Raw genomic sequence first — 55353 nt, 5'->3', positions numbered from 1 at the left:
GTGCGACGTCTGGGCAGCGTGCGCGCGCGGACGGTGGATGTGCGGGTGCTGGTGGCGACCAACCGCTCACTGGAGACCATGGTGAAAGAGGGCCGGTTTCGCGACGACCTGTATTTCCGGCTCGGGACTTTGAAAGTCAACCTGCCGCCCCTGCGCCAGCGCCAAGGCGACGTGACCCAGCTGGCGCTGCTGTTCCTGGCCCGTTCGGCGCGCCGCTATGGCAAGGGCCCGCTGGTGTTTTCCGCAGAGGCCCTGCAGCGCATGGAGGCGCACAACTGGCCGGGCAATGTGCGCGAACTGGCCAACACGGTGGAGCAGTGCGCGATGCTGGCGGGCGACCCGGTGATCGAGGCCGACGATCTGCCCCTGCCGGTGGCGCTGGAGGCGGGGTTCGCCGGCGTGGCGCCGCTGAACACCGACCCGCTGCCGACCAGCCTGCCCGACGCCGAGCGCCGGCTGCTGCTCAGCGCGCTGGAGCGCAACCGCTGGAACGTCACCCAGGCGGCGCGCGCGCTGGGCATCTCGCGCGACACCATGCGCTACCGGATCGACAAGTTCGATCTCCGCGAAGGCGGTCCGGCGGTCTGAGCGCGCCCGCCCGTTTCAGGTTTTCTTCAGGCTCCGGACGGCCGCACTGAGCACCGGGCCGCAGCGCTTGATGTCGGACAGCGGCGCATAGCCGTAGCCGATCACCAGGCCCCTGAGGTCTTTGCGGGCGAGGCAGTAGGCCGAGAGCGGGCGCACCGTGAGACCCTGTTGCGCGATGCGCTGGGCCAGCGCGGCGTCGTCCACCGCAGCGGGCAGGCGCAGGCACAGGTGCAGGCCCTGTTCGGCGCCGCTGATGGCGGGGCCTTCGGTGCCGGGCGCGAGCACCGGCTTGAGCGCTTCCAGCAAGGCCTGCCGGCGCTCGCCGTAGCTCTGGCGGGCGCGGCGCAGCGCGCTGCTGAAGTGGCCCATCTCGATGAACTCGGCGAGCGCAGCCTGCATGGGCATCTGGCCGGGGCGGTTGAGGTCGTAATGCGCCTGCTTGAAAGCCGCGACGAGCGGCTTGGGCACGACCAGGTAGCCCAGCTTGATGCCGGGGTAGAGCACCTTGGAGAAGGTGCCCATGTACAGCACGCGGCCATCGGTGTCCAGGCCTTCGAGGCTGGAAATGGGTGGGCCGCTGAAGCGGTACTCGCTGTCGTAGTCGTCTTCGAGCACCCAGGCGCCGTGTGCGCGCGCGGTGGAGAGCAGCTGGTGGCGCCGCGGCAGGCTCATCACCGCGCCGGTGGGGTACTGGTGCGAGGGTGTGACGTAGATCAGGCGTGGCGGCTGGGCGTTGTCGGCGGCGCTGGGGCAGATGCCTTCGTCGTCCACCGGCACCGGGTGGATCGCAAGCCCGGTGGCCATGAAGGCCTTGACCGCGCCCCAGTAGGCCGGGTCTTCGACCCACACGGTGTCGCCGTGGTCGGCCAGCAGCCGGGCGCAGAGTTCGAGCGACTGCTGGGTGCCGGTGGTGACGATGACCTGGTCCGCATCGAGCTGCACGCTGCGGAACACGCGCAGGTAGTCGGCGATGGCGCGGCGCAGCGGGGCGTAGCCGCCGGAGTCGTTGTAGTCCAGCATGTCCGGGTAGGTCATGCGCCAGTGTTTGTTTTGCAGCCGCTGCCAGAGCGTGAGCGGGAAGGCGCTGAAGTCGGCGATGCCGGGCGTGAAGGGCTGGACTTCGAGCTGCGTGGCGCAGAACGTGGTGGACAAAGCCAGACCGCGGGCCGACAGGCGCGAGGGCGCTACCGTCGGGGCGCCGCGCAGGTGGGGCCGGGCGGCAGAGGCCGGGTTGACCCGCGGCACGTTGTCGTTGACAAAGGTCCCGCTGCCCACCCGGCTGACCAGATAGCCTTCAACGCTGAGCTGGTTGATCGCCGCGACCACGGTGTTGCGCGAGAGGCCCAGGTCCTGCGCCAGGTCGCGGCTGGAGGACAGGCGCTCACCCGCACCGAGCTTGCCGTCGAGCATGGCGCGGCGCAGGGCCTCGTACAGTTGGCGGTGCAGGGGCAGGGCGTCCTGGCTGCCCAGTCGGTTCATTTCGCTCAGCAAAAACTCGGACAGCATGGGTGTTGGAAAAAATGTTCAATGGACTGTTCGGAGCGGAGTGCCTCACCCTGAAGCAGCGTGGAACCGGCTTTGCCAGGCCACCCGTGCGGACCCCCTCAAGGGGAAGCCGCGTCAGCGGCACAGGAGGGTATTCGCGAAATGGCACCATAAGGTGGCATCAACTGGCTCTGATTGTGATCCAATTTGAGCATCAGAATCAAGTGACGTATTTGGAGATTCCATGAACAAGCTGCCGCCCTGCATGGTTTGGCTGCCAGCCGACCACCGCCTCATGGGCGATCACGGGCATCTGATGCCGTTTTTGCTGCTGGGTGACAAATACGCGCGCGCCGTCAAGGTGGGAGCCCAGGCCCAGCCGGTGATGTTCCCGCTGGCCGAGACAGGCGACATCAGCGATCTGCTGGCGATGGTGGATGGCGTGATGCTGACCGGATCGCCCTCCAATGTGCACCCCTCGCATTTTGATGAAGACGTGGCCGACCCCAGCCTGCCGCTGGACCCCGCGCGCGACTTGCTGACGCTGGCGCTGGTGAAGGCCTGCGTGCACGAAGGCGTGCCGCTGCTGGGCGTGTGCCGGGGTTTCCAGGAGATCAACGTGGCGCTTGGTGGCCGGCTGCACCAGCGGGTGCACGAGGTACCCGGCCTGGCGGACCACCGCGAGCCCAAGACGGCCCCGTTTGAAGAACAGTACGCGCCCAGCCACCCGATCCGGCTGGCGCCGGGCAGTGTGTTCGAGACCTGGGCCGGTGGCGCCGAGGCGATGGTGAATTCGCTGCACGGCCAGGGCATCAGCCAGCTCGCGCCCGGGCTGGAGGCGCTGGGCCATGCACCCGATGGTCTGGTGGAGGCGTTCGGCGTCAAGGGCGCCCACACCTTCGCCTACGCCGTGCAGTTCCACCCCGAATGGCGATGCTGGGAAACGCCGTTCTACGCCGCGATCTTCGAGGCCTTCGGCAAGGCCTGCCGCCAGCGCATGAGCTTGCGCATGCAGGCCGCGGACCTGAACCGCAGCCGCGTCACCCTCGGCGCCTGAGCGTTTTTCCCGACCCGGCAGCACCGCACACAACGACAGACAAGGAATCGGCACATGACAGCCCCCAAAACCGTGATCACTTTCAACGACCTGGAGAACTGGCTCAACGAGCGCCGCGTCACCGAGGTGGAATGCCTGGTGCCCGACCTGACCGGCGTGGCGCGCGGCAAGATCCTGCCGCGTGGCAAGTTCACCGAAGACCGCGGCATGCGCCTGCCCCAGGCCATCGTGGGCATGGGGGTGACGGGCGAGTTCCCCGAGAGTGGCCCGTACTACGACGTGGTGGACCCGACCGACAAGGACATGCAGCTGCGTCCGGATCCGAGCACCGTGCGCATCGTGCCCTGGGCCACCGACCCGACCGCGCAGGTGATCCACGACTGTTTTGACCACGAAGGCAAGCTGGTGCCGTTTGCGCCGCGCAGCGTGCTGCGCCGCATCTGCGACCTCTACGCCGCCGAGGGCTGGGAGCCGGTGGTGGCGCCCGAGCTGGAGTTCTACCTGACCGCGCGCAACACCGACCCGAACACCCTGCTCAAGCCTCCGATCGGCCGCAGTGGCCGCGCCGAGACCTCGCGCCAGGCCTACAGCATCGACGCGGTGAACGAGTTCGACCCGCTGTTCGAGGAGATCTACGACTACTGCGACAAGATGGAGCTCAACGTGGACACGCTGATCCACGAGGTGGGCGCGGGGCAGATGGAGATCAACTTCTTCCACGCCCACCCGCTGGGCCTGGCCGACGAGGTGTTCTTCTTCAAGCGCACGGTGCGCGAGGCCGCGCTGCGCCACGACATGTACGCCACCTTCATGGCCAAGCCGATCGCGGGCGAGCCCGGCAGCGCCATGCACGTGCACCAGAGCATCCTGGACAAGGCCACCGGCCAGAACATCTTCAGCAACGAAGACGGCACGGCGTCCGATGCGTTCCACCACTACATCGGCGGCCTGCAGCGCTACATCCCGGCCGCCATGGTGCTGGTGGCGCCCTACGTGAACAGCTACCGCCGCCTCTCGCGCCACACGGCCGCGCCGATCAACATCGAGTGGGGCCACGACAACCGCACCGTGGGCATCCGCTCGCCGATCTCCAGCCCGGCCGCGCGACGGGTGGAAAACCGCGTCATCGGCGCCGACGCCAACCCGTACGTGGCCATGGCGATGACGCTGGCCTGCGGCTACCTGGGCATGAAGAACAAGATCAAGCCCAAGCCCGAGATGAAGGGCGACGCCTACCTGGCGCCGTACTCGCTGCCGCGCTCGCTGGGCGAAGCGCTGGACTGGCTGCGCCGCGAACCCGACCTGCACGAGGTGCTGGGCAAGGAGTTCATCACCATCTACACCGAGATCAAGGAACTGGAGTTCGACGAGTTCATGAAAGTCATATCTCCGTGGGAACGTGAGCACCTCTTGCTTCACGTCTGATCAAGCATCCAAGGACCGACCATGAACCCCTCAACCCTCATCGCCCCGCCCGCCCTGGTTCGCCGCGCCGAGCAGCAGGACACCCAGGCCATCCAGGCGCTGGACAGCGCGCACTTCATCCACCCCTTCACCGACCACGCGGGGCTGGCCTCGCGCGGCGCGCGGGTGATCACGCGGGCCGACAACATCTATGTGTGGGACTCCGAAGGCGCCAAGATCCTGGACGCGATGAGCGGCCTGTGGTGCGTGAACGCGGGTTACGGCCGCAAGGAGCTGGCCGACGCGGCCTACCAGCAGATGATGACGCTGCCGTTCTACAACAGCTTCTTCAACACCACCAACGTGCCGGCGGTGCAGCTGGCGACCAAGCTCGCCTCGCTGGCGCCCAAGGTCGGTGGGCGCAGCTTTGAACATGTCTTTTTCAGCAGCAGCGGCAGCGAAAGCAACGACACCAACGTGCGCATGGTGCGCCGTTACTGGGACCTGCTCGGTCAGCCGCAGCGCAAGGTGATCATCAGCCGCAACAACGCGTACCACGGCAGCACCATGGCGGGCGCCTCGCTGGGTGGCATGAGCGGCATGCACGCGCAGGGCGACCTGCCGATCCCGAACATCACCCACATCGAGCAGCCGCACCACTGGGAAAACGCATTGCCCGGCGAGAGCAAGGCCGACTTCGGCCTGCGCGCGGCGCGCTGGCTGGAAGCGAAGATTCTGGAAGTGGGCGCCGACAAGGTGGCCGCCTTCATCGCCGAGCCGGTGCAGGGCGCGGGCGGCGTGATCATCCCGCCTGAGACCTACTGGCCCGAGATCCAGCGCATCGTCGACCAGTACGGCATCCTGCTGATTTCCGACGAGGTGATCTGCGCCTTCGGCCGTCTGGGCCACTGGTTCGCTTATGAAAAGTTCGGCTACCGGCCCGACCTCGTGACCTTCGCCAAAGGCGTGACGAGTGGCTACATCCCGCTGGGCGGCGTGATGGTGGGCGACCGCGTGGCCAAGGTGCTGATCGAGCAGGGCGGTGAGTTCAACCACGGCTACACCTACAGCGGCCACCCGGTGGCCTGCGCGGTGGCGCTGGCCAACCTGGAGCTGATGGAGCGCGAGAACCTGGTGGGCCGGGTGAAGGACGACGTCGGTCCCTACCTGGCCGAGCGCTTTGCCGAACTCAACGCGCATCCGCTGGTGGGCGACGCCGAGACCTGCGGCTTCGTGGCCGGTCTGGTGCTGGTGAAAAACAAGACGACCCGGCAGATGTTCGACGCGGACCTCGGCGTGGGCATGATCTGCCGCGGCCACTGTTTCAAAAACGGGTTGATCATGCGCGCCGTGGGCGATCGCATGATCATCGCGCCGCCGCTGGTGATGACACGCGCCCAGATCGACGAGATGATGGCCCTGATCCGCCGCTGCCTGGACGCCACGCTGGACGACCTGCGCGCCGCCGGGCAGCTGGCCTGAACCGCCCGTGGATGGGGCCCGAAGGGCACCCGGTGTTGCCCCGCTTCGGTGACCGCTGAATCTTTGTTACAGTGTTTCCATGCCCCAAAGCGGGGATAAAGTTGGTCTGTAACTTGCATGCTCCCGGGTGTGCAAGCCAGCCGGTTCCGTTGTGTCAACCGTCGGATTTCATCCCACCTATTTGGAGTGTCCCTCACCATGAAGAAGCAAGTTCTGGCTCTGGCCATATCGGCCATTCTGCTCGCGGCCTGTGGCAAAAAAGAAGAACCGGTGGCCGCGCCCGCTGCGCCCGCTCCGGTGGCTGCTGCCCCGGCCGCGCCGGCCGCACCCGCCGGCCCGGTGTACGACGATGAAAAAGTTCTGAACATCTACAACTGGCCCGACTACGTGCCCGAGGGCATGATCGCCGCGTTCGAAAAAGAGTCCGGCATCAAGGTCAACTACGACACGTTTGAGACCAACGAAGCGCTGCACGCCAAGCTGGTGGCGGGCAACACCGGTTACGACATCGTCGTGCCCGGCACCGTGTTCGCCAAGGGCCAGATCGAAGGCGGTCTGCTGCAGCCGCTGAAGAAAGACCAGATCCCGAACCTGGCCAACATGGACCCGGCCATCATGGCCACGCTGACCAAGGCCGACCCCGAGAACAAGCACCTGGTGCCGTGGGCCTGGGGCTTCACCACCGTGGGCATCAACAAGACCAAGGTCGAGAAGGCGCTGGGTGGCATGGCCATGCCGGAAAACGCCTGGGACCTGGTGTTCAAGCCCGAGTACACGAGCAAGCTCAAGAGCTGTGGCATCGCCTACCTCGACTCGCCGACCGAGATCATCCCGGTGGCGCTGCACTACATCGGCAAGGACGCCTACTCCAACGATCCGGCCGACTACAAGGCCGCGGGCGAGATGCTGGCCAAGGTGCGCAAGGACGTGCGCCTGTTCAGTTCGACCATGATCGACGACATCGCTGGCGGCAAGGCCTGCGTGGCCATCGGCTGGTCGGGTGACGTGAACATCGCCGCCGCCCGCGCCACCGAAAACGGTTCCAAGGACGTGATCGAAGCCATGCTGCCCAGCACCGGCGCGCTGATCTTCTTTGACACCATGGCCGTGACCAAGGACGCCAAGCACCCGAACAACGCGGCGGCCTTCATCGACTTCTACCTGCGCCCCGAAAACGCGGCCCTAATGTCGAACGAGATGGGCTACCCCACCGGCAACAAGGCCGGCGTGGCCCAGGTCAAGCCCGAAATCGCCAGCAACAAGACCATCTTTGTCGAAGCCGATTACTTCGCCAAGATGATCCCGCCGAGCAGCTTCACCAACGAAGCGCGCGAAGCCATGGGCAACACCTACAACGCCTTCAAGAAAGGCAAATAAGCCGTCCGGCTTTTTCCTGAGCACCAAGGCTCCAGGGCTGTTCAACCACCAGGGATGAACAGCCCTTTTTGTTGGGCCATCCGATTTTCATCACGTTCAACACAGCGAGGTTCACCCATGGCAGAGGCTGGCACACAGGCGGGTTATCTGGTCACAGAAAAACTGGTCAAGCGCTTCGACGAGGCGGTGGCCGTGGACGAGGTGTCGCTCTCCATCGGCAAGGGTGAGATCTTTGCCCTGCTCGGCAGTTCGGGCTGCGGCAAGTCCACGCTGTTGCGCATGCTGGCCGGCTTCGAGAAACCGACCTCGGGCCGCATCATGCTGGGCGGTCAGGACGTGGCCAACATGCCGCCCTACGACCGGCCGGTGAACATGATGTTCCAGAGCTACGCGCTGTTCCCGCACCTGAACATCTGGGAAAACGTGGCCTTCGGTCTCAAGCGAGAAGGCCTGCCCAAAGCCGAGGTGCAGCAGCGTACCGACGAGATGCTGGGCCTCGTGCAGCTCACGCCCTACGCCCAGCGCAAGCCGCACCAGCTCTCGGGCGGGCAGCAGCAGCGCGTGGCGCTGGCGCGCAGTCTGGCCAAGAAACCCAAGCTGCTGTTGCTGGACGAACCGCTGGGCGCGCTGGACAAGAAGCTGCGCGAACAGACGCAGTTCGAGCTGGTCAACATCATTGAAAAAGTGGGCGTGACCGTGGTGATGGTGACGCACGACCAGGAAGAGGCCATGACCATGGCCAGCCGCATCGCCATCATGAGCAAGGGCCGCGTGCTGCAGGTGGGCACGCCCGAAGAGATCTACGAACACCCGCGCAACAAGTTCGTGGCCGACTTCATCGGCAACGTGAACCTGTTCGCCGGCAAGCTCACGGTGGACGAACCCGACCGCTGCGCCGCCACCACCGCCATCGGCGAAGTCCACGTGGGGCACGGCGTGAGCGGCACGCTGAACATGCCGGTGTCCATCGCCGTGCGGCCCGAGAAGATCGAGATCAGCAAGACCCGGCCCGAGGGCGTGGGCTTCAACCTGTTCCAGGGCAAGGTCAAGGAAATCGGATACCTGGGCTCGTACACCACCTACATCCTGCAGGCCAGTGATGGCTCCAAGGTGCGGGTCACCGAGGCCAACACCACGCGCCAGGACCTGACGGACATCACCTGGGAAGATGAGGTCTACTTTTGGTGGGACGACAACGCCGCAGTGGTGCTTCGCGACTGACCCCTTCAGGAGATCACACCATGGCCTCCAACATCCCCATGCCCGGCAAGCGCTTCGTCATCGGCGTGCCCTATGTCTGGCTGTTTGTCTTTTTCCTGCTGCCCTTCCTGATCCTGCTGTACATCAGCTTCGTGGACCAGGGCGAGAGCATCAACCCGTTCAAGCCGATCTGGGACCCGGTGACGGGCATCCTGAGCCTGAAGTACGAGAACTACTGGACCATCTTCCGCGACGCGGAAGGCGGCGAGCTGTTCAAGACGATCTACATCGAGGCCTACCTGCGCTCCATCTGGTACGCGCTGTGCACCGCGGTCCTGTGCCTGCTGATCGGTTACCCGTTCGCCTACTTCATCGCGCGCTCGGCGCCCAGCGTGCGGCCCGCGCTGCTGATGATGGTGATGCTGCCGTTCTGGACCTCGTTCCTGCTGCGCGTCTACGCCTGGAAGGGCATCCTGGCCGACCAGGGCGTCATCAACCAGCTGCTGATGGGTGTGGGCGTCATCGACGAGCCGATCCAGATGCTCTACACCAACGTGTCCATGCTGGTGGGCATGACCTATGTGTACCTGCCCTTCATGATCCTGCCGCTCTACGCCAACCTGGTGAAGATGGATTTCCGCCTGCTGGAAGCCGCCTACGACCTGGGCGCCTCGCCCTTCAAGGCGTTCTGGCTGGTGACGGTGCCGCTGTCCAAGGCCGGCATCGTGGCAGGCTTCATGCTGGTGTTCATCCCCGCCGTGGGCGAGTTCGTGATCCCATCCCTGCTGGGCGGGCCGGAGAACATCATGATCGGCCGCGTGGTCTGGGACGAGATGTTCACCAGCAACAACTGGCCACGCGCCTCGGCATTGGCGGTGGTGATGATCCTGCTGATCATCGTGCCCCTGGCCATCTACTACCACTTCACCGCCGAAGAAAAGTAACCCCCCGCGCCGCTTCGCGTCACCCCCCCAGGGGGCGATGCGAGTGGCCCGGCCAAGCCGGTTCCACCGCATCCCCGCAAAGCACCCGTCGGACCTCCCAGGCATTTGGCAAAGGATTGGCAATGAAACAGCTCCTCGAAAAACACTTCGGCAAGGCCTGGCTGGCCTTGGTCTACCTGTTCCTCTACGTGCCGCTGTTCTTCATGATCGTGTTCAGCTTCAACAGCACACGGCAGGACGCGAACTTCACCGGCTTCTCGCTGCGCTGGTACGAAGCGCTCACGCGCGACACCAAGATCGTCGAAGGCTTCTGGCTCTCGGTGAAGGTGGCCGCGGTCACGGGTGTGCTCTCGGCCATCCTCGGCACCTTCGCCGCTTTCGTGCTGGTGCGCTACCGCCGCTTCCTGGGCCGCACGGTGTTCTCCGGCATGGTGAACGCGCCGCTGGTGATGCCCGAGGTGGTGATCGGCCTGTCGCTGCTGCTGCTGATGGTGGGCGCGCAGAACGCCTTTGGCTGGCCCGAACGCGGCATGCTGACCATCATCTTCGGCCACACCCTGCTGGGCATGGCCTACGGCATGGTGGTGATCCAGAGCCGGCTGATGGAAATGAACCGCAGCATCGAAGAAGCCGCCATGGACCTCGGTGCGCGGCCGTTCCAGGTGTTCTTCCTGATCACGCTGCCCAACATCTTCCAGGGCATCCTGGCCGCCTTCCTGCTGTCGTTCACGCTCTCGTTCGACGACGTGGTGATCTCCGAATTCCTCTCCGGCCCGGGCGTGAGCACGCTGCCGCAGGTGATCTTCGGTTACGCGCGCCGCGGCATCAACCCGACCATCTACGCCGCGGCCACGCTGCTGATCGCCACGGTGACGATCGTGATCATCAGCTACTCGGTCTGGGTCGCGCGGCAGACGCGCAAGCGCGAGCGCGAGATCGCGGCGGCGACGCGGGCAGAACTGACGGCGTTGGCGACGACGAACTGATCCCGTCCCGGTCTCCGTGGCGGCCCCGGTGTCCTTGGATGCCGGGGCCGCAGGCTTTTGGGGGGCACTGGATGCTTGCGCCGTCGGGAAAGTGGATGGGACAACAAGGTCTTTTCCGGCGTAGCATGGTGCCAATGCCCACTTTCCGTTCCGCTGGATATTGCCCATGACCGACACCTCCACCCCCTTGAAGTTCGACGGCCGCGCCGTCATCAACGGCGAACGCGTGGCCGCGCGCGACGGCCAGACCTTTGACTGCATCTCCCCGGTGGACGGCCGTGTGCTCACCCAGGTGGCGCGCGGTGGCCAGGCCGACATCGACGCCGCCGTGGCCGCCGGCCGCGCCGCGTTCGAGGACCGGCGCTGGAGCGGCATGGCGCCCGCGCAGCGCAAGCGCGTGATGATCAAGTTCGCCGACCAACTGCTGGCGCACGCCGACGAGCTGGCGCTGACCGAGACGCTGGACATGGGCAAGCCGGTGAAATACGCACGCAGCGTGGACGTGAACAGCGCGGCCAACTGCATCCGCTGGTACGGCGAGGCGGTGGACAAGGTGTACGACGAGATCGCGCCCACGCCGAGCAATTCGCTGGCGCTGATCACGCGCGAGCCGGTGGGCGTGGTGGGCATCATCGTGCCCTGGAACTACCCCATGATCATGGCGGCCTGGAAGATCGCACCGGCCCTGGCCGCCGGCAACTCGGTGGTGTTGAAGCCGAGCGAGAAGAGCCCGCTGACCGCCCTGCGACTGGCCGAGCTGGCGCTGGCCGCGGGCATTCCGCCCGGCGTGTTCAACGTGGTGCCGGGTTTCGGCACCGAAGCCGGCTCGCCGCTGGCGCTGCACATGGACGTGGACTGCATCGCCTTCACCGGCAGCACGCGCGTGGGCAAGCAGATCCACGTGATGGCCGGGCAGAGCAACCTGAAGCGCGCCTGGACCGAGCTCGGTGGCAAGTCGCCCAACATCGTGTTCGCCGACTGCCCCGATCTGGACCGCGCGGTCGAGGCCGCCGTGGGCAGCATCTTCTTCAACCAGGGCGAGAGCTGCAACGCGCCTTCGCGCCTGTTCGTGGAAGCGTCCATCAAGGACGCCTTCCTGGAAAAGGCTTTGAAGCTGGTGCCGCAGTACCAGCCGGGCAACCCGCTGGACAAGGGCACGGTGATGGGCGCCATCGTTGACCAGGTGCAGCTCGACAACGTGATGCGCTACATCGGCCTCGGGCAGAGCGAGGGCGCTAATTTGATCGCGGGTGGCTCGCTGGCGTCGCCGGTGGCGGGCGGTTGTTATGTGCAGCCGACCATCTTCGACGGCGTGACGCCGCAGATGACGATCGCGCGTGAAGAGATCTTCGGACCGGTGCTCGCGGTGCAGAGCTTCACCGACGCGGCCGATGTGGTGAAGCAGGCCAACAACAGCGTGTACGGCCTGCAGGCCGGCGTGTGGACGCGCGACATCAACAAGGCGCACGGCGTGGCCCGTGCGCTGCGCGCCGGCACGGTGCACGTGAACCAGTACGACGAAGACGACATCACCGTGCCGTTCGGCGGCTTCAAGCAGAGCGGCGTCGGGCGCGACAAGTCGCTGCACGCGTTCGACAAGTACACGGAAACCAAGACGACCTGGATTCGGATTGACAGTCCTGTGTAACCCCCCTGCGCCGCTGAAGCGGCTTCCCCCCAGAGGGGGGACGGCACTGGCGGCCCGGCAAAGCCGGTTCCGCGGTGCCCTTGGATCAGACACCTCGCACCGCTGTGTGCGCTTTTGAAGGAGACCCCCATGAACGCACCGCAGAAACCTGAAAACCTGAACGCGCCCCACACCAACGCCGCCTGGCACCAGCGCCGGCTGGACGCCACGCCACGCGGTGTGGGTGTGATGGGCGACTTCTTCATCGACCGCGCGAAGAACGCCGAGTTCTGGGACATCGAAGGTCGTCGCTTCATCGACTTCGCGGGCGGCATCGCGGTGCTGAACACCGGCCACGTGCACCCCAAGGTGCAGGCGGCGATCGCGGCGCAGCTGCAGCGGTTCACGCACAGCTGTTACCAGGTCGTGCCCTACGCCGAATACGTGGCGCTGGCCGAGCGCATCAACGCCATCGTGCCGATCGAAGGCAAGGTCAAGACCGCGTTCTTTTCCACCGGCGCGGAGGCGATCGAGAACGCGGTGAAGATCGCGCGCTCGTCCACCGGGCGCAGTGGCGTGATCGCGTTTGGCGGTGCGTTCCACGGCCGCAGCATGTTCTCGGTCGCGCTCACCGGCAAGGTCCAGCCCTACAAGGCCGGCTTCGGCCCGTTCCCGCCCGAGATCTACCACGTGCCTTTCCCTTGTCACTGCAGCTCGCTGGCCGACACGCAGAAAGCGATGGAGCAGGTGTTCAAGTGCGACATCGAACCCAGCCGCGTGGCGGCCATCGTGTTCGAGCCGGTGCAGGGCGAGGGCGGCTTCAACCCCATCCAGCCCGCGGCCGTGAAGTGGCTGCGCGCGCTGTGTGACCAGCACGGCATCCTGCTGATCGCCGACGAGGTGCAAACCGGTTTTGCGCGCACCGGCAAGATGTTCGCGATGGAGCACTACGGCGTGTCGCCCGACCTGATGACCATGGCGAAAAGCATGGCCGGCGGCACCACACTGTCGGCCGTGAGCGGCAAGGCCGCGATCATGGACGGCCCGGCACCGGGCGGACTGGGCGGCACCTACGCCGGCAACCCGCTGGCGATCGCGGCCTCGCACGCGGTGCTGGACGTGATGGCCGAAGAGAAGCTGCCCGAGCGGGCGCAGCTGCTGGGTGAGCGGCTGGTGGCGCACCTGAACGGCGCGAAGGCAAGGTACCCGCGCATCGGCGACGTGCGCGGGCTGGGTGCCATGGTGGCCTGCGAGTTCATCGATCCCGCCACCGGCGCGCCCGATGCGGACACCACGAAGAAGGTGCAGACCGCCGCCTTGAAGCGCGGCCTGCTGCTGCTGACCTGCGGCGTGTACGGCAACGTGATCCGCTACCTGTTCCCGCTGACCATAGAAGACAGCGTGTTCGCCGAAGCGCTGGGCGTGCTCGACGCGGCGATGGCCGAGGTGCTGGCTTGAGCGGGGGTGACGACCACTCGCTGACCGAGCGCATGGGCGCCTTGCGCGCGCAGGGCATCCACTCCATCCTCACCACCTTCACCGACCTGCACGGCGTGCCGAAAGGCAAGCTGGTGCCGCTCGAAGCGCTGCCCGACGCGGTGGCCACCGGCGCGGGCTTCGCCGGCCCCAGCATCTGGGGCACGGGCCTGCCGCGCATGGGTGCGCGGGGCGAATATTTCGGGCGCGTGGTGCCCGAGTCGCTGCGGCCGTTGCCGTTCATGCCCGGCGTCGCGCACGCGGTGTGCGATGGCTTCGCCGGTGGTGAGCCGCTGGACACCTGCTCGCGGCAATTGCTGAAGCACCAGTTGAATCGATTGCGCGAACGCGGCTGGACGTTTCATGTGGGTATCGAGCCCGAGTTCTTCCTGATGAAGCAGGACCCGCAGGGCCGCTGGGGTGTGGCCGATGCGCAAGACCAGCTGGACAAACCGTCCTACGACCTGAAGGCGATCCACCGCAACTTCGGCTTCCTCGACGACATGCGCCGCCACCTCTCGGCGCTGGGTTTCGAGCTGCAGCAGATGGACCACGAAGACGCCATCGGCCAGTACGAGATCAACTACCGGCACGACGAGGCCCTGGCCGCGGCCGACCGCTACCAGCTGTTCAAGCTCACCGCGCATGCGGTGGCTCAGCAGCACGGCGCCACCTTCAGCTGCATGCCCAAGCCGCTGGCGGGCGCGCCGGGCAGCGGCCTGCATTTCCACGTCAGCCTCACGGACGCGCAGGGCAGGCCCGTGATGGCCGACCCGGCCGGCGCGCTCGGCCTGAGCACGGCGGGCCACCAGTTCGCCGCCGGCCTGATCCACCACGCCGACGCGCTGGCCGCGCTCTGCGCGCCCACGGTCAACAGCTACAAGCGCCTGGCCAGCAGCGCCAGCGCCTCGGGCACGACCTGGTCGCCGGTGTGGAAGACTGTGGGCGACAACAACCGCACCTGCCTCGTGCGCACCGTGGCCGGGCGCATCGAGTGGCGCCTGCCCGACCCGTCGTGCAACGTGTACGCAGCCCTCGCGGCCACGTTGGCCGCCGGGCTGGACGGCATCGACCGCGAACTGCCCGCGCCCGACGCCTGCGACGAAGACCTCTACCAGCGACAGGCCAGCGGCCAGCCCATGCCGCCGCACCTGCCACGCGACCTGCACGATGCCCTGGCGGCGCTGCGCAGCGACGCGATCCTGTGCGACGACATTGGCACGGCCTTCTGCGAGCAGTTCCTGAAGCTCAAGCAGGCCGAGTGGGATGCCTACGCGCAGCAGGTGAGCGATTGGGAGCTGAAGAGCTACGCCGACGGATTCTGATCAGGTCCGGTAGCCCGGGTCCAGCCGCTCGACCTTGCGCAGCAGCGCCGGCCAGGCGAGCTGTGCGCCCTGGCCGGCGGTCGCGATCTTCATCACCTCCGCCATACCCGCGAGGATGCGCGGGTCCACCTGCGTGAGCTCACCGCCACCGGCCAGCGCATCGATCTGGATGCGGCAGGTGTTCTCGAAGGTGTACATCGACAGGAAGGCGTCGGCGATGCTGCTGCCCACGGTGAGCAGGCCGTGGTTGCGCAGCATGAGGAAGTTCGCCCGACCCAGGTCGGCCTGCAGCCGCGGCTTCTCGTCCGGCCGGAAGGCCACGCCTTCGTACTCGTGGTACGCCAGCGAGGCCAGCACGAAGGTGCTTTGCTGGCTGATGGGCAGGATGCCGGCCTTCTGCGCGCTCACGCCCACGCCGGCGCGCGTGTGGGTGTGCAGCACGCACTGCACGTCGGGCCGCGCCTCGTGCACCGCGCTGTGGATCACGAAGCCCGCGGGGTTGACCGGGAAGGGCGAGTCGATCAGCTTGTTGCAGGCCATGTCGACCTTGACCAGGCTGCTCGCGGTGATCTCGTCGAACATCAGGCCGTAGGGGTTGATGAGGAACTGGTGTTCACCGCCGGTGACGCTGTCGGGCAGCTTGGCGCTGATGTGGGTGAAGACCAGATCGCTCCAGCCGTAAGCGGCTACCAGCCGGTAGCAGGCCGCGAGGTCGCAGCGCAGCGCCCACTCTTCGGCGCTGACGGAGTCTTTGAGCGAGGGGATATTCAGCATGCCGTGTCTCCTGCGCCGCGTCAGGATGCGCGGCTGTGGGCGACATGGTCGCGCGGAGATGGCAGGCGGGCTGTCGCAGGTCGGACAAGCCGGAGAGGCAGAAGGGGACAAGCGACCTCTCCGGAGCGCGTGCCTCAACACAGATCACGGCGGAACCGGCTTTGCCGGGCCGCTCGTGATGCCCCCTCGGGGGGGTGACGCCGCAGGCGGCGCGGGGGGGTTACCTTTTACAAGTGTTGAAGCCCAGCAGCGCGTAGGGCGGGCACCAGCCCATCAGGCCGGTCAGCAGCGGCACCACGCCGATGTAGCCCCAGACGCCGATGCTGCCCATGGCGGCGGCGGCGATGAGGGCGACGCCCACGAGGATGCGAAGGATGCGGTCGATGCCGCCGACGTTCTTGGTCATGTGAATACTCCTGTTAACGGTGGTTGAGCCGCTGCCATGAACCCTGCGGGGTTCGCCCGGTGGCGGAACGTGGAGCGTATTGAATCGAAACGTCGGGGCGGGGTATGTGACCTGTGTCACAAAGCGCAAGCGGCGCCGCGGCGGCTCACTTCGTCGACATGGCCGCGATGGCGCGCAGGGCGGCGCTGTCGCGGATGGTGATGCACTCGCGCGAGAGTTCGACCAGTCCGTCGCGCTCGAAGCGGTGCAGCAGGCGCGTGATGATTTCACGCACTGTGCCCAGTTCGTCGGCGAGCGCCTGGTGGGTGGCGCGCACCTGCTGACCGTGGCCGAGCAGGGTGCTGGCGAGCCGGCTGTCGAGGCGCTGGAACGCGATGGCCTCGATCAGGGCGGTGAGGTCGGCCATGCGCGAGGCGAACAGGCCGAGCACAAAAGAGCGGAAGTCGTTGTCGGTCAGGGCGAGCTGGAAGTCGGGCGGCGAAAGCAGGGTGAGCGTGGTTTCGCAGGTGGTCACGCCATGCGCCGTGAGCGGCTGACCGGCAAACAGGCCGGCGGACGAGACCAGGCACATTTCGCCCGGCAGCACGCGGTAGAGTTCCAGCTCCCGGCCGTTGGCGGCGCTGCGTGAGACACGCACCTCGCCACTGAGCACCATGGGGAAGCCCTGGCAGGTTTCGAGTTCCCGGAACAGGGCTGTGCCCGCCGGCACCTGCATCGTCTTCAGACGCGGCAACAGCGCCTTGAGCGAGCCCATGGCGGGGTAGAGCGTCAGCAGGGTCTGGGCATCGGTGTCGGGCATGGGCGCATTGTAGGAGCGGCACTGCCGCCGGTGCGGGATTCGAATTGGCCGGCAGAGTTCATTCAAATATTTTGAAGTCAAGCTTCAAGCCGTTTGACACTGGGCACTGCGCCGGCTGCCTAAACTCCCGGCATGTCCGAACCGACCGTCACCCGTTACCACCCCGTGGCCGTGGCCCTGCACTGGCTGCTGGGCCTGGCCCTGATCGGCAACTTTGCCCTGGGTCTGTACATGGCCGACCTGCCGTTTTCGCCCGCCCGCCTGCAGTACTACAGCTGGCACAAGTGGGCGGGTGTGCTGGTGCTCACATTCTCCCTGTTCCGCCTGCTGACCCGTTGGCTGGCCCGTCCGCCGGCCTTGCCGGTGGCCGTCGAGGCGGCGATGCCAGCCTGGCAGCGACTGGCCCACCACGCCACGCACGCCGGTCTGTATGCGCTGTTTTTCGCGGTGCCCTTGCTGGGTTGGACCTACAGCTCGGCCGCCGGCTTTCCGCTCGTGCTGTTTGGCGTGCTGCCACTGCCGGACTTTGTGCCGGTGAGCGAAGGCCTGGCCGAGGTGCTCAAGCCGCTGCACAAGTTCTCGGCCCTGGCCATGGCCGCGCTGGTGTTGCTGCACGTGGCTGGCGCACTGAAACACCATTTTGTGGACCGCGACGGCCTGCTGCGCCGCATGGCCCTGGCCGGCCGCTGAGCGCGCTGGTCTCCCCACCCTTGTTCCCGTTCCGAAAGCCGCCGACATGACTTCCCGCCTGAAACCCGTTGTTCTCGCCCTGGCCCTGACCAGCCTGTTGCCCCTAGCCGCCCAGGCCCAGCAGGCACTGGTGCCTGCTCAAAGCGAGATCCAGTTTGTGAGCCGCCAGATGGGCGTGCCGGTGCAGGGCAAGTTCAAGAGCTTCAGTGCCCAGGTGGCGTTCGACCCGGCCAAGCTGGCCGCCAGCAAGATCGCCTTCACGGTCGACACCGGCAGCGCCGACATCAGCCGCGAAGCCAATGCCGAACTGCCCAAGTCCGAGTGGTTCAACGTGGCGCAGTTTCCCAAGGCCACGTTCCAGTCCAGCAGCGTCAGGCGCCTGGACGGCAACAGGTTCGAGGTGGCGGGCAAGCTCAGCATCAAGGGCCTGAGCAGCGACGTGGTCGTGCCCGTGACGCTGGCCCAGAGTGGCGCCACCACCACCGCCACCGGCAGCTTTCCGATCAAGCGCCTGGCCTTCCGCATTGGCGAGAAGGAGTGGGCCGACACCTCGATGGTGGCCGACGAGGTGCAGGTCAAGTTCAAGCTGGCGCTCACGGGCGTGGGCAAGCTCTGACCGTCGGTTTTGATTTTCCCCTGTTCGCTGTTCTTCGATATCTTTGTTTTTTAACTGGAGTTCCACACACCATGCGCAAATCCCTGACCTTGCTGGCCGCCGCGGCCGTTCTGTCCACCGCCGGCATCGCCCAGGCCGCCACTTACGCGATCGACCCGACGCACACCTTCGCGACCTTCGAGATCGGCCACTTCGGCGCCAGCGTGAACCGCGCCCGCTTCGACAAGAAGGAAGGCACGGTGTCCTTTGACCGCGCGGCCAAGACCGGCAAGGTGGACATCAGCATCGACATGACATCGGTGAACTCCGGCACGGCCATGTTCGACAAGCACCTGCAGAGCGCCGACATTTTTGATGCCGCCAAACACCCCAAGGCCCGCTTCGTGGCCGACAAGTTTGTGTTCACCGGCGACAAGGTCAGTGCGGTGGAAGGCCAGCTGACGCTGCTGGGCAAGACCCAGCCGGTGACGATGAAGGCCAACCAGTTCGCCTGCTACGACAGCCCGATGCTCAAGCGCGAAGTGTGCGGCGGCGACTTCGAAGCCGCCATCGACCGCACCGCTTTCGGTGTGAACTACGGCGTGGACTGGGGCTTCCCGAAGAACGTGCGCCTGGTTATCCAGGTCGAAGCGGTGAAGCAGTAACCCCCCCTGCGCCGCTTTGCGGCTTCCCCCCGGAGGGGGGACCACGCCCTTGGACCGGCAAAGCCGGATCTTCGGCGTGTGCTGGGTCCGGGCACGTGCTCCGGAACGTACTCAACAAAGGCCCGCTTCTGCGGGCCTTTGTCATGGGCTTGTGGCCTGCTCCAGGCGCTCCAGGAAATGGATTGCGTGTTCGCGGGTGTCGCCGCACATCTCCCGGCTCGGCGGCAGTGATCCGCACACCTTCGGCCGCTCGGGCCGGCCGAACAGGCGGCAGCGCAGGGCTTCGTCCAGGTGCGGGCAGGGCAAGCCCGCCGGTTTGCCGTTGGGCAGGCCCGGCATCGGGCTGCTGATCGAAGGCGCGATGCAGCAGGCGGCGCAGCCGGGTCGGCAGGCGAGGATGGGTGCGGAAGTTGCTGGCATGGCCCCCGATTGTCATCGGTTCACCGCAAGCCAGCGCTACACTCGGCCGCCGGCTTGAGATTCGGGTGGGCCTGTCGATGACCCTCTGTACCCGCTCGATGCCCTGGCCCACCCTGTGAAGATCCCCACCCCCGAACTGCTGATTGCCCAACTGGCCCGTTGGCGCATCTGGATGTACGCCGCGCTCGCCCTGCTGCTGGGCGCCTTGCTGGTGCAGGCGGCGCACAAGGTGATGGCCGAGCTCAGCTACGGCGCCATCGTCGAGGCGGTGCGCGGCACGCCGCCGGCCACCTTGTTGCTGTCGGTGCTGGCCACGGCGCTGAGCTTTCTGGCGCTGACTTTTTACGACCGCTCCGCCCTGCAGTACGCGGGCGCCCGGCTGCCCTACCGCGTGGTGGCCGAGACCTCTTTCATCGCTTTTGCGCTGTCCAACACCATGGGCCTGGGTGTGCTCACGGGCGGTGCGGTGCGCATGCGCCTGTACGGCGCGGCGGGGCTGGAGGCGGGGATGATTTCCCGCGCCATCGCGTTCAACGCCATCGGTTTTGGCGTCGGCATCGTGGTGGTGGGCGCGGCCGCGGTGGTGTGGGGCGCCGGTGCGGTGGCTTCGATGGTGGGGCTGTCGGCCGGGCTGCTGAAGGCCCTGGGCGTGGCGGTGCTGCTGGCGGCGGCGGGTTTTGTCGGGGTGTGTCGTGGCGGAGGCGACGACCTGCGTCTGGCCGGATGGTCGCTGCGCCTGCCGAGCGCGTCAATCGCGGCCCAGCAGCTGCTGATCTCGGCCCTGGACGTGGTGGCTGCTGCGGCCGCACTCTGGGTCTTGTTGCCCGAGGGGGCGATCGGTTTCCCGGCCTTCGTGGGCTTCTATTCGCTGGCCATCGCCTTGGGCGTGATCAGCCATGTGCCCGGTGGCCTGGGGGTGTTCGAGGCGGTGATGCTGCTGGCCCTGGGCCATCAGGTGCCGGCCCACCAGCTGGTGAGCGCGCTGGTGTTGTACCGCGCGGTCTACCACCTGCTGCCGCTGGTGCTGGCGCTGGCGCTGCTGGTGCTGTCCGAGTTGCAGCGCGGTGCCGCCACGCCGGTGGTGCGGGCGGCGGCGAGTTTGTCGCCGCTGCTGCTGTCGGCCTTCACCTTCGTGATCGGCGCGATGCTGCTGGTGTCGGGCGTGACGCCGGCGACCGGGGACGCGACCGTCTTGCTCGCGCAGCTGATGCCGCTGCCCATCGTCGAAGCGGCCCACTTTCTGGGCAGCATCATCGGGCTGGCGCTGCTGTTCGTGGCGCGGGGCATGTTCCTGCGGCTCGACGCCTCGTGGTGGGCCGGCCTGATCCTGGCGCTGGTGAGCCTGGTGCTCTGCCTGCCCAAGGGCATCGCGGTGTCCGAGGCGGTGCTGCTCAGCGTGCTGACGGCGAGCCTGGCGCTGTCGCGCCGGCAGTTCAACCGCAAGGCGGCGCTGTTTTCGCAGGCCTTCACGGGCGGCTGGCTGGCCGCGGTGGCGGTGGTGGTGGCGGCCACCGGGGCCTTGCTGTTCTTCGTCTACCGCGACGTCGCCTACGTGAACCAAGTCTGGTGGCAGTTCGCGTTCGATGGCCACGCGCCGCGCTCGCTGCGGGCCATGGTGGCGGTGGCGCTGGTGGCGTTCATCGTGGCCCTGGTCCAGCTGCTGCGCCGGCCCCACCCGGCGCTGATCAAGCCCAGCGCCGGCGCGCTCGACCAGGCGGCGCGCATCGTGCGCGCGCAGGGGGTGGCGGGCGCGGGGCTGGTGATGATGGGCGACAAGAGCCTGATGGTCTCCGAGTCGCAGCGCGCGTTTGTCATGTTCGGGCGGCGCGGCCGCTCCTGGGTGGCGCTGTACGACCCGGTGGGCCCCGCGAGCGAGTGGCCCGAACTGGTGTGGCGCTTCGTCGAGCAGGCGCGCGAGTCTGGTGGGCGGGCGGCGTTCTACCAGGTGCGTCCCGAGGCGCTGCCGGTCTACCTGGACGCCGGTTTGCGGGTCTACAAGCTGGGCGAGTGCGCACTGGTGGACCTGCCCGGCTTCAGCCTGCAGGGCAAGGCCCGCGCCAACCTGCGCCACGGCGTGGCGCGTGCGCGGCGCGAAGGCCTGAGTTTCGAGGTGCTGGCGCCCGGTGCGGCGGCGCCGGTGTTCGACGAGCTGCAGGCGATTTCAGACGCCTGGCTGAACGACCACAACACGGCCGAGAAGGCTTTTTCGCTCGGCGCGTTCCAGCGCGACTACGTGCTGGGTCAGCCGGTGGCGCTGGTGCGGCAGGCCGGGCGGGCGGTGGCGTTTGCCACCCTGATGTGCACCGACCAGAAGATCGAGGCCAGCGTGGACCTGATGCGCCAGCTGCCCGACGCGCCGCGCAGTTCGATGGATTTCCTGTTCGCCCAGGTGATCCTGCACTTCCAGGCCCAGGGCTTCCAGCGCTTCAACCTGGGCATGGTGCCGCTGGCGGGCATGGCCCAGCACCCGCTGGCGCCTAACTGGCAGCGCCTGGCGCGCCTGCTGTTCAACCACGGCGAAAACTTCTACAACTTCCAGGGTCTGCGCGCCTTCAAGGCGAAGTTCGACCCGGTCTGGGAGCCGCGTTACCTCACCGCGCCGGGCGGGCTGGCGCCTTTCATCATCCTCACCGACATCGCCGCCCTGATCGCGGGCGGCTTCCGACGGGTCATGTCCAAATGAACACCTTTGCCACCGCCTTGCTGGCGTTTTGTTGTGCGCTGACCGCGCCGGTTCTGGCGCAAGCGCAGGAAAAAATCTCGCACGGCCGCTTCAAGGACGTGTCGCTCTACCGGCCCAAGGGCGAGGTGAAGTCGTTCGCGATCCTGCTCTCGGGTGAAGCGGGCTGGACGCCCGCCATGGCCGCGCTGGCCAGGCCGCTGGTGGAGCAGGGCGCGGTGGTGGCGGGCGTGAACACGCCGCAGCTGCTGGCGCTGCTGGAGAAAGACGGCGGCGACTGCGCGCTGCCCGACGGCGATTTCGAGAACCTGTCGCACTTCCTGCAAGGCTATGCGCGTCTGAAGGCTTATTACCCGCCGCTGCTGGTGGGGCAGGGATCAGGCGCCAGCCTGGCCTACGCCTTGATCGCCCAGGCGCCCGAAGGCACGTTTGGCGGCGCCTTGTCGGCGGGTTTCTGCCCCGAGCTGGTGTTTGCCAAGCCCTTGTGCAAGGGGGATGGGGTTCATTTTCGTCAGAGTACCGACAAGCGTGCGCTCACTTTGTTGCCCGCCGGCAAACTGCGGGCGCCGTGGACCGCCCTGCACGGCAGTGACGACAAGGTGTGCGCCACCGGGGCCGCCCAGGCCTTCGTGGCCCAGGTGCCCGGGGCCGAGCTGGTGCCGCTGGCGGGGGCCACCGAACACGGCGTGCTGTCTGGCAAGGGCGCGTTGTCGGCCTACCAGGCCGCGTATCGCAAGCTCGCGGCGGGGGTGGTGGTCAAGCCGCAGGGCGCTGGCAGTGACATCGCCGATCTGCCGCTGGTGGAGGTGCCGTCCAGCGTGCCGTCCGACGTGTTTGCTGTGCTGGTGTCGGGGGACGGCGGCTGGGCTGGCCTGGACAAGAAGGTGGCGGCCGTCATGGCCGCGCGCGGCGTGCCCGTGGTCGGGCTGGATTCGCTGCGCTATTTCTGGAAGCAACGCACGCCGCAGGGATTGGCCAGCGACCTCGACCGGTTGTTGCGGCACTACGCCGTGCAATGGAAGAAGAGCCGGGTGGTGCTGATCGGCTATTCCCAGGGGGCCGACGTGTTGCCGTTCGCGCTGAACCGGCTGTCCAGCGCGTCCAGAAGCCTGGTGGCGCACACGGTGCTGATCGGGCCGGGCGAGAAGGCTTCGTTCGAGTTCAAGCTGTCCAACTGGGTGGTGCGCAACCACCTGGGTCTGCGGCTCAAGCCCGAGCTGGCCAGCCTGTCGGCCGCGACCACCACCTGCCTCTACGGCAGCGACGACCGCGACACCATCTGCCCCACGACCTCGACCGAGCTGGTGACCCCGGTGCAGCTCAAGGGCGACCACCACTTCGGCGGCAACTACGAGCTGCTGGGCGAGCAGATCCTGTTGCACGCAAAAGTGCCTTAGATAGACCCCCCGCCGCGCTTCGCGCGACCCCCCGAGGGGGCGGCACTGGCCGTCCGGCGAAGCCGGCCCGGCGGTGCCCTGGGGAGGGTCGCTTCATGCGTTGTGGGTCGCGCTCCGATGCCTCAGTCTGCAAAGCGGCGGGCGGCGTTGAGTACTTGGTCCACCACGCCTTGCACGCTGCTGCGGGCGGTCTCTGCGATCAGGTGCCCGTCTGCATCAAACGCTTCGCCGGCCTTGGACAGCGCGAACTGTTTGGGCGAGACCCAGCACTGCAGGTTCATCAGCAGCGGCGCCAGGTGGCTCAGGCTGCGCAGGCCGCCGAGCGCACCGGGCGAGGCCGAGAGCATGCCCACCACCTTGCCGGCAAAGGGCTTGCCGCCGTTCGCCCACAGTGGATCGTCTTTGACGGGGCGCGAGACCCAGTCGATGGTGTTCTTCAGCAGGCCGGTGTAGCTGCCGTTGTACTCGGGCGAAACCACCAGCCAGGCCGGGTGGGCGTGAAAGATTTCCTTCAGGCGGATCGCGTCGCGCGGGAAGCCGCGCGCTTCCAGGTCGCCGTTGTAGAGCGGCAGGTCGAAGTCGGCCAGTTCGAGGTGGGTGACCTGGGCACCGGCGGCGCGGGCGGTGTCGGCCGCGACCTTGGCCAGCTTGCGGTTCCAGGACTGGGCGCGGCTGCTGCCGGCGAAAACGAGGAGGGGGATGGGTGTGGTCATGCGGGCCTTGGTGTGGTGGCCTTTGATTGTCAGGCTGGCGCTGCCAATCTCATTGACGTGGGGACTTCGGATCGTTGAGCGCGTCCAGCGCCAGCAACAGGCTGGTGCGGTGCTCGCGTGCCACGGTCTGCCAGGGCAGGCCGGTGAGCGCCGCTTCGAGCCCCCAGAGCAGGTTGAGGCTGGCGCGCGGGTCGCTGCGCCTCACCCGGGCGTAGGCGGCCACCGATCCCAGCCGCCGCAGCGTGGCCAGATCGGGAATGCCGGCCGCTGCCAGCATGGCCTGCGACTTCGGGCCGAGGCCGGGCAGGGCGGCCAGCGCCGGTTCGCCGGTTGCGCGTGGGGTGGTGCTGGGCACGGGTGGGCGGCTAAGGGGCATTGATGGGACAATTGCGGGTTGCCCGAGCCAGACGCCGGCCGGGCGGCGGGTGTTTCACGTGAAACACACCGCATCCGCATTGTCGGGCAGCGCGCCAGCCGCCGTGCCCTGGAGCTTTCACCATGTTGTACCCACAAGAATTTGATGTCATCGTCGTCGGCGGTGGCCACGCCGGCACCGAGGCCGCGCTCGCCGCCGCGCGCATGGGCTGCGCCACGCTGCTGCTCACGCACAACATCGAAACGCTGGGGCAGATGAGCTGCAACCCCAGCATCGGTGGCATCGGCAAGGGCCACCTGGTGAAAGAGGTGGACGCGCTGGGCGGGGCGATGGCGCTGGCCACGGACGAGGGCGGCATCCAGTTCCGCATTTTGAACAGCTCCAAAGGCCCGGCCGTGCGCGCCACCCGCGCCCAGGCCGACCGCATCCTCTACAAGGCCGCGATCCGTCGCATGCTGGAGAACCAGCCGAACCTGTGGCTGTTCCAGCAGGCGGTGGACGATCTGATGGTGGAGGGCGACCGGGTGGTCGGCGCCGTCACGCAGGTGGGCATCAAATTCCGCAGCCGCACCGTGGTGCTGACGGCGGGCACGTTTCTCGATGGCAAGATCCACGTTGGCCTGAACAACTACGCCGCCGGCCGCGCGGGCGACCCGCCGGCGATCAGCCTGTCGGCCCGCCTGAAGGAACTGAAACTGCCGCAGGCGCGCCTGAAAACCGGCACGCCGCCGCGCCTGGATGGCCGCAGCATCGACTATTCCAAGTGCCAGGAGCAACCCGGCGACGGCGTGCCCGGTGGCATGAACCCCGACCAGCCGGTGCCGGTGTTCAGCTTCATGGGGCAATCGGTGCCGCACCCGCAGCAGGTACCGTGCTGGATCACCCACACCAACCTGCGCACGCACGAGATCATCCGCAGCGGTTTCGACCGCAGCCCCATGTTCACCGGCAAGATCGAGGGCGTGGGCCCGCGTTACTGCCCGAGCGTGGAAGACAAGATCAACCGCTTCGCCGACAAGGACAGCCACCAGATCTTCCTGGAGCCCGAGGGTCTGACCACGCACGAGGTCTATCCCAACGGCATCAGCACCAGCCTACCGTTCGACATCCAGTACGCACTGGTGCGCAGCATGCCGGGGCTGGAAAACGCCCACATCCTGCGCCCGGGCTACGCCATCGAATACGACTACTTCGATCCGCGCTCGCTCAAGAACAGTTTTGAGACCAAACAGATCCAGGGCCTGTTCTTCGCCGGCCAGATCAACGGCACCACGGGCTACGAAGAGGCGGCGGCCCAGGGCCTGTTCGCCGGGCTCAACGCCGCGCTGCAGTGCCAGGGCAAAGACACCTGGCTGCCGCGCCGCGACGAGGCCTACCTCGGCGTGCTGGTGGACGACCTCGTGACCCAGGGCGTGACCGAGCCCTACCGCATGTTCACCAGCCGCGCCGAGTTCCGCCTGCAGCTGCGCGAAGACAACGCCGACATGCGCCTGACCGAAGCCGGGCGCCAGCTGGGCCTGGTGGATGACGCGCGTTGGGATGCCTTCAGCCGCAAACGCGACGCGGTGGCGCGGGAAACCGAGCGCCTGAAATCGACCTGGGTGAACCCGCGCAACCTGCCGGCGGCCGAGAGCGAGCGCGTGCTGGGCAAGGCGATTGAGCACGAACACAACCTGTTCGACCTGCTGCGCCGCCCGGCCGTGGGGTACGCCGAACTGGTCGGCATGGAGGCTGGCAAGTACGTGAGCCCCGATGTTTCACGTGAAACGCTGGGAGACTTGCTGGAGCCGGTGGTGGAGCAGGTGGAGATCGCTGCCAAGTATTCGGGCTACATCGACCGCCAGAAGAACGAGGTGGAGCGGGCGTCGCACTACGAGGGGCTGAAGCTGCCCATCGATCTGGACTACCTGCAGGTGACGGCGCTTTCATTCGAGGCGCGGCAGAAGCTGGCCAAGCACCGGCCCGAAACCCTGGGACAGGCTTCGCGCATCTCGGGCATCACGCCGGCCAGCATCTCGCTGCTGCTGATCCACCTGAAGAAGGGTGGCTTCAAGGGTTTTGCCACCGTGGCGGTGGAAGGCGCCGAGGCATGAGCCGGGATGTGCTGATTTCAGGTCTTCGAGCTCTGGGCTTGCAACTGAGCGACGTGCAGGTGAGCCTGCTGCTGGATTACCTGGCGTTGCTGCAGAAGTGGAACAAGGTCTACAACCTGACCGCCGTGCGCGATCCGGCCGAAATGATGACGCACCACTTGCTGGACAGTCTGGCCGCCATCGGCCCGTTGCTGCGCCAGACCGGTGGCCAGCCGATCAAGCTGCTGGACGTGGGATCGGGTGGCGGGTTGCCGGGTGTGGTGATCGCCATCACCTGTCCGCAGATTCAGGTGAGCTGTGTGGACACGGTGGGCAAAAAGGCGGCCTTCATCCAGCAGGCCTCGGCCGCGCTGAAGTTGCCGAACCTGCGCGGCGTGCATGCGCGGGTGGAATCGCTCAAGGCGGAAGAGGGCGGGGGCTTTGACGTGGTCTGCTCGCGGGCCTTTGCCTCATTGGTGGATTTCACGACCTGGTCTTCATCGGCCTTGAAGCCCGGAGCGGTGTGGATGGCAATGAAGGGCAAACACCCGGCGGACGAGATCGCTGCGCTGCCTGCTTTGGTGTCGGTGTTTCACGTGGAACAGTTGGTGGTGCCGGGGCTGGATGCGGAGCGGTGCATCGTCTGGCTTCGTCCGTCTCCTTCGGTCTGAGCCCTTCTCTTCCCCGCGTTTCGCTCGTTGCACCTCGCACCAGGCCGGTGGCGTCATGCGCGTTCTCCGGCCCACGCTCGCGGGCTGACTCATCTGTTCGCAAGCCTCACTTCGTCAACACCGGGCTTGCGCACCTCTTTTTGTGGCAACCGCGAATGGGCGCCTGCGCCCGTGCACGCCACCACCGTCCTGTGAGTGGCGGATGTGGACTCCTTTGGATTCCTCTGGACGCCTCTTGGACGACCCTTTTGCTGCTGGAGGTGGTTGGTTTGGGTGGGAGGGCGCAGGCCCGATTCGCGGTCGCGACAAGATCAGATGACCACGCCCCGTCTTGACGCCAGCCCGGCAGCGCGCCAGAAGCCTTCACCCGCGAGCGTGGGCCGGAGAAATCCCACCCGGACCAACCGCCTCTGCCCACACGTTCCGTGCGAACAATGCAACCAGAGCCAAAAGAACAAAAAGAAGAAGAGGGCGCTCACGTAAACTCAGTCCCTCAACTCCCGGGGTTTTCACATGTTCGGCATCGCTGATTACGGCGCGTTCGTCGCCGCCATCGTCCTGTTTCTGGCCATTCCAGGCCCGGGCAATCTCGCGCTGATCACCTCGACCAGCAAGGGGGGCCTGCGCGGCGGACTGGCCGCCACCTTCGGCGTGATCGCGGGTGACCAGGTGCTCATGTGGATGGCAGTGGCCGGGGTGGCGGCGCTGCTCGCGGCCTACCCGGCGGCCTTCGCCGCGGTGCAGTGGCTGGGCGCTGCCTACCTCGCCTGGCTGGGCTGGAAGATGCTCACCGCCAAGCCTGGCGGCAAACCCGTGCTCAACATCCGACCGCGCCAGTACTTCCAGCAGGCGCTCACCATCACCCTGCTCAACCCCAAGGCCATCGTCTTCTACATGGCCTTCTTTCCGCTGTTCGTGGACCCCGCGAAGCACCAGGGCCTGATCACCTTCGGTGCCATGGCCGCCACCGTCGCGGTGCTGACCTTTTTCTATGGCCTGACCGCCGTGTTGCTCACGCACTTCTTGGCCGAGCGCATGCGCGCCAACCCGGTCATCGCCCGCACGCTGGAGAAGCTCGCTGGCGTTTTCCTCATCGGCTTCGGCATCAAGCTGGCCATCTCCAAATAAGCACCGGGACACCAGATGGCGAAGATCTTTTGTGTGGCCAACCAGAAGGGCGGTGTCGGCAAGACCACCACCACCGTCAACCTCGCCGCCGGCCTGGCCAAGGTGGGGCAGCGGGTGCTCATGGTCGACCTCGACCCGCAGGGCAACGCGACCATGGGTTCTGGCGTTGACAAGCGCAGCATGGCGCTCTCGGTCTACGACGTGCTGCTGGAGTCGGCCACCGTCCAGGAGGCCGCCCTTTTTTCGGAAAAGTGCGGTTACCACGTGCTCGGCGCCAACCGGGAACTGGCCGGGGCCGAGGTCGAGCTGGTGGATGTGGAGCGGCGGGAAAAACGCCTCAAGACCGCGCTGGCTGCGGTCGATGCCGACTACGATTTCGTGCTCATCGACTGCCCGCCCAGCCTGTCCATGCTAACGCTCAACGGCCTGTGTTCCGCCCACGGTGTGATCGTGCCCATGCAGTGCGAATACTTCGCGCTCGAGGGCCTGACCGATCTGGTCAACACCATCAAGCAGGTGCACGCCAACCTCAACAAGGACTTGCAGATCATCGGCCTGCTGCGCGTCATGTTCGACCCGCGCATCACCCTGCAGATGCAGGTGAGCGACCAGCTCAAGGCCCACTTTGGCGACAAGGTGTTCGACACCGTGATCCCGCGCAACGTGCGTCTGGCCGAAGCACCCAGCTACGGCCTGCCGGGCGTGGTGTTCGATCCGGGGGCCAAGGGCAGCCAGGCCTTTGTGACCTTCGCCACCGAAATGGTGGCGCGCATCGACAAGATGTGAGCGGCGGGCTGTTTCACGTGAAACCCCACAACGTGCTCATCCTGCCCGGCTGGCAGAACAGCGGGCCGGACCACTGGCAAAGCCGCTGGGAAGCCCTTTACGGCTATCGCCGCGTGGACCAGCACGACTGGATGACCCCGCGCCGCGGCGACTGGATCGCGCGGCTGGAAGACGTCATCCTCGGCTGCGACGGGCCGGTGGTGCTGGTGGCCCACAGCCTCGGCTGCATCCTCACCGCCGCCTGGGCCCAGGTGTCGCGCAGCACGCACCGTGTGCAGGGCGCGCTGCTGGTGGCGCCCGGCGATCCGGAGCGCGAGGAACTGCGCGGCGTCTTGCCCAGCTGGTCACCCATCGTGCGCCAGCGACTGCCGTTCCCCAGCATGCTGGTGGGCAGCCGAGACGATCCGTATTGCAGCTTCGAGCGCGCGCAGGGCCTGGCCGAAAGCTGGGGCTCGCGCTTCATCGACCTCGGCGAACGCGGGCACATCAACGCCGAATCGGGACTGGGCGACTGGCCCGAAGGGCATCGGCTGCTGCTAGACTGCACAAGTAGTCAGACTTGACTACTTGTTGGAGATTCGCCATGCCCCCCACCATCGCCACCAGTTTGAAATTGCCCGCTGAACTCAAGGCGGCCATCGACGAAGACGCGCGCAAGCAGGGCCTCTCCAGCCACGCCTACATGGTGCGGACCCTGGCCGATGCGTCCGAGCGGGCTCGGCTGCGCGAGCAGTTCACGCAGGATGCGCTGGCGGCCGAGCAGGACATGCTGGCCACCGGCATGGGCCATACGCTGGAAGACGTGCGGGCCTACTTTGCCCAGATGGCCGAATACCGCGCGGGCCGGGCCGAGCGCCCGGCGCCGCTGGTACCCCGCAAGCTGCTCTGACGCCCGATGGTCGATGTCGTCCTCACACCGCAAGCCCATGCCGATCTGGTCCGCCTCGAAGAATTCCTCTGGCAGAGCCAGGAACCGCTGGCTTCAGAGCTGCTGGCCTTTTTGCTCGACGGCCTGTTTGTGCTGACCCACCAACCCGGCGTGGGCCGACCTTTGTTACATGGGCATCGCGAACTCATCATCAGTCGCGGCCGTGGCGGCTACCTGGCCCGTTACGTGTTTGACACCCACCGCCAGCGCGTGATCGTGCTGGGCATTCGACACCAGCGTGAAGCTGGCTACAACGACAACGAGATCTGATCCATGGTCACCAAAAAACCCAAAGGCCTAGGCCGCGGACTCGAAGCCCTGCTGGGCCCCAAAGTGGCGGAAGCCGCTTCGCCCGACGCGCAGGACAACGCGCGCAACCAGACGCCGAGCAGCCTGCCGCTGACCGAGCTGGTGCCGGGTGTCTACCAGCCGCGCACGCGCATGGACGAGGGCGCGCTCTACGAGCTGGCCGAATCGATCAAGGCGCAGGGCATCATGCAGCCGATCCTGGTGCGCAAGCTCGCCGATGGGCCGAACGCCGGCAAGTACGAAATCATCGCCGGTGAGCGGCGCTTCCGTGCTTCCCGGCTGGCGGGTCTGGACAGCGTGCCGGTGCTGGTGCGCGATGTGCCCAACGAATCGGCCGCCGCCATGGCGCTGATCGAAAACATCCAGCGCGAAGACCTGAACCCGCTGGAAGAAGCCCAGGGCTTGCAACGTCTGGTGAAGGAGTTTGGGCTCACTCACGAACAGGCGGCACAGGCGGTGGGCCGCTCGCGCAGCGCGGCCAGCAACCTGTTGCGCCTGCTGCAGCTGGCCGAGCCGGTGCAGACCATGCTGATGGCGGGCGACCTGGACATGGGCCACGCGCGCGCGCTGCTGACGCTGGACAAGGCGACCCAGATCACGGCCGGCAACCAGATCGCGGCCAAAAAAATGTCGGTGCGCGAGGCCGAGAGCCTGGTGAAAAAACTGACCGCGGAGTTTGCGCTGGCACCGCAGAAGCTGAAAAAAGAAAAGTCGCGCGACATCAAGCGCGTCGAAGAAGAGCTGTCGGACCTGCTGACCGCCGAGGTCGAGGTCCGGGTGAAAAAGCGCGTGAAGCGCCATGGCCGCCTGGAAGAGCTGGGCGAGCTGGCGATCCAGTTCGGCTCGCTGGACGAGCTCAATGGGCTGATCGAAAAGTTGAGGAAGTAACCCCCCCTGCGCCGCTGCGCGGCTTCCCCCCAGGGGGACGGCGCCCTTTGACCGGCGAAGCCGGATCGTCGGCGCCTCTGGGCAAGACATCGCGCGCCGAATTGCGCTTCCAGTCCCCGGGCCAAGAGACACATCAGATTCAGGTCAATTCCAGGCGCACTCCAAAAACAAAAGCCTCCCGAAGGAGGCCTTGTTCAAAAGAGCGGAAGCCCCTCCAGGAGGTGCCAAAGGTCCGGCTCCACCGGCCCAAAGGCACCGTCCCCCTAGGGGACGCCGTGCAGCGGCGCGGGGGTGGACTTCAGTCCGCCACCTTGAGCTGGCCACCGCGACCCAGGCCGCCCTTGACCTCTTGTGCCTTGTAGTTGCGCAACGAAATCACCATGTTGTTGTAGGCGTCGGTGAACGCGGCCACGGTGGCCTTGCCGGCCGGGGTGCGCGAGAAGCCGCCAAGAGCACCACCGGCGCTGGGGCCGAAGGCGCCGAGCGCGGCACCGTAGTTGGTGGCGGTGGCGTTGCCTTCGGAGATGGCGATCTGCACACCCGAGCGGATGTCCAGCAGCGTCATGGTCACCACGGAGGCCTTGCTTTCCAGCGAACCGGCCAGCACACCCAGGTTGCGGTTGCGACCACCGAGCAGACCGCCGAGCGCGCCGGCGATCTGGCCGGTGGACTCGTTGTCGATGATCACGGCCGGCTCCAGGTAGTAGTCGGCGGCGACGCGCTGGCCCTTTTGCTGCTTGGAGCCGGCGCGGAACTCACCCGAGTTGCGCTGCTTGTCGGTGATCGCGGAGATCTTGCTTTCGGTGCGGTTGTTGCCGATCGAGGTGATGACGAAGCAGTTCGACTGCTGCACGGCCAGGCGGATCAGCGGCTCGATGGTCGTGACCTGGGTTTCGCGTCCAAAGCTGGCGTACCACTCCTTGCCACGGCCGTCGTCCACGGCCAGCGTGCCCAGCGGTGAATCGCAGCGCTGCAGGCCGCTGTTGGCGTTGACGCTGGTGCTGCCGCCGGCCGAACCCGTGGTGGCGGTGGGGCTGCCGCCGGTGGACACGATGCCGCCGCCGGGTGTGACACAACCGGCCAGTGCGAGGGAGGCGGCCAGGGCGGCCCAGCGGAGGGAAGAGGTGGTTTTGCTCATGGATGGACTCTCTGTTGACGTATAAAAAGCAATCAAAAAAGCACTCTTGGGTGCACTCAGCGGTATTTCCAGCCGTTGGGACCCCAGTACCAATAATAGGAATACGTACCGTACCACCCGCCGTACCAGTTTTTGCGGTTGGCCTCGCGCCATTCGTAGGCGCTCTTTTCGTCCTTCTTCGCGGCCTGGGCCTGGGGCAGCAGCCTCCGTGCTTCCTTGTTGCCCTTGGCGGCCGCCATGGACAGCCAGGTCTCGGCTTCGGCGGGATCGGGGCCCATTTCTTCCAGGCCCATGAGGTAGAAGCGGCCCAGCGCCAGCTGCGCCGAGACCACGCCGCGTTCGCCGGCGTCGCGCATCCATTTCAGCGCCTGGTAGCTGTCCTGGCGCACACCGTCACCGCGGAAATAGCGCAGGCCCAGATCGTAGGCGGCGCGTGGGTCGTCGCGCGCCACTTCGGTCAGCTGCAGCAGGCGCTGCTCGGCCACCGGATCGGTCGCCTCGGGCTGGAAGCTGGCGCTGTCACGTGGGCGGTCGGAACAACCGCTGCTGTCGCAGATGCGGACGGTGGGCACGGCGTCTTGCGCAAACACGGCGGACGACGCCAGCAGCAAGGGGAGCAGCAGCCTGTTCATGAAAGACCTCCTCCAGAAATAATGAGCCCTAAAGTTTACATCTTCGCTGGGCGCCAGACCATGCTCTGAGGGCCACGGTGCGCAGGTGTTCAGCGCTTTTTCCCCTGCATGGGGGAATGCCCAAGGCCCAGCGCCCGCCGCACGGTTCACACGATGCCCCGTCAGAGCGCGAAGATCTTGCCCGGGTTCAGGATGTTGTCCGGGTCGAGCGCGCGCTTGATGCTGCGCATCATGTCGACGGCGCCCGTGCCGGCTTCGGTGAGCAGGAAGTCCATCTTGTGCAGGCCCACACCGTGTTCGCCGGTGCAGGTGCCTTCGAGCCGCAGAGCGCGCGCCACCAGCTGGTTGTTCAGCACTTCGGCGCGCTCGCGTTCCTCGGGGATGGCCGGGTCGATCAGGTAACCGAAGTGGAAGTTGCCGTCGCCCACGTGGCCGACCAGGAAGTAGGGGATGCCACTCGCGTCGGCCTCGGCCACCGAGTCGAGCAAGCAGTCGGCCAGGCGGCTGATCGGCACGCAGGTGTCGGTGCTGATGGCGCGGCAGCCCGGCTTGCTCTGGATCGCGGCGAAGTAGGCGTTGTGCCGCGCGGTCCACAGGCGGGTGCGTTCTTCGGGCGTGGTGGCCCACTGGAAGGCGTTGCCCTCGAACTCGCTGGCGATCTCCTGCACCGTCTCGGCCTGTTCCTTCACGCTCGCGGGCGAGCCGTGGAACTCCATGAGCAGCATGTGTTCTTCGCGCAGGCCCAGCTTGCTGTGCGCGTTGACCATGCGCACGGTGTTGGCGTCGATCAGCTCGCAGCGCGCGATCGGCACGCCGAGCTGGATCACCTGGATCACGGTGCGCACCGCGGCTTCGATGGTGGGGAAGGAGCAGGTCGCGGCCGAGATCGCTTCGGGCAGCGGATACAGCTTGAGCGTCACTTCGGTGATCACGCCCAGCGTGCCTTCGCTGCCCACCATCAGGCGCGTGAGGTCGTAGCCGGCGCTGGACTTCTTGGCGCGGGTGCCGGTGCGGATCACCTCGCCGCTGGCCGTCACGACTTCGAGCGCCAGCACGTTCTCGCGCATGGTGCCGTAGCGCACGGCGTTGGTGCCGGAAGCGCGCGTGGCCGCCATGCCGCCAATCGAGGCGTCGGCGCCGGGGTCGATGGGGAAGAACAGGCCTTCGCTTTTCACCGCTTCGTTCACGGCCTTGCGCGTCACGCCGGGCTGCACCGTCACCGTCAGGTCTTCGGCGTTGATCGACAAGACCTGGTCCATGCGGCTGACGTCGATGCTGATGCCGCCTTGCACGGCCAGCAGGTGGCCTTCGAGCGAGGAGCCGACACCGAACGGGATCACGGGGACCTTGTGCGACGCGGCGAGTGTCACCGCGTCCGACACGTCCTGCGTGTTCTGCGCAAACACCACCGCGGCGGGCGGCGGCACGTCGTACACCGACTCGTCGCGGCCGTGTTGCTCGCGCACCGCCATGGCGGTGGAACACTGGCTGGAAAAACGGGATTGCAGCGCCGCCAACAGTTCCGCAGGCATGGGGCGCTGCTGGATGTCGGGCACCAGATGGGCGAGTTGGGCGGGGGCGTTCATGGCAGTCTCCAAACTGGGCCGGGCGAAAAACGGCCCAGTTTACTGCCAGCCCCCCGCCGGGAGAAGCGTTGCGCAATGCCCCTGTCGGGCTCACGCTTTGTTCAGGCGATCAGGACTTGGGATCCTTCATGGCCGCCCTGAACTCCGGCAGCGAAATGGCGCCGTCGCCGTTGGCGTCGATCTGGGTGAACTGCTGCGACACCGCGGGCAAGGTCTTGGCCTCTTCGGCACTCAGGGCCATGTCGGCGTTCTTGTCGGCCCTGGTGAAGGCGGCGCTGATGGCCTGGTCGCTGGAAGCCAGCGCGGGCAGGGCGGTGCTTTGCGCCATCAGGGCGCTGGTCGAGCCCATGGTCAGGGCGGCGAACAGCAGGACGCTGCGGACTTCGAACAGGGTGTGGTGTTGTCGATCAAACATGGTTCTTGGCTCCTTGAGATTGAACAGAACCCCGTGCCCTGAAGCGCGGGGTTCTGTTATTTCATAGCAGCACACCGAGCAGCGCCAATGGTTTTGCCGGCTGTTGCCTGCATGACATTCCGCTTGCCGCAGTCACATTTCCCTGCCCGGTGTAACGGGCGCCGATTCCCGCACAATGCGAGGTTCCCCGCACAGCGGCCACCAAGGAATCCGTCATGGGCAACCGCCTCACCCAGATCGCCACCCGCACCGGCGACGCCGGCACCACCGGCCTCGGCGACAACACCCGCGTCTCCAAGAACAGCCTGCGCGTGCACGCCATGGGCGACGTGGACGAACTCAACTCGCACATCGGCTTGCTGCTGTGCGAAGACATGGCGCCCGACTTGCGCACGCTGCTGGTGGAGATCCAGCACCAGCTGTTCAACCTGGGTGGTGAGCTGTCCATCCCGGGTTTCGAACTGCTCAAGCCCGAGGCCGTGCTCGCGCTCGACGAAGCGCTGGCGACCTACAACGCACAGCTGCCGCGCCTGCAGGAATTCATCCTGCCCGCGGGCACGCGCGCCGCGGCCCAGGCGCACGTGTGCCGCACGGTGGCGCGCCGCGCCGAGCGTGTCGTGGTGGCACTGGGCAACGAAGAAGCGATCAAGGAAGCCCCGCGCCAGTACCTCAACCGCCTCTCGGACCTGATGTTCGTGCTGGCGCGCGTGCTCAACCGCATGAACGGCGGTGACGACGTCTACTGGAAGAGCGAACGCATGGCGCAGGGCGGCGCCGAATGAATCCTGTGCGGATGGCCGCGGTGCTGGCGCTGGTGTTCAGCGCGGCCGCCCACAGCCAGACACCGCCGGCAACGAGCCAGGTGGTGCTGGTGTGCGAGGCCGCCTACCTGCCGGCCCGCTCCGTCTGGACGCGCACGGTCGCCATCGCCTACGACCAGAAACGGGTGCGCTCGGTGCTGATTGACGGCGTGCCGGTGTACACCTTCGCGGTGCGCGGCACGGTGATCCTCACCGCGCTGGACAACGAGCGCATCCAGATCGACACCGCTGCCCAGACCTGGACCAGCGATTTCCGCGGCCTGGCCAGTGCGAACGGCCGCTGCGAACGTGGACGGCCCATGCCCGCGGCGGGCGCCGTGTCACCCGGCTGAACGCCGGGCGCGGGCCGGTGGCCCCAATCAGCTTTGGGCGATGTGCAGACCGCCGGTCTGCGGTCGCTGCCCGTGGTGCAACCGGATGCGCAGCGAGAGGTCGGTGCGCGAGTCGGCGTTGTCCACCGCCTGTTCGGCCGTGAGTTCGCCGCGCTCGTAGAGCTCGTAGAGCGACTGGTCGAAGGTGGCCATGCCGAGCTCGGTGCTCTTGGACATGGTTTCCTTGATGTCATCGGTCTGGCCCTTCTGGATCAGATCGGCGATGTAGGGCGAGAGCAGCATCACTTCCACCGCCGGCACCAGCTTGTCGGCCACGCCGCGGATCAGCCGCTGGCCGACCACACCCTTGAGGTTGAGCGACAGGTCCATCAGGATCTGTTTGTGCGCGGTCTCGGGGAAGAAGTTCAGGATGCGCTGGATCGCCTGGTTGGCGTTGTTGGCGTGCAGCGTCGAGACGCAGAGGTGGCCGGTTTCGGCGTAGGCCATGGCGTGCTGCATGGTGTCGCGGTCGCGGATCTCGCCGATCATGATCACGTCGGGCGCTTCGCGCATGGCGTGGCGCAGGGCCTCGTCGAACGACTGGGTGTCCAGACCCACCTCGCGCTGGTCCACGATGGACAGACCATGGCTGTGCTCGAACTCCATCGGGTCTTCGACCGTGAGGATGTGGCCGCTCAGGTTGCGGTTGCGGTGGTCCAGCATGGCCGCCAGCGTGGTCGACTTGCCCGAGCCCGCTGCGCCCACCACCAGCACCAGACCGCGCTTGAGCTGGGCCAGCTTTTTCAGCACCGGCGGCAGCTTCAGCCCGTCCAGCGAAGGAATCCTGGCGTTGATGTGGCGGACCACCACGGCCACGTCGCCGCGCTGGCGGTAGACGTTGACCCGGAAGCGCCCCAGGCCGGGCAGGGCGATGGCCAGGTCGCATTCGAGCGTGGCTTCAAAGCCGCGGATCTGCGACTCGCGCATCACCGAATAGGCCAGGCGCTGCGTGCGCGACGGGTCCAGCGGCGGTTCCGACAGGCGCCGCACCACGCCCTGCACCTTGAGCGCGGCCGAGCTGCCACTGGAGAGAAACAGATCCGACGCGCCGTGCGCGACCATCAGCGACAGGTAGTGGCCGAGATCGTCGTCGTTCGAGGGCAGGGCGGAGTCCATGGCGGGCCGTGACAGAAGTGCGAGTTTGATCACTATATCGGCTAACTGTCAGCTGGGCTTGAGCGGTTGCGCCCTGGCGCAGTGAGGCTCAGCGCGGTGCCAGCACCGCCATGGTGATGCGCGAGACGCAGGTCAGCTCGCCGGCGTCGTTCGTGAGGTCGATCTGCCAGACCTGGGTGGTGCGGCCGATGTGCACCGGCCGCGTGACGCCGGTGACCCAGCCGCTGGTGGCGCCCTTAAGGTGGTTGGCGTTGATGTCCAGCCCCACGGCGCGGTGGCCTTCGGGGCAACTGTAGATCGCGCCGCACGAGCCCAGCGTCTCGGCCAGCACCACGCTCACGCCGCCGTGCAGCAGGCCGTAGGGCTGTTGGGTGCGGGTGTCCACCGGGACGCGGGCGCGGATGAAGTCGTCGCCGACCTCCAGGAATTCGATGCCCAGGTGCTGCACGGCGGTGCCCACGTGGATGGCGGTGAGTTCTTCGACGGAGAGGGGTTTTTTCCAGAGGGACATGGTGGCTGAACAGGTGGCTGGTTGGAGGAGGGTCGGCCACACTGTAGCGGCCCACCACCCGCATGCACTGCGCCGGGTGTCGCCTGTGCCAAGGGCCGCGCCGGGGCGGCGTCAACCCTTGCGCCGTAGCGCCACCACCGTGCCCGACGCCGCCGGGGGCGGCAGCGCCCAGTGCGAAGGCAGCGCGTGCAGCACGGCGCGTGGGTCGAGCGAGCGGATCGGCACCGCGTTGTCCATGGGGATGCGGTCGTGGGCTTGCAGCGCCATGTAGCGCAGCGCGCTCACGCGCAGGAAAGACGCGAAGTTGCCGACTTCGCCGCGCGCGGCGACCAGCTCGTCGTACAGCTTCTCGATTAGCGCGACCACCGCCATGCCGTCGCGCTCGCCGATTTCGGTGAGCACGTCCCAGTAGAGGTTCTCCAGCCGGATGCTGGTGACCACACCGTGCAGCCGCACCGAGCGGGTGCGGCTGGCGTAGCTCTCGGGGTCGGCGCTGATGAAGACTTCACACATGGCAGCACTCCTGCATTGGCGGATGAAGCCGCATTGTCGGCGGCTTCAGGCGCTGGTGATTCACATCAATGCGTAATCGTCGTGCCCAGCACCACGAGGAACTGCGCGATCCAGGCCGGGTGCGCCGGCCAGGCGGGCGCGGTGACGAAGGGGCCGTCGGTCACGGCTTCGTCCACCGCGATGTGGGCGTAGGTGGCGCCCGCGAGCTCCACTTCCACCTGGCAGGCCGGGTAGGCCGAGATGGTGCGACCCTTGATGTCTCCCGTGGCCGCCAGCAGCTGCGCACCGTGACAGACAGCGGCCACCGGCTTGCCGCTGCTGGTGAAGTGTTTGACCAGCGCCATCACGCTGGCGTGCATGCGCAGGTACTCGGGGCCGCGCCCGCCGGGGATCACCAGGCCGTCGTAGCTCTCGGGTTTCACGTCGGCGAAAGTGGCGTTGAGCGTGAAGCGGTGGCCGGGCTTTTCGCTGTAGGTCTGCGCGCCTTCGAAATCGTGGATGGCGGTGTGGATGAAGTCGCCGGCCTTCTTGTCGGGCGCAACGGCGTGCACCGTGTGGCCGACCGCCTGCAGCGCCTGGAACGGCACCATGGTTTCGTAGTCCTCGCAGTAATCGCCGCAGATCATCAACAGCTTCTTGCCCATGTGTGTCTCTCCTGGTGGTGGGGGGTGTGGAGACGATTGTTGGAGCGCGCCCGGTGGCCGGGGTAACAGCCCGCTGCTGCAGGCATGAGGGTTTGCCCTGATCGGCGACGGCGGCCCGGCGACGATCTGAACGCCTTTTGATCTGGCGCAAACCTTTACCTCGATTAAGCAAGATACTGCACTTTGCCGCTCGCAGCAGCGTGCATTAAATTGCATATACGTTCCACCCAGGAGACCCCCATGAGCCAGGAAGACACCCTTGTCGAAGCCCCGGAATCCGTGCGCAACGACCGCTTTGTCGAAGTGAACTACGACGACGCCATCCCCAACAACGTGGACCTGTCCAGCGACCGCCAGCTGCTGCGCGCGCTGGAAAGCTGGCACCCGAACTACATCGACTGGTGGAAGGACATGGGGCCGGACGGTTTCCAGAACGCCGAGGTCTACCTGCGCACGGCGGTGGGTGTGGACCCGGCCGGCTGGGCCAAGTTCGGCTACGTGAAGATGCCCGACTACCGCTGGGGCATCCTGCTGGCGCCCAAGGTGGAGGGCCGCACCATCCCCTGCGGCCGCCACAAGGGCGAGCCGGTGTGGCAGGAAGTGCCGGGCGAATACCGCTCGCTGCTGCGCCGCCTGATCGTGGTGCAGGGCGACACCGAGCCCGCCAGCGTGGAGCAGCAGCGTTACCTCGGCGCCACCGCGCCCAGCCTGTACGACATGCGCAACCTGTTCCAGGTCAACGTGGAAGAGGGCCGCCATCTCTGGGCCATGGTCTACCTGCTGGTCAAGTACTTCGGCAAGGACGGCCGCGAGGAAGCACAGGCCCTGCTGGAGCGCCGCTCGGGCCAGACCGACAACCCGCGCATCCTGGGCGCCTTCAACGAGCGCACGCCCGACTGGCTGAGCTTCTTCATGTTCACCTACTTCACCGACCGCGACGGCAAGATGCAGCTCGCCGCGCTGGCCGAGAGCGGCTTCGACCCGCTCTCGCGCAGCTGCCGTTTCATGCTGACCGAAGAAGCCCACCACCTGTTCGTCGGCGAGACCGGCGTCGGCCGCACCATCGAGGCCACCTGCGCCGCGATGAACAAGGCCGGCATCACCGACCCGTACGACGTGGAGCGCATCCGCGCACTCGGCGTGGTCGACCTGCCGCTGCTGCAGCGCAAGGCCAACTTCCACATGAGCGTGACGCGCGACCTGTTCGGCTCCGAGATCTCCAGCAACGCCGCCGAATCGTTCTCGTCGGGGCTGAAGGGCCGCTTCAACGAAGCCAAGCTCACCGGCGACGACCACGAACTGCAGGACGCCACCTACGACGTCACCCGCGTGGTGAATGGCCAGCTGGTGGTGGAGCCGGTGCCCGCGCTGCGCGCCATCAACTGCCGCCTGCTCGACGACTACATCGCCGATTGCCAGGGCGGCATCGACCGCTGGAACAAGACCATCGAGAAGGCCGGCATCAACTTCAAGATCACCCAGCCGCACAAGGGCTTCCACCGCAAGATCGGCGAGTTCGCCGGCCACCACATCAGCCCGGCCGGCGAGCTGCTGAGCGCCGAGGCCTTTGCCGCGCAGCAGGGCGGGTGGCTGCCCAACGACTCGGACATGGACTTCATCAACTCGCTGATGAAGGCGCACCACGCACCGGGCGAATACGCCAGCTGGATCGCCCCTCCGCGCATGGGCATCAACCAGCAGCCGGTGGACTACGAGTACGTGAAAATAGATTGACCACCCCCGCCGCGCTTCGCGCGACCCCCTCGAGGGGGCAACGCGCGCGGCCTGGCAAAGCCAGTTCCGCCGCGTTCACGGCTTGGACATTTCGCGCCGGGGCGGGAATTGCACCCCGCGTTGCGCGCGGCGCCTTTCAGGGGGCGGCACTGGCGTCGGCAAAACCGTCCGGTGGTGCTCCCTGCTCTGCCGCTCAGCCCTTGCGGTTGAGCAGGGCGTAGAGACCGATGGCTCCGAAGGTCGCGGTGCCGATGCCGCCGAGCGCGAATTCGCCGAAGCGCAGCGTGTAGTCGCCGGTTCCCAGCACCAGGGTGATCGCAGCCACGAGCAGGTTCTTGTTGTTCGAAAAGTCAACCTTGTTGTCGACCCAGATCTTGGCGCCGGCCACCGCGATCAGGCCGAACACCACGATGGACACGCCACCCATCACGGCCAGCGGAATCGCCTGGATCAGCGCGCCGAACTTGGGGCTGAAACCGAGCAGGATCGCCATGCAGCCGGCCACGAAGAAGATGGCGGTGGAGTAGATCTTGGTCGCGGCCATGACGCCGATGTTCTCGGCGTAGGTGGTCACGCCGGTGCCGCCCGCGCTGCCGGCCACGATGGTGGCCACGCCGTCGCCCATGAAGGCGCGGCCCATGTAGCGGTCCAGGTTCTTGCCGGTCATCGCCGTCACGGCCTTGATGTGGCCCAGGTTTTCCGCCACCAGGATGATGGCCACGGGTGCGATCAGCAGCATGGCGTTGCCGCTGAAGACCGGCGTGCTGAAGTTGGGCAGGCCGAACCAGGCGGCGTTGGCGATGCCGCTCAGGTCCAGCGGTTTGCCCAGCCCGAAGCCGTTGGTGAGCACGGCGTAGATGACGCTGGCGATGATCAGGCCCATGAGGATCAGCAGGCGCTGTAGCATGCCGCTGCTGAACACCGCCACCAGCGCCACGCAGACGAAGGTCACGCCCTGCATCCAGGCGTCAAAGCCCGTGGGCGCCATGTTCTTGATCGGAATGCCGGCCAGGTTCAGGCCGATCACGGCCACCACCGCGCCGGTGACCACCGGTGGCATCAGGCGCTCGATCCAGCCCGTGCCGATGGCCTGCACCAGCGCGCCGATCAGCGTGTAGACAATGCCGCAGGCGATGATGCCGCCGAGCGCCACGCCGATGTTGGCGTTGGGTCCCGGTCCGGCGTAGCCGCTGGCCGCGATCACCACGCCGATGAAGGCGAAGCTCGACCCCAGGTAGCTCGGCACCTTGCCGCCGGTCATGACGAAGAAGATCAGGGTGCCGATGCCGCTCATGAGGATGGCGACGTTGGGGTCGAAGCCCATGAGGATGGGCGCGAGCACGGTGGCGCCGAACATGGCGATCAGGTGCTGCACACCCATCACGGCGGTCTGCGGCCAGGGCAGGCGCTCGTCGGGGCCGATGACGCCGCCGCCGGCCAGCGTGGCCGATGATTTTTCGCTCCAGGTGAACATGCCCATGAAAACTCCTTGTTGTGGTTGTGGAAAGCGGGTGTCGGGTGGCGGCGATTCTGCCGGGTGGTCTGGGGGCGCGCACGCTGCGTTGCAGCAGGCGCGACGCGGGCGGGACAGCGCCGCTGCGATCATGGCGCTGACGCCGGTGTGCGGGCCTTGATCCGCGTCAGGCGACGCGGAAGAAACGCATTTCCACGCGATCGGGAAAACGCGCACCGGTGCCGATGAAGAGGCTCTGTGTCATCCAGGCCAGCGCCGGGTGCGAGACCTCGAAGGTCGGCGCGCAGCGGAAGTAGATGGCGGCCGGGTCCACCGGCTCGCCGCGCACCAGCTTGGCGATGTCTTCCGGCGAGCCGCGGCGCAGCGCGCGGTTCTGCACGAACACATGGGCGCCCGCCCAGTCGGGGTCGTCCAGCTGCAGCAGGTAACGCGCGTCGAGGTCGGCGCAGGTGTCGCTCACCACGAGCTGGAAATCGGCGCCACCGGGCAGCACCCGGCCGTGGATGGCGCCGCTGACTGCACCCCCGGTGATCGGGATGATGCGGCGCTTGCCGCGGCTGTTGAGCCCCGTGATCTCGCCCGCCTCGATGGGCGCGGCGACGAAGACGGTCAGGTCCAGGGCGGGTTCGAGTGTGGGGGCGGGCAGGGGCATGGGCGGGTTATACCGCAGGGGTGCTGTCACCTGGGCAGTGGCGCAGTCAGAGGTGCGCTGCTACCCTCGCGACAGACGGAGACAACAGGCCCCCAGGGCCCAAACCAAGAGCGAGCCACCATGAGCACCACGCCGGGCACCCCCGCGCCCCACATCCCCCAGATCCGCCTCTACCAGCAATGGCTGGCCGAACACCGCGGTCTGCATTTCGACGACTACGACGCGCTCTGGCGCTGGTCCACCACCGATCTCGAGGCCTTCTGGCAAAGCATCTGGGACTACTTCAAGATGCAGTCGCCCACGCCGCACACGGCGGTGCTGGAGCGCAACGTGATGCCGGGGGCGAAGTGGTTCCCGGGCGCACAGTTCAACTACGCGCAGCAGGTCTTGCGCCATGTGATGCCTGCGCACGCGGCCGGCTTCAGCGCCATCGTCAGCCGCAACGAAAAGGGCCGTCACGTCGAACTGAGCTGGCCACAACTGCGGCGCCAGGTCGCGTCGCTCGCGCTGCACCTGCAGGCCCAGGGCGTGAAGCCCGGCGACCGCGTGGCCGCCTACCTGCCGAACATCCCCGAGACCATGGTCGCCTTTCTCGCGGTGGTGAGCATCGGAGCGGTGTGGAGCGTGTGCGCGCCCGACATGGGCACCAACGCCGTGCTCGACCGCTTCAGACAGATCGAGCCGGTGGCGCTGATCGCCTGCGACGGCGTGACCTACGGCATGAAGGATTTCGACCGCCTGGGCGTGGTGGCCGAACTGCGCGCAGCCCTGCCCACGGTGCGCCACGTGATCCTGCACACCAACCTGGCCGACGACCCGGCCGCGGTGGACCGCGCGCTGGAGGCCGCCCAGCCCTGCACGGCCTTCAGCACCGCGACCTCGCGCTACGACGCGGCCACCGCCGCTTTTGAGCCGCTGTGGCTGCCGTTCGATCACCCGCTGTGGATCGTCTACAGCAGCGGCACCACCGGCCTGCCCAAGCCCATCGTTCACGGCCACGGCGGCACGGTGATCGTGGCCATGGCACTGAAGATCATCCACAACGACGTGGGCTGCAGCTACGCGCCCAACAGCTGGGGCGAGCGATACCACTGGTACAGCTCGACCGGCTGGGTGATGTGGAACGCGCAGACCAGCGGCCTGCTCAACGGCACCACCTGCGTGCTCTACGACGGCAACCCCGGTGGCCCCAAGGACCAGCCCGACTGGACCACGCTCTGGCGCTTCGCGTCCGAACTCGGCGTGACCTTCTTCGGCGCCGGCGCGGCGTTTTTTGCGAACTGTCTGAAGGCGGGGGTGGACCTGTCGACCTGCGGTGATCTGTCCAAGGTGCGGGCGCTGGGCACGACCGGTTCGCCGCTGTCGGAGGACGCGCAGAACTGGGGAACGGCGCAGTTCGCGGCCATCGCTGCAAACGATGCGCAAAGCGACATCTGGTGGTGCAACATCTCCGGTGGCACCGACTTCGCCGGCGCCTTCATCGGCGGCAACCGCGAACTGCCTCAAACGCCCGGCCGCATGCAGTGCCGCCTCATGGGCTGCGCGGTCGAGTCGTGGAACGAGCAGGGCCAGCCCGTCATCGACGAAGTGGGCGAACTGGTCTGCGCGCAACCCATCCCGTCCATGCCGCTGTACTTCGTCGGCGACAAGGACAACCAGCGCCTGCTCGGCAGCTACTTCGACATGTACCCGCCCGGCCACGGCCGCAAACCTGGCGGCGGTGATCTGGACAAAGATGCCGGCGCCGTCTGGCGCCACGGCGACTGGCTGCGCATCCACCCCGACGGCTCCTGCGTCATCTACGGCCGCTCCGACGCCACCATCAACCGCCACGGCTTGCGCATGGGCACCAGCGAGCTGTATAGCGCCGTCGAGGCCCTGCCCGAGGTGCTGGACTCGATGGTGGTGGACCTCGAATACCTGGGCCGCGAGAGCTACATGCCGCTGTTCGTGGTGCTGCGCCCGGGGCTCACGCTGGACGACGCCATGACGGCCAAGATCAACGGCGCCATCCGCACCGCACTCTCGCCCCGCTTCCTGCCCAACGAAGTCCTGCAGGTGGCCGAAATCCCGCGCACGCTCTCGGGCAAGAAGCAGGAGCTGCCGATCAAGAAACTGCTGCTCGGCCAGCCGCTGGAAAAGGTGATCAACAAGGAAGCCATGGCCAACCCGGGTTGCCTGGACTGGTACGTGGAATTCGCGCGCTGGCGGGCCGATGCCACCCGCATCTGAAGTCCTCAGCCTGCAAGGCCGATCGGGCCATGCACATGTTGAAACGGTTTGATACTGGTCAAGCCGCCCGCTTTGCAGAACACTCGGGCGGTGATCGCACCGTCGTTCGCCCTGTCTGGCGCGAGCCGTCGATCAGATCGGAGGACCCAGATGAACCGTGGACCTTCCACTTTGCAGCGTGAGGGCTTGGTCGAGCGTCTGGACATTGATCTCGACACCCTGGACCATGCGCTGATGGAACTGCTCACCAGCGACTGGCAGACCTTGGACGACGGCGAGCCGCTGGGCAAGGCCGACGACCTGCTGGGCGAGCAGACCGCCGCTTGAAGGCTTGAAGACCTGAGCCTGCGTCGCGCGGGTGACGGATTCCGGGGGGAGCACCGGGCATGCCCCATTCCCGGTTCGGCCCGCTGGTTCTATCTTGCTTGTCTCACTTCATCACAACAGGAGACACCGCATGAGCCACCCGTCCAGCCGCCCCGCCAACTTCAACCGCCGTCAGATCCTGTCGGCCGCTGCCGCTGTGGCCGCTCCGGCGCTCCTGCCGATGCACGCGTTCGCACAGGACAAGTTCCCCAACCGCCCCATCAAGCTGATCGCGCCCTGGCCCGCCGGTGGCAGCAGCGACGGTGTCATGCGCGCCTTCGCGGAAAGCGCCAGCAAGACGCTGGGCGTGCCCGTGATCATCGAGAACAAACCCGGCGTGGGTGGCACGCTGGGCGCGGCCGCCATGGTCGGCGCCGCTCCCGACGGCTACACGCTCACGCAGCTGCCGCTGGGCATCTACCGCCTGCCGCACATGCAGAAGATGCCGTTCGACCCGGTGCAGGACATCAGCCACATCGTCTGCCTCACCGGCTACACCTTCGGCATCGCCTGCACGGCGGACGCACCGTTCAAGACCCTCAAGGAGATGGTGGCCTACGCCAAGGCCAACCCCGGCAAACTCGAATACGGCCACACGGGAACGGGCACCACGCCGCACCTCGCCATCGAAGAGTTCAGCGAGAAAGCCGGCATCCAGCTCAACCCGATCCCGTTCAAGGGTTCGGCCGAAATCATGCAGGCCATCCTCGGCGGCCACATCCGCATGATGAGCGGCACCACCGAATTCGCGCCGCACGTGCAGAGCGGCAAACTGCGCCTGCTCGCCACGCTCGGCAGCAACCGCAACAAGGCCTTCCCCGACGTGCCCACGGTGAAGGAAAGCGGCTGGGACACCATCACGGAATCGCCCTTCGGCATCGGCGGCCCCAAGGGCATGGACCCGGCCGTGGTCAAGGTGCTGCACGACGCGTTCAAGAAGACGCTGGACGACGCCAAGGTGCAGGAAACGCTGGACAAGTATTTCATGCCCACGGTCTACATGAGCACGGCCGACTACACGGCCTACGGCGATCGCACCTTCAAGACCGAGAAGGCGACGATCGAGCGGCTGGGGCTGACGAAGAAGGGCTGAGGCGGCCTGGGTGCGGTGGCAGACATCGCGCCGTGTGGGAAGCGGGCACACTGAGCCCAACCCACCCGATGCCATGACCACGCCCACCACCGCCCCTTCGTTCACCCCATCGCCCACGCTGCGGCAGCTGGCCCTATCGCTGGCCCTGCTGTCGCCTTTCGCCGCACCGGCGCAGACCTCCGCGCCACCCGAGCCGCTCCAGACCATAGCCCGGCTCGACGTCGGCCGCTACCTGGGCACCTGGTACGAAATCGCGAAGTATCCCAACCGCTTCCAGCGCCAGTGCGTGGCCGACACGAGCGCGCTGTACCGGCTGCGCGACGACGGCCAGCTCGACGTCATCAACCGCTGCCGCCAGGCCAACGGCGAAGTGGCCGAAGCCGTGGGCCGCGCGCGCCAGGACGGCCCCGCCGATTCGCCCAAACTGAAAGTGCGCTTCGCCCCCGCCTGGCTGTCGTGGCTGCCCATGGTCTGGGGCAACTACTGGGTTATCGACATTGATGCGGACTACCAGCTGGTCGCTGTGAGCGAATCGAGCCGCGAATACCTGTGGGTCCTGTCGCGCACGCCGACGGTGGAGGCGGGGGCGTATCAGGCCTTGCTGGGGCGGTTGCAGGCGAAGGGGTTTGATCTTTCGAAGCTGGAACGGACCACCCAAACCGGGAAGCCTGATTGATCGACCCCACCGACTGGCTGGACGCGCCCAGAGGCATCGTGCTCGGTGGGCTGTGAGCGCTCTGGTGGCTGGCCTGGGACTTCGGCATCCAGACCGTGGACTGTTCCGTCGTGTGGGCTGCGGATGCTGACGCTGATCCGCTAGTCTGAGGATTGGCACCGCGAGCTGGATGGGGCGACGTCGGGAACGGCGGCCGTGGTCGAGCTGGCGGTGGGGATTTGAGGGTTGGCGGGGGCGTTGCCTTGAGTGTGAAGGCTTGGAGTCAGTTGCCTCTTTTCGACCCCAAGCAGCCCGAGAGGTCCTGGCCACCAACAGCCGCAGTGAAGCGGTTGCCGACGGTGGGTGCTGCCAGGCGAGCTCACTCTGACAGCCACGAAGCGGCTGTTGGGCACGGCGACCGGTGCTGGCCCGAACGGCGGCTGTATGAGGTACTGCGGTCATAGGACTTCCGCGCCCGGCTGGCGCTAGGTACACCGACCGTTTTCACATCATCTGGACCGGCGGTACCGATCCGTTGCGGGCATCCGACTTCAGGCCCGAACCGGTCACGCAGAACGGTTGTGCAGAATGGACTGCGGACCTTCAGGCGTGCGGCGCAAGGGCGACTCGACACCGTCTCCAGACTGGTGGAGCCACCGGGCGCCGCGAAGGCCCGGTCGTTTGCCGCTCAGACCCGCAGCACGTCGCCCTTCAATGAGTAGAGGATCGCCACCACCTCATTGATTTCGGTGGTGCCGACCCCCTGCCCTTGCATGGCGGCCACGAAGTCGTCTATGGTGGCGATCAACTCCTGCTCGTTGATGTTCATCCCGGCATGCGCGGTGCGCAGGTCGCGGCCTTCGTAGCGTTGAGGCCCGCCCGCACCCATGCAGAAGAATTGCGCGCCCATTCGTTTAGCGTGGGCCAAGTCCTTGCCGCTGAAGCGGGGGGCCAGCAGTGGGTTGACGGCGTGGCGATCAACCGCGTCGTCCACGATGGCGGTGATTCCCTCGGACTCGCCGAGTCTTTGGTAGAGCGATGATGTCATGGTCCTCTCCTGGCTTCATTGCTGCCGGTTCAACCACGAGTCGTACTCGATGGACCCCGGGTCTGGGGCGGCGTCACCGAGCGCCTGGCGCGGCTCAGCGAGCGCCTGATCGATGGCCGAGTCGAGGCGGGCGAACGCGTCGGGCGTCAACAGCTCGGGCAGGTTCAACGTCGCAGTGCCGTAGGGGGGAATCAGGAAGGAAATCTGTTGCGTGGCCATGGTGTGCTCCTGTTGGATGTCGCGGGTCTGGAACAACCCGCGGAACACAGCATCGCCATCGGGTGTTCCTGAAACGTTCCCGGCCGCTGGGGGCATTGCGCTGGCCGGCCGGGCGCCGCACACTTGATCCACCATGGGACCTTCCCACGCCATCACAGAATCCGAGCCGGCCAGTCACCTTGAGGTGCGCCTGTTGGGTGGATTCTCGGTGTCGATCGACGGCATCGAGGTGGCTGCTGAGCGCTGGCCCAGCCTGCGCTCGGCCCAGCTGGTGCAGCTGCTGAGCCTGGCGCCGCAGCGGCGCATGACACGCGACCGCGTCGTCGACACACTGTGGCCGCAACTCGATCCCGACGCCGGAGCCGCCAACCTGCGCAAGGCCGCGCACCACGCCCGCCAGGCGCTCGGCCGGCACGACGGCGTGGTGTCGCAAGGCGGCGAGGTGGTGCTGTGGGCCCACGGCGGTGTTGCCGTCGATGTCGACCGCTTCGAGCAACTCGCGCAGGCGGCGCTCGCCAGCGGCGAGCCTGAGGCTTGCGCGCAGGCCGCCGACGCCTACACCGGCGATCTGCTGCCGGGCTCGACCTACGAAGCCTGGGCCGAACCGGCACGCGAACGGCTGCACGTGCGGTTCATGGCGCTGCTTCGGGCCAGCGACCAGTGGGAACGCCTGGCCCGGGTGGAGCCCACCGATGAGCCCGCCCATCGCGAGCTGATGGCGCGCGAGCTCGCGACCGGCAACCGGGCAGCCGCCGTGCGCTGGTATGCGCGTCTGCGCGAGGCGCTCGAACGGGAGCTTGGCGTCGCACCCGATCACGACACCGAGGCCTTGTACGGGCAGTGCGTCGCCGGCCTGCAGCCAGCCGGTCCGGCCACCATCGGGCGGGCGTTGGTCCGTGCCCAGGCGGTGGCCTGGCTGGGCATGGGCGCCACCGAACGGCCCGGCGGCATCGTGCTGCGCGGCCCCGCGGGTATTGGCAAGACCGCTTTCTGCCGTGAACTCGCTGCGCTGGCCCGGGAGCGCGGTTGGACCGTCGTTCCCGTGGACGCCGCACAGCCCGGACGCGCCTACGCGGTGATCGCCGCCTTGACCGAACGGCTGGTCGCGTCGGACCGCGCCTTGCTGGACCACATCGGCGCGCCGGCGCGCTCGGTGCTTGCCCAGCTCAGCCCGCTCGCGGCGCCGGCCGCCGCCCTGGCCGGTCCGCTGGGGCGGCACCAGGTGATCGGCGCCTTGAGGCGTCTGCTGCTGGCGGCTTCGGGCGGCGGCGACGTCATGGTGCTGGTGGACGACGCGCACCTGATCGACGATGCCGACGCCGACGTGTTGATGCACCTGGCCTCTGCCGGTCCACCGGTGTGCGTGGTGCTGGCAACGCGCGCTCCCACGCTGGGTTCGGCGCTCGCCCGGGGTGTGTCGCGCCTGGTCGGCAGCGGCGTCATGCAGGCGCTCGATCTTGAGCCGCTGGACGAGGACGAGACGCGTCGGCTGGTGGCCCAGGCGGCACCGTGTCCGTTGTCCGAACAGAACGTGTCGCACATCGTTGCCGTTGCCGAGGGCAACCCGTTTGCGGCGATCGAGCTGGCGCGCTGCGCACAACCCTCAGGCACTCGGCTGCCCCGCAACGTCGCCGAAGCCATCCTCGCCCGCCTGTGCGATGTGCCCGATGCGGTGCTGGCGTCGCTGAAGTGGATGGCCCTGGCCGGCGACGCCTTCGACGCCACCACGGCCGCAGCCCTGACACCGGACGCCGAGGCACACGCGTTTGCGGCGCTGGACCTGGCGCTGACCGCAGGTGTGCTGGTGCTGGCGGGAACGGGCTACCGGTTTCGGCACGACCTGGTGCGACAGGTCCTGATCGAGCAGATCCCGCCGCACCAGCGATTGAAGATGCACCGCCAGGCCGCGCAGCGCCTGAGTGAACTCGACGCCGCGCCGGCCCTCGTGGCACGCCACTGGCTCGACGGCGGCAACCCGCGCGATGCCGTGCCCTGCCTGCTTGCCGCGGCGCGCGACGCGGTGCGCCTGGCCGCCTTCAGTGACGCCCTGCGCCATCTGGAGCCCGTGCTGGCCTTCGAGGCCGGCCATGCCGAGGCGCTGCGCTTGCGTGCGGAGGCACTGGATGCCATGGGGGACCCGGCAGCGGTGGCCGCATACCGGACGGCCGCCCTGGCGGCTGGCGAGCCGATGTCGCACAACCTGCGGGCCAAGGGTGCCTTGGCGATGATCAAGCAGGGCAACCCGAAGGGCGCGCTCGAAGAGCTGGTGGGCGTCCGGCCGAACAGTGTGGACGGACGGTTGTGCGAGGCCCTGACCTACTGCGGTGCCGCAGCCCTCGGCGCGGCGGACCCGGCCATGGGCACGCGCAAGGCGGCCGAGGCCAGGCGGCTCGCCTTGCAGGCCGGCGATGTTTCGGCCATCGTGACCGCTTCGTGGGCCCAGGCGGCGGCGGCGCACGCACGTGGGGAACTGCACCAGAGCGTCTGGGCCGACCTGCAGGACACCCGCCAGCTGCCGCACCTGGCTGTGCGGGTGTTCGACGGACAGCTCTGCATCCTGCAGCGCTTCCTCTACGGGGCACGGCCCTACCCCGAGGTCATCGCCTTTGCACAAGGGCTGGCTGCCGAAGCCGTCCGGATCGGCGCTGCGCGTGGGCACGCTTTTGGCGTCACGTTGCGCGGTGAGGCCGAGCTGCTGGCCGGCGATCTTTCCGCGGCCGAGGAGCATCTGACGCTGGGTGTGCGCCTGCACCATGCCATCGGTGGCGCGACCGGCGAGGCGTTTTCGATGCAGCGGCTCGCCGAGGTCGCGATGTACCGCGGGCAGCTCGACGACGCCCGCACCCTGATCGACGAGGCACTGGACCTGGCGCGGCAGACCGACATCGGGTTTCACCTGCTGGACCGGATCTACGGAACGCGCATCCGCCTGGCCCGCAACCCAATCGCCGCACTGCATGCGCTGGAGGATGCCCGCGAGGCCGTGCGCGGCCCGCTGGAGACCTGCCCGGGTTGCCGAATCACATTCGCCGTGCCAGCGGCGATTGCCGCGGCGCGAGCAGGACGCCTCGACTTGGCCGAGGAGTACACCGGCCAGAGCGCCTATCTGGCGGACGTGGTGATGCGCTTGCCGGCCTGGCATGCGGCGCACGACGAAGTGCTCGGCCACATGGCGGTCGCTCGCGGCGAGGGCGCGCATGTGGCTGCCTCGCGCTTTGCGGAGGCGGCTGCGCGCTTTCGTGGCGCCGGCCACCCGATCGATGCGCTGCGTTGCGAGCGGCTCGCGGTGGTTCCCGAATCGGGCGGAACGGAGGGGTCTGGCGCGGCTTGAGTGTTCGGCGGTTTCGCTGGCGCTGTGTTGCAGGCTTTGATCCGCGCCCCATCATTGCTGGCGCTTCGGGGCTTATGCATCCGGCGCCCGCAGCGAACAGCGACTTGTGAATGACACCCCCAACGTCTTTGAAAATCCCATCCCGACCCTGAGCAGGCACCCGTTTGAGCTGCCAGAAAGCGGACAGATCGCTACTAGTCAGGCCTCTCGCTGGGCAAAGGGGCATAGGGTGGGGGCAGTCGGGTTTGTCGATTTTGTTATACCTTCTCGTCGCCGAAGTAAGATGGTGCAGTATGTTGATTTGAAACAACTTTTCAGACGGGAGGCCGACTTTGTTTAACGACTGCCATTGTGGGTATCCGGCGTTTTGCCGTTTAAATCAAAGTTAGCCGTCTTGGCGCCATACCCGATGAATCTCATCCTCGAGGGAACCGACAGAGTTCCGTTCTTCACCGACATGCGGGCCACGCTGCATGCATTGGGAATCTCGGCATCGGCCTTCGATTGGTACTTGAGTGACATCGAGACCAACTACTACGGCGAGGACTTCTCGCCTCGAGACCAATGGATCACTGGCATCGAGCTTCGTCGCTTGCTTGAATGCAATGAAATCCAGTTCATCTGGGCTGTGTTCAGTGCGGTGCCAGTTGGCCATCGCCATACCGTACTTGCCGCTCCTTACATCGAAGGCAACCCGGACTTCTGGACTGGCTCCGAGGTTAGGCCGCAATTGCAAGGTGCAGTCTTTGAGATTGCTTGCTGGGACAGCAGCGCCACCATTCTTGTTGGCCTTCCTGAGGCGGCTCAAAAGCGTTTCTTGGCTGCCTTCCCTGAAACCGATTCGCTTCAAAATGCAGTACTTCGAAGAGTCGGCTAACCAGTCGCTCGAGCCGACTCGCGTCGGCAAGCCGCCGCTCGCGGCTCAGCTTCAACGTAAACCATCATGCACATCGAAGGACGCGAGTACAGGGTAGTAATTGCGACGGATGTCGACCGTGACGCCATGCAATGGGAGTGTTACCTTGTTGACGGAAAAAATGAGACGCTCGTTTTTGAGGTGGTTCGGTTCGATGGAAGAAGGGAGTGGTCATTTCTTCAACACGTCGAGGCCGTTCCGCTGGCAGTGGTTGAATACGCTGTCCAGCACGCTCGAACGGACCTCGGACCATTCTTCAACGGTTAACAGGTCTTGCCATCGGACCGCCTTCGGCGTCCGCTGAATTCTGACGTTGATCGGCTGCTTTCTCAATTGACCACCGACCGCTCATGGCGGCGGATTCAACGGGTCAACGCAACGGATTCGCTGAACATCTCAGCGGGCGTTTGGAAGCCAAGTGTTTTGCGTGGCCTCTCGTTCAATTGTCTCGCTATGGCGTTGAGCTGGAGCTGGGAGTAGCCCGAGATGTCGATGCCTTTCGGCATGTACTGCCTGAGCAACCCATTCGTATTCTCGTTGCTGCCCCGCTGCCAGGGGCTGCGCGGATCGCAGAAGAAGACTTGGATGTTGGTGGCCATCGTGACCCGCGTGTGCGAGGCCATTTCTTTGCCTCGATCCCAGGTCAGGGACTTGTAGAGTTCCTGAGGCAGCTTTCGCGCATTCTTGATGAGCGCATTGACGACAGTTTCAGTGTCTTTGCCATCGACCTTCACCAACATCACGTATCGTGTTTGCCGCTCGACCAGCGTTGCAATCTGGCTATTGCCGCTGCCGAAGAGGAGGTCGCCTTCCCAGTGACCAGGCACTGCGCGGTCTTCGACACAGGCCGGTCGATCGCTGATCGATACCACATCACAGATCTGTCCGTGGGTGGGCGTCTTCTGTGTGTGATGCCGAGAGCGACGCATGCCGCGAGTGCGTCGCAAATGCTCCAGCAACTCCTTCTTCAGGGCTCCGCGTGCTTGAATGAACAAGCAACGGTAGATGGTCTCATGTGACACGTGGAAGGTCTCGTCGCTCGGGTAAGTATGTTTGAGCCAACCGGCGATCTGCTCTGGCGACCAACGCAGGCGCAGCTTGTTGGCCACAACGCGGGCAAGCGCTCGGTTCAGCATCAGTTTGCATGACTTTGGGCGGAGCGCACGATCCCAGGTAGCACTGTCCGCAACCGCTGCTCGATAGTGCGAGCGACCGCCATTGCGACTGACCTCTCGACTGATTGTCGATGGCGCACGTCCAAGGCGTCCGGCAATCGAGCGGATCGATTCGCCGTTGACCAGGGAGCGAGAGATATCTTCTCTTTCAGCCAGCGTCAGTGCTATTGACGACCGACTGCGTGCCGGTGGCCTAAAGCCTCCTGTCCGCGACAGGATCCCCTGTACTGAAGTGTGTGCCCGATTGAACAGTTGCGCGATCTGATGGAGCGTCCAGCCTTGCTTCCAACGATCCCACATCACAGCCTTCTGTGCGTCGGTGTAGTAGATCCGCGTCCGGTATTTCATCTGCAGCACTCCTTCTGCCTAGACAGTTGTCAGTGTGTTGCATCGACCCGTTGAATCCGCCGCCGACACCGGCCCCTCCCCGGGTAAACCCTCCATTGACACCACCCCGCGCTCCCCCGAAGGTGCAAGGCTCGCCCGCCAGCGTTTCACCCGGAGCCGCACCATGCCCACCACACCGCACCAGCACATCGCCACCGTGATGCAGGTGGCCACCGACGGGGCAGACGCGCAGGCGGCGGCGGGGCATGAGCAGGTGATCCGCGATTCGTGGCTGCGCTGTGTGCAGCAGCACCGCCTGGACCCGACCCGCATGCAGGAGGCCGTCATCCTGCCGCAGGCGCGGCTGCGCGAGCACCAGGACCAGATGGAGGCGCTGCTGCAGATCGCGCGCCACGGGCTGGAGGCGCTCTACAGCAAGGTGGCGGGGCTGGGTTATGTGGTGCTGCTGACGGACGCGCGCGGCGTGACGGTGGACTTTCTGGGCGACCTGGTGTTCGAGCCCAGCCTGCGCAAGGCGGGCCTCTACCTCGGCGCGGACTGGAGCGAGCAGCACGCAGGCACCTGCGGCGTGGGCACCTGCATCAGCACCGGCGAGGCGCTCACCGTGCACCTGGACGACCACTTCGACGCCACCCACATCCCGCTCACCTGCACCACCGCGCCGGTGTACGACAGTGCGGGCGAGCTGAGCGCGGTGCTCGACATTTCGCAGCTCAGTTCGAGCCAGCCCAAGAGCAGCCAGCACCTGGCGCTGCAGCTGGTGAAGATGACGGCGCACGACATCGAGCACGCGGCCTTTCTGCACCGCCACCGGCACGACTGGATCTTGCGGCTATCGGCAGCGCCCCAGTTCCTGGACGTGCAGCCCGAGTACCTGCTGGCGCTGGACGCAAACGGTCGCGTGGTGGGCCACAACCGGCGCGCGCAGCTGGCGTTGCAGGGCCGCGCGGTGCACGCCATGCCGCTGGTGGGGCGCAGTTTTGAAGCGCTGTTCGAGCTGCCGTTCAGCCAGATCGGCCGCTTCGTGCTGACACAGCCCTCGGACCAGCGCGCGGTGATGCTCGCGGGCGGGCGGCAGCTGCTGTTTCTCTCGGCCGTGCCGCCGCCGCCGCGCC

General features: G+C 66.7%; 55 protein-coding genes (1 of these 55 cut by a window edge). 35 read left to right on the top strand and 20 right to left on the bottom strand.

Annotated features, from left to right (window positions below):
* Positions 1 to 588, top strand: the 3' end of a protein-coding gene (locus tag F3K02_RS15870; protein WP_177136603.1) for a sigma-54-dependent transcriptional regulator. It extends 825 nt beyond the left edge of the window; 588 of the gene's 1413 nt are visible here — the last part of the coding sequence; its start codon lies beyond the left edge, outside the window; the stop codon is at positions 586 to 588.
* 15 nt (positions 589 to 603) lie between these two features.
* Here the strand turns inward: F3K02_RS15870 and pdxR are convergent, their stop codons facing one another.
* Positions 604 to 2094 (bottom strand): MocR-like pyridoxine biosynthesis transcription factor PdxR, encoded by a 1491-nt coding sequence (pdxR, locus tag F3K02_RS15865; protein WP_177136602.1) that lies wholly within the window; start codon positions 2092 to 2094, stop codon positions 604 to 606.
* Between the two features lie 223 nt (positions 2095 to 2317).
* Between pdxR and F3K02_RS15860 the strand changes: the two genes are divergently transcribed.
* The 10 genes from F3K02_RS15860 to F3K02_RS15815 all read left to right on the top strand — a co-directional run bounded on the left by F3K02_RS15860 (position 2318) and on the right by F3K02_RS15815 (position 14951).
* Positions 2318 to 3130, top strand: a complete 813-nt coding sequence (locus tag F3K02_RS15860) for a gamma-glutamyl-gamma-aminobutyrate hydrolase family protein (RefSeq protein WP_177136601.1) — start codon at positions 2318 to 2320, stop codon at positions 3128 to 3130.
* A gap of 54 nt (positions 3131 to 3184) precedes the next feature.
* Complete coding sequence (locus tag F3K02_RS15855; RefSeq protein ID WP_177136600.1) at positions 3185 to 4555, top strand: glutamine synthetase family protein; 1371 nt, start codon at positions 3185 to 3187, stop codon at positions 4553 to 4555.
* Between the two features lie 21 nt (positions 4556 to 4576).
* Positions 4577 to 6016, top strand: a complete 1440-nt coding sequence (locus F3K02_RS15850) for an aspartate aminotransferase family protein (RefSeq protein ID WP_177136599.1) — start codon at positions 4577 to 4579, stop codon at positions 6014 to 6016.
* A gap of 198 nt (positions 6017 to 6214) precedes the next feature.
* Positions 6215 to 7393 (top strand): extracellular solute-binding protein, encoded by a 1179-nt coding sequence (locus F3K02_RS15845; RefSeq protein WP_177136598.1) that lies wholly within the window; start codon positions 6215 to 6217, stop codon positions 7391 to 7393.
* Between the two features lie 117 nt (positions 7394 to 7510).
* The gene (locus tag F3K02_RS15840; RefSeq protein ID WP_177136597.1) at positions 7511 to 8614 is read left to right on the top strand and encodes an ABC transporter ATP-binding protein; all 1104 of its coding nucleotides are present in this window, start codon (positions 7511 to 7513) and stop codon (positions 8612 to 8614) included.
* 20 nt (positions 8615 to 8634) lie between these two features.
* Positions 8635 to 9537, top strand: coding sequence for an ABC transporter permease (locus F3K02_RS15835; RefSeq protein ID WP_177136596.1), 903 nt, complete (start codon positions 8635 to 8637; stop codon positions 9535 to 9537).
* 122 nt (positions 9538 to 9659) lie between these two features.
* Entirely contained in the window at positions 9660 to 10523 is an 864-nt protein-coding gene (locus F3K02_RS15830) for an ABC transporter permease (RefSeq protein ID WP_177136595.1), read from the top strand.
* A gap of 166 nt (positions 10524 to 10689) precedes the next feature.
* Positions 10690 to 12171: an aldehyde dehydrogenase gene (locus F3K02_RS15825; RefSeq protein ID WP_177136594.1), complete on the top strand. Its 1482-nt coding sequence runs from the start codon at positions 10690 to 10692 to the stop codon at positions 12169 to 12171.
* A 129-nt stretch (positions 12172 to 12300) separates the two neighbouring features.
* Complete coding sequence (gene gabT, locus F3K02_RS15820; RefSeq protein WP_177136593.1) at positions 12301 to 13608, top strand: 4-aminobutyrate--2-oxoglutarate transaminase; 1308 nt, start codon at positions 12301 to 12303, stop codon at positions 13606 to 13608.
* Positions 13605 to 14951 (top strand): type III glutamate--ammonia ligase, encoded by a 1347-nt coding sequence (locus F3K02_RS15815; protein WP_246309525.1) that lies wholly within the window; start codon positions 13605 to 13607, stop codon positions 14949 to 14951. The genes gabT and F3K02_RS15815 overlap by 4 nt, the downstream gene beginning before the upstream one ends.
* Here F3K02_RS15815 and F3K02_RS15810 read toward each other — a convergent pair whose 3' ends face one another.
* The 3 genes from F3K02_RS15810 to F3K02_RS15800 form a co-directional block, all read right to left on the bottom strand.
* Complete coding sequence (locus F3K02_RS15810; protein ID WP_177136592.1) at positions 14952 to 15725, bottom strand: class II aldolase/adducin family protein; 774 nt, start codon at positions 15723 to 15725, stop codon at positions 14952 to 14954.
* Positions 15726 to 15945: 220 nt separating this feature from the next.
* Positions 15946 to 16131 (bottom strand): YgaP family membrane protein, encoded by a 186-nt coding sequence (locus F3K02_RS15805; protein ID WP_177136591.1) that lies wholly within the window; start codon positions 16129 to 16131, stop codon positions 15946 to 15948.
* A 145-nt stretch (positions 16132 to 16276) separates the two neighbouring features.
* A complete protein-coding gene (locus F3K02_RS15800) occupies positions 16277 to 16930 on the bottom strand; it encodes a Crp/Fnr family transcriptional regulator (protein WP_177136590.1) in 654 nt (217 codons plus the stop codon).
* A 132-nt stretch (positions 16931 to 17062) separates the two neighbouring features.
* On the opposite strand from F3K02_RS15800, the gene F3K02_RS15795 reads away from it, so the two are divergent.
* The 3 genes from F3K02_RS15795 (at position 17063) to F3K02_RS15785 (ending at position 18880) form a co-directional block, all read left to right on the top strand.
* Positions 17063 to 17620 carry a cytochrome b gene (locus tag F3K02_RS15795; protein ID WP_177136589.1) on the top strand — a complete coding sequence of 186 codons (558 nt, stop codon included), beginning with the start codon at positions 17063 to 17065 and terminating at the stop codon, positions 17618 to 17620.
* 46 nt (positions 17621 to 17666) lie between these two features.
* Positions 17667 to 18236, top strand: a complete 570-nt coding sequence (locus F3K02_RS15790; protein WP_177136588.1) for a YceI family protein — start codon at positions 17667 to 17669, stop codon at positions 18234 to 18236.
* Between the two features lie 71 nt (positions 18237 to 18307).
* Complete coding sequence (locus F3K02_RS15785) at positions 18308 to 18880, top strand: YceI family protein (protein ID WP_177136587.1); 573 nt, start codon at positions 18308 to 18310, stop codon at positions 18878 to 18880.
* Between the two features lie 141 nt (positions 18881 to 19021).
* Here F3K02_RS15785 and F3K02_RS15780 read toward each other — a convergent pair whose 3' ends face one another.
* Positions 19022 to 19300: a YkgJ family cysteine cluster protein gene (locus tag F3K02_RS15780; protein ID WP_177136586.1), complete on the bottom strand. Its 279-nt coding sequence runs from the start codon at positions 19298 to 19300 to the stop codon at positions 19022 to 19024.
* A gap of 115 nt (positions 19301 to 19415) precedes the next feature.
* On the opposite strand from F3K02_RS15780, the gene mprF reads away from it, so the two are divergent.
* On the top strand, positions 19416 to 21983 hold the full coding sequence (gene mprF, locus F3K02_RS15775; RefSeq protein ID WP_218179476.1) for a bifunctional lysylphosphatidylglycerol flippase/synthetase MprF: 2568 nt from the start codon (positions 19416 to 19418) through the stop codon (positions 21981 to 21983).
* Positions 21980 to 23377, top strand: coding sequence for a virulence factor family protein (locus F3K02_RS15770; RefSeq protein ID WP_177136585.1), 1398 nt, complete (start codon positions 21980 to 21982; stop codon positions 23375 to 23377). The genes mprF and F3K02_RS15770 overlap by 4 nt, the downstream gene beginning before the upstream one ends.
* 122 nt (positions 23378 to 23499) lie before the next feature.
* Here F3K02_RS15770 and F3K02_RS15765 read toward each other — a convergent pair whose 3' ends face one another.
* Positions 23500 to 24090, bottom strand: coding sequence for an NADPH-dependent FMN reductase (locus F3K02_RS15765; protein ID WP_177136584.1), 591 nt, complete (start codon positions 24088 to 24090; stop codon positions 23500 to 23502).
* Positions 24091 to 24139: 49 nt separating this feature from the next.
* Positions 24140 to 24445, bottom strand: coding sequence for a TfoX/Sxy family protein (locus tag F3K02_RS15760; protein ID WP_218179475.1), 306 nt, complete (start codon positions 24443 to 24445; stop codon positions 24140 to 24142).
* A 143-nt stretch (positions 24446 to 24588) separates the two neighbouring features.
* On the opposite strand from F3K02_RS15760, the gene mnmG reads away from it, so the two are divergent.
* From mnmG to F3K02_RS15720, 8 genes are all read left to right on the top strand, one after another.
* On the top strand, positions 24589 to 26559 hold the full coding sequence (gene mnmG, locus F3K02_RS15755; protein WP_177136582.1) for a tRNA uridine-5-carboxymethylaminomethyl(34) synthesis enzyme MnmG: 1971 nt from the start codon (positions 24589 to 24591) through the stop codon (positions 26557 to 26559).
* Positions 26556 to 27209 (top strand): 16S rRNA (guanine(527)-N(7))-methyltransferase RsmG, encoded by a 654-nt coding sequence (rsmG, locus tag F3K02_RS15750; RefSeq protein WP_177136581.1) that lies wholly within the window; start codon positions 26556 to 26558, stop codon positions 27207 to 27209. Before mnmG ends, rsmG begins: the two co-directional genes overlap by 4 nt.
* A gap of 513 nt (positions 27210 to 27722) precedes the next feature.
* Positions 27723 to 28337, top strand: coding sequence for a LysE family transporter (locus F3K02_RS15745; RefSeq protein WP_177136580.1), 615 nt, complete (start codon positions 27723 to 27725; stop codon positions 28335 to 28337).
* Positions 28338 to 28352: 15 nt separating this feature from the next.
* On the top strand, positions 28353 to 29123 hold the full coding sequence (locus F3K02_RS15740) for a ParA family protein (protein ID WP_177136579.1): 771 nt from the start codon (positions 28353 to 28355) through the stop codon (positions 29121 to 29123).
* A gap of 17 nt (positions 29124 to 29140) precedes the next feature.
* Positions 29141 to 29686, top strand: a complete 546-nt coding sequence (locus tag F3K02_RS15735; protein WP_177136578.1) for an alpha/beta fold hydrolase — start codon at positions 29141 to 29143, stop codon at positions 29684 to 29686.
* Positions 29687 to 29706: 20 nt separating this feature from the next.
* Positions 29707 to 30012 (top strand): ribbon-helix-helix protein, CopG family, encoded by a 306-nt coding sequence (locus tag F3K02_RS15730; protein ID WP_177136577.1) that lies wholly within the window; start codon positions 29707 to 29709, stop codon positions 30010 to 30012.
* A 6-nt stretch (positions 30013 to 30018) separates the two neighbouring features.
* Positions 30019 to 30321, top strand: a complete 303-nt coding sequence (locus F3K02_RS15725; protein WP_177136576.1) for a type II toxin-antitoxin system RelE/ParE family toxin — start codon at positions 30019 to 30021, stop codon at positions 30319 to 30321.
* A gap of 3 nt (positions 30322 to 30324) precedes the next feature.
* A complete protein-coding gene (locus F3K02_RS15720) occupies positions 30325 to 31248 on the top strand; it encodes a ParB/RepB/Spo0J family partition protein (RefSeq protein ID WP_177136575.1) in 924 nt (307 codons plus the stop codon).
* Positions 31249 to 31546: 298 nt separating this feature from the next.
* Here F3K02_RS15720 and F3K02_RS15715 read toward each other — a convergent pair whose 3' ends face one another.
* The 4 genes from F3K02_RS15715 to F3K02_RS15700 all read right to left on the bottom strand — a co-directional run bounded on the left by F3K02_RS15715 (position 31547) and on the right by F3K02_RS15700 (position 35019).
* A complete protein-coding gene (locus tag F3K02_RS15715; RefSeq protein WP_177136574.1) occupies positions 31547 to 32386 on the bottom strand; it encodes a hypothetical protein in 840 nt (279 codons plus the stop codon).
* A gap of 56 nt (positions 32387 to 32442) precedes the next feature.
* Positions 32443 to 33018 carry a tetratricopeptide repeat protein gene (locus F3K02_RS15710; RefSeq protein ID WP_177136573.1) on the bottom strand — a complete coding sequence of 192 codons (576 nt, stop codon included), beginning with the start codon at positions 33016 to 33018 and terminating at the stop codon, positions 32443 to 32445.
* 161 nt (positions 33019 to 33179) lie between these two features.
* The gene (locus tag F3K02_RS15705; protein ID WP_177136572.1) at positions 33180 to 34604 is read right to left on the bottom strand and encodes an FAD-binding oxidoreductase; all 1425 of its coding nucleotides are present in this window, start codon (positions 34602 to 34604) and stop codon (positions 33180 to 33182) included.
* Between the two features lie 109 nt (positions 34605 to 34713).
* Positions 34714 to 35019 carry an EF-hand domain-containing protein gene (locus F3K02_RS15700; RefSeq protein ID WP_177136571.1) on the bottom strand — a complete coding sequence of 102 codons (306 nt, stop codon included), beginning with the start codon at positions 35017 to 35019 and terminating at the stop codon, positions 34714 to 34716.
* A gap of 215 nt (positions 35020 to 35234) precedes the next feature.
* Here F3K02_RS15700 and F3K02_RS15695 point away from each other — a divergent pair, with 215 nt between their 5' ends.
* Complete coding sequence (locus F3K02_RS15695; RefSeq protein ID WP_177136570.1) at positions 35235 to 35801, top strand: cob(I)yrinic acid a,c-diamide adenosyltransferase; 567 nt, start codon at positions 35235 to 35237, stop codon at positions 35799 to 35801.
* Entirely contained in the window at positions 35798 to 36172 is a 375-nt protein-coding gene (locus F3K02_RS15690; protein ID WP_177136569.1) for a hypothetical protein, read from the top strand. The genes F3K02_RS15695 and F3K02_RS15690 overlap by 4 nt, the downstream gene beginning before the upstream one ends.
* Positions 36173 to 36199: 27 nt before the next feature.
* On the opposite strand, the gene F3K02_RS15685 is transcribed toward F3K02_RS15690, so the two are convergent.
* The 4 genes from F3K02_RS15685 to F3K02_RS15670 all read right to left on the bottom strand — a co-directional run bounded on the left by F3K02_RS15685 (position 36200) and on the right by F3K02_RS15670 (position 38995).
* The gene (locus F3K02_RS15685; RefSeq protein ID WP_177136568.1) at positions 36200 to 37327 is read right to left on the bottom strand and encodes a PilT/PilU family type 4a pilus ATPase; all 1128 of its coding nucleotides are present in this window, start codon (positions 37325 to 37327) and stop codon (positions 36200 to 36202) included.
* Positions 37328 to 37415: 88 nt separating this feature from the next.
* On the bottom strand, positions 37416 to 37838 hold the full coding sequence (locus F3K02_RS15680) for a hotdog fold thioesterase (RefSeq protein ID WP_177136567.1): 423 nt from the start codon (positions 37836 to 37838) through the stop codon (positions 37416 to 37418).
* Positions 37839 to 37949: 111 nt separating this feature from the next.
* Positions 37950 to 38351: a ribbon-helix-helix domain-containing protein gene (locus F3K02_RS15675; protein ID WP_177136566.1), complete on the bottom strand. Its 402-nt coding sequence runs from the start codon at positions 38349 to 38351 to the stop codon at positions 37950 to 37952.
* A 65-nt stretch (positions 38352 to 38416) separates the two neighbouring features.
* Positions 38417 to 38995, bottom strand: coding sequence for a DJ-1/PfpI family protein (locus F3K02_RS15670; protein WP_177136565.1), 579 nt, complete (start codon positions 38993 to 38995; stop codon positions 38417 to 38419).
* Positions 38996 to 39235: 240 nt separating this feature from the next.
* Here F3K02_RS15670 and boxB point away from each other — a divergent pair, with 240 nt between their 5' ends.
* Positions 39236 to 40729, top strand: a complete 1494-nt coding sequence (gene boxB, locus F3K02_RS15665) for a benzoyl-CoA 2,3-epoxidase subunit BoxB (RefSeq protein ID WP_177136564.1) — start codon at positions 39236 to 39238, stop codon at positions 40727 to 40729.
* A gap of 193 nt (positions 40730 to 40922) precedes the next feature.
* Here the strand turns inward: boxB and F3K02_RS15660 are convergent, their stop codons facing one another.
* The gene (locus F3K02_RS15660) at positions 40923 to 42209 is read right to left on the bottom strand and encodes a solute carrier family 23 protein (protein ID WP_177136563.1); all 1287 of its coding nucleotides are present in this window, start codon (positions 42207 to 42209) and stop codon (positions 40923 to 40925) included.
* Positions 42210 to 42369: 160 nt separating this feature from the next.
* Complete coding sequence (locus F3K02_RS15655) at positions 42370 to 42855, bottom strand: DUF3237 domain-containing protein (RefSeq protein WP_177136562.1); 486 nt, start codon at positions 42853 to 42855, stop codon at positions 42370 to 42372.
* Between the two features lie 120 nt (positions 42856 to 42975).
* Here F3K02_RS15655 and F3K02_RS15650 point away from each other — a divergent pair, with 120 nt between their 5' ends.
* The 4 genes from F3K02_RS15650 to F3K02_RS15635 all read left to right on the top strand — a co-directional run bounded on the left by F3K02_RS15650 (position 42976) and on the right by F3K02_RS15635 (position 47222).
* Positions 42976 to 45087, top strand: a complete 2112-nt coding sequence (locus tag F3K02_RS15650; protein ID WP_177136561.1) for an acetoacetate--CoA ligase — start codon at positions 42976 to 42978, stop codon at positions 45085 to 45087.
* A 150-nt stretch (positions 45088 to 45237) separates the two neighbouring features.
* Complete coding sequence (locus tag F3K02_RS15645; protein ID WP_177136560.1) at positions 45238 to 45414, top strand: hypothetical protein; 177 nt, start codon at positions 45238 to 45240, stop codon at positions 45412 to 45414.
* Between the two features lie 130 nt (positions 45415 to 45544).
* Complete coding sequence (locus F3K02_RS15640; RefSeq protein WP_177136559.1) at positions 45545 to 46546, top strand: tripartite tricarboxylate transporter substrate binding protein; 1002 nt, start codon at positions 45545 to 45547, stop codon at positions 46544 to 46546.
* Between the two features lie 73 nt (positions 46547 to 46619).
* Positions 46620 to 47222: a lipocalin family protein gene (locus tag F3K02_RS15635; RefSeq protein WP_177136558.1), complete on the top strand. Its 603-nt coding sequence runs from the start codon at positions 46620 to 46622 to the stop codon at positions 47220 to 47222.
* Positions 47223 to 47889: 667 nt separating this feature from the next.
* Here the strand turns inward: F3K02_RS15635 and F3K02_RS15630 are convergent.
* Positions 47890 to 48249 carry a group I truncated hemoglobin gene (locus F3K02_RS15630; RefSeq protein ID WP_177136557.1) on the bottom strand — a complete coding sequence of 120 codons (360 nt, stop codon included), beginning with the start codon at positions 48247 to 48249 and terminating at the stop codon, positions 47890 to 47892.
* Between the two features lie 15 nt (positions 48250 to 48264).
* Positions 48265 to 48468 carry a hypothetical protein gene (locus tag F3K02_RS15625; protein ID WP_177136556.1) on the bottom strand — a complete coding sequence of 68 codons (204 nt, stop codon included), beginning with the start codon at positions 48466 to 48468 and terminating at the stop codon, positions 48265 to 48267.
* 133 nt (positions 48469 to 48601) lie between these two features.
* Between F3K02_RS15625 and F3K02_RS15620 the strand changes: the two genes are divergently transcribed.
* From F3K02_RS15620 to F3K02_RS15610, 3 genes are all read left to right on the top strand, one after another.
* The gene (locus F3K02_RS15620) at positions 48602 to 51799 is read left to right on the top strand and encodes an ATP-binding protein (protein WP_177136555.1); all 3198 of its coding nucleotides are present in this window, start codon (positions 48602 to 48604) and stop codon (positions 51797 to 51799) included.
* Between the two features lie 409 nt (positions 51800 to 52208).
* Positions 52209 to 52676: a hypothetical protein gene (locus F3K02_RS15615; RefSeq protein WP_177136554.1), complete on the top strand. Its 468-nt coding sequence runs from the start codon at positions 52209 to 52211 to the stop codon at positions 52674 to 52676.
* A gap of 66 nt (positions 52677 to 52742) precedes the next feature.
* The gene (locus F3K02_RS15610; protein ID WP_177136553.1) at positions 52743 to 52982 is read left to right on the top strand and encodes a hypothetical protein; all 240 of its coding nucleotides are present in this window, start codon (positions 52743 to 52745) and stop codon (positions 52980 to 52982) included.
* Between the two features lie 95 nt (positions 52983 to 53077).
* Here the strand turns inward: F3K02_RS15610 and F3K02_RS15605 are convergent, their stop codons facing one another.
* Positions 53078 to 54238 (bottom strand): IS30 family transposase, encoded by a 1161-nt coding sequence (locus F3K02_RS15605; RefSeq protein ID WP_177136552.1) that lies wholly within the window; start codon positions 54236 to 54238, stop codon positions 53078 to 53080.
* A gap of 163 nt (positions 54239 to 54401) precedes the next feature.
* Here F3K02_RS15605 and F3K02_RS27580 point away from each other — a divergent pair.
* Positions 54402 to 55353: sigma-54-dependent Fis family transcriptional regulator (locus F3K02_RS27580; RefSeq protein WP_425485606.1), on the top strand; the 952-nt coding region annotated here is incomplete at its 3' end.

The sequence above is a fragment of the Hydrogenophaga aromaticivorans genome (assembly GCF_013387465.1).
GTDB classification, from domain to species: domain Bacteria; phylum Pseudomonadota; class Gammaproteobacteria; order Burkholderiales; family Burkholderiaceae_C; genus Hydrogenophaga; species Hydrogenophaga aromaticivorans.
The sequence above is the reverse complement of the archived record's forward strand: the minus strand, read 5'-3'. Positions and strand labels throughout refer to the sequence as shown.

What these genes read in the sequence shown, in the direction of transcription:
- pdxR (WP_177136602.1), bottom strand. Translation starts at nt 2,094, where the DNA reads ATGCTGTCCGAGTTTTTGCTGAGCGAAATGAACCGACTGGGCAGCCAG.
- F3K02_RS15860 (WP_177136601.1), top strand. Translation starts at nt 2,318, where the DNA reads ATGAACAAGCTGCCGCCCTGCATGGTTTGGCTGCCAGCCGACCACCGC.
- F3K02_RS15855 (WP_177136600.1), top strand. Translation starts at nt 3,185, where the DNA reads ATGACAGCCCCCAAAACCGTGATCACTTTCAACGACCTGGAGAACTGG.
- F3K02_RS15850 (WP_177136599.1), top strand. Translation starts at nt 4,577, where the DNA reads ATGAACCCCTCAACCCTCATCGCCCCGCCCGCCCTGGTTCGCCGCGCC.
- F3K02_RS15845 (WP_177136598.1), top strand. Translation starts at nt 6,215, where the DNA reads ATGAAGAAGCAAGTTCTGGCTCTGGCCATATCGGCCATTCTGCTCGCG.
- F3K02_RS15840 (WP_177136597.1), top strand. Translation starts at nt 7,511, where the DNA reads ATGGCAGAGGCTGGCACACAGGCGGGTTATCTGGTCACAGAAAAACTG.
- F3K02_RS15835 (WP_177136596.1), top strand. Translation starts at nt 8,635, where the DNA reads ATGGCCTCCAACATCCCCATGCCCGGCAAGCGCTTCGTCATCGGCGTG.
- F3K02_RS15830 (WP_177136595.1), top strand. Translation starts at nt 9,660, where the DNA reads ATGAAACAGCTCCTCGAAAAACACTTCGGCAAGGCCTGGCTGGCCTTG.
- F3K02_RS15825 (WP_177136594.1), top strand. Translation starts at nt 10,690, where the DNA reads ATGACCGACACCTCCACCCCCTTGAAGTTCGACGGCCGCGCCGTCATC.
- gabT (WP_177136593.1), top strand. Translation starts at nt 12,301, where the DNA reads ATGAACGCACCGCAGAAACCTGAAAACCTGAACGCGCCCCACACCAAC.
- F3K02_RS15810 (WP_177136592.1), bottom strand. Translation starts at nt 15,725, where the DNA reads ATGCTGAATATCCCCTCGCTCAAAGACTCCGTCAGCGCCGAAGAGTGG.
- F3K02_RS15805 (WP_177136591.1), bottom strand. Translation starts at nt 16,131, where the DNA reads ATGACCAAGAACGTCGGCGGCATCGACCGCATCCTTCGCATCCTCGTG.
- F3K02_RS15800 (WP_177136590.1), bottom strand. Translation starts at nt 16,930, where the DNA reads ATGCCCGACACCGATGCCCAGACCCTGCTGACGCTCTACCCCGCCATG.
- F3K02_RS15795 (WP_177136589.1), top strand. Translation starts at nt 17,063, where the DNA reads ATGTCCGAACCGACCGTCACCCGTTACCACCCCGTGGCCGTGGCCCTG.
- F3K02_RS15790 (WP_177136588.1), top strand. Translation starts at nt 17,667, where the DNA reads ATGACTTCCCGCCTGAAACCCGTTGTTCTCGCCCTGGCCCTGACCAGC.
- F3K02_RS15785 (WP_177136587.1), top strand. Translation starts at nt 18,308, where the DNA reads ATGCGCAAATCCCTGACCTTGCTGGCCGCCGCGGCCGTTCTGTCCACC.
- F3K02_RS15780 (WP_177136586.1), bottom strand. Translation starts at nt 19,300, where the DNA reads ATGCCAGCAACTTCCGCACCCATCCTCGCCTGCCGACCCGGCTGCGCC.
- F3K02_RS15770 (WP_177136585.1), top strand. Translation starts at nt 21,980, where the DNA reads ATGAACACCTTTGCCACCGCCTTGCTGGCGTTTTGTTGTGCGCTGACC.
- F3K02_RS15765 (WP_177136584.1), bottom strand. Translation starts at nt 24,090, where the DNA reads ATGACCACACCCATCCCCCTCCTCGTTTTCGCCGGCAGCAGCCGCGCC.
- mnmG (WP_177136582.1), top strand. Translation starts at nt 24,589, where the DNA reads ATGTTGTACCCACAAGAATTTGATGTCATCGTCGTCGGCGGTGGCCAC.
- rsmG (WP_177136581.1), top strand. Translation starts at nt 26,556, where the DNA reads ATGAGCCGGGATGTGCTGATTTCAGGTCTTCGAGCTCTGGGCTTGCAA.
- F3K02_RS15745 (WP_177136580.1), top strand. Translation starts at nt 27,723, where the DNA reads ATGTTCGGCATCGCTGATTACGGCGCGTTCGTCGCCGCCATCGTCCTG.
- F3K02_RS15740 (WP_177136579.1), top strand. Translation starts at nt 28,353, where the DNA reads ATGGCGAAGATCTTTTGTGTGGCCAACCAGAAGGGCGGTGTCGGCAAG.
- F3K02_RS15730 (WP_177136577.1), top strand. Translation starts at nt 29,707, where the DNA reads ATGCCCCCCACCATCGCCACCAGTTTGAAATTGCCCGCTGAACTCAAG.
- F3K02_RS15725 (WP_177136576.1), top strand. Translation starts at nt 30,019, where the DNA reads ATGGTCGATGTCGTCCTCACACCGCAAGCCCATGCCGATCTGGTCCGC.
- F3K02_RS15720 (WP_177136575.1), top strand. Translation starts at nt 30,325, where the DNA reads ATGGTCACCAAAAAACCCAAAGGCCTAGGCCGCGGACTCGAAGCCCTG.
- F3K02_RS15715 (WP_177136574.1), bottom strand. Translation starts at nt 32,386, where the DNA reads ATGAGCAAAACCACCTCTTCCCTCCGCTGGGCCGCCCTGGCCGCCTCC.
- F3K02_RS15710 (WP_177136573.1), bottom strand. Translation starts at nt 33,018, where the DNA reads ATGAACAGGCTGCTGCTCCCCTTGCTGCTGGCGTCGTCCGCCGTGTTT.
- F3K02_RS15705 (WP_177136572.1), bottom strand. Translation starts at nt 34,604, where the DNA reads ATGAACGCCCCCGCCCAACTCGCCCATCTGGTGCCCGACATCCAGCAG.
- F3K02_RS15700 (WP_177136571.1), bottom strand. Translation starts at nt 35,019, where the DNA reads ATGTTTGATCGACAACACCACACCCTGTTCGAAGTCCGCAGCGTCCTG.
- F3K02_RS15695 (WP_177136570.1), top strand. Translation starts at nt 35,235, where the DNA reads ATGGGCAACCGCCTCACCCAGATCGCCACCCGCACCGGCGACGCCGGC.
- F3K02_RS15690 (WP_177136569.1), top strand. Translation starts at nt 35,798, where the DNA reads ATGAATCCTGTGCGGATGGCCGCGGTGCTGGCGCTGGTGTTCAGCGCG.
- F3K02_RS15685 (WP_177136568.1), bottom strand. Translation starts at nt 37,327, where the DNA reads ATGGACTCCGCCCTGCCCTCGAACGACGACGATCTCGGCCACTACCTG.
- F3K02_RS15680 (WP_177136567.1), bottom strand. Translation starts at nt 37,838, where the DNA reads ATGTCCCTCTGGAAAAAACCCCTCTCCGTCGAAGAACTCACCGCCATC.
- F3K02_RS15675 (WP_177136566.1), bottom strand. Translation starts at nt 38,351, where the DNA reads ATGTGTGAAGTCTTCATCAGCGCCGACCCCGAGAGCTACGCCAGCCGC.
- F3K02_RS15670 (WP_177136565.1), bottom strand. Translation starts at nt 38,995, where the DNA reads ATGGGCAAGAAGCTGTTGATGATCTGCGGCGATTACTGCGAGGACTAC.
- boxB (WP_177136564.1), top strand. Translation starts at nt 39,236, where the DNA reads ATGAGCCAGGAAGACACCCTTGTCGAAGCCCCGGAATCCGTGCGCAAC.
- F3K02_RS15660 (WP_177136563.1), bottom strand. Translation starts at nt 42,209, where the DNA reads ATGGGCATGTTCACCTGGAGCGAAAAATCATCGGCCACGCTGGCCGGC.
- F3K02_RS15655 (WP_177136562.1), bottom strand. Translation starts at nt 42,855, where the DNA reads ATGCCCCTGCCCGCCCCCACACTCGAACCCGCCCTGGACCTGACCGTC.
- F3K02_RS15650 (WP_177136561.1), top strand. Translation starts at nt 42,976, where the DNA reads ATGAGCACCACGCCGGGCACCCCCGCGCCCCACATCCCCCAGATCCGC.
- F3K02_RS15645 (WP_177136560.1), top strand. Translation starts at nt 45,238, where the DNA reads ATGAACCGTGGACCTTCCACTTTGCAGCGTGAGGGCTTGGTCGAGCGT.
- F3K02_RS15640 (WP_177136559.1), top strand. Translation starts at nt 45,545, where the DNA reads ATGAGCCACCCGTCCAGCCGCCCCGCCAACTTCAACCGCCGTCAGATC.
- F3K02_RS15635 (WP_177136558.1), top strand. Translation starts at nt 46,620, where the DNA reads ATGACCACGCCCACCACCGCCCCTTCGTTCACCCCATCGCCCACGCTG.
- F3K02_RS15630 (WP_177136557.1), bottom strand. Translation starts at nt 48,249, where the DNA reads ATGACATCATCGCTCTACCAAAGACTCGGCGAGTCCGAGGGAATCACC.
- F3K02_RS15625 (WP_177136556.1), bottom strand. Translation starts at nt 48,468, where the DNA reads ATGGCCACGCAACAGATTTCCTTCCTGATTCCCCCCTACGGCACTGCG.
- F3K02_RS15620 (WP_177136555.1), top strand. Translation starts at nt 48,602, where the DNA reads ATGGGACCTTCCCACGCCATCACAGAATCCGAGCCGGCCAGTCACCTT.
- F3K02_RS15615 (WP_177136554.1), top strand. Translation starts at nt 52,209, where the DNA reads ATGAATCTCATCCTCGAGGGAACCGACAGAGTTCCGTTCTTCACCGAC.
- F3K02_RS15610 (WP_177136553.1), top strand. Translation starts at nt 52,743, where the DNA reads ATGCACATCGAAGGACGCGAGTACAGGGTAGTAATTGCGACGGATGTC.
- F3K02_RS15605 (WP_177136552.1), bottom strand. Translation starts at nt 54,238, where the DNA reads ATGAAATACCGGACGCGGATCTACTACACCGACGCACAGAAGGCTGTG.